The following is a 57,671-nucleotide window of genomic DNA, read 5'->3' on the forward strand; positions in this document are numbered from 1 at the left end:
CTTTACGTAATTTATTAATAACAGTAAACAACGTTTCAATTTCACGATCTGTTAATGCAGCTGTAGGCTCATCCATAATAATAACGCTCGCGTTTGTCATTAGTGCTTTCGCAATTTCGATAATTTGTTGTTGTCCAACCGATAACTCTCCTGCCAACATAGCGCCTTTTACATGTAACCCTAGTTCCGCTAGTTGCTGCTGTGCAATCGCATTCATTTGACGCGTACGTAAAATACCTGTTTTCCCATACATTAACTCTTTACCGAGAAACATATTTTCAGCTACTGTTAAATTCGATAATATGTTCAATTCTTGATGTATAAATGCAATACCGTACTCTTCAGCTTCTTTCGCATTTTTAAAAGTTCGTTCTTGTCCATCAATCGTGATTGTTCCACCATCTTTTTTGTATACACCTGTTAAAATCTTCATGAGCGTTGATTTACCCGCTCCATTTTCCCCCATCAATGCATGGACTTCTCCTGTTTCAATCATAAATTGTGCATTCTTCAAAACAAGATTGCCATTGAACGCCTTTGAAATATTTTTCATTTCAATACGCATTCTCATCACTTCCCTTTATTAAAAAATCACGCCTGCATGTAAAATTACATTGGCATAAGGAGTAGCCTCTCCTGTACGAATAATGGCTTTCGCTTTCTTCGTATGCTCTTTAAATCTTTCATGAGATACATATTCAAACGCTGGCTCTATTAATTTCAGCTCAATTTCTTTATTTACTTCCGCATTATTGTTAATGACTTCTTCTGCTAACGTTACTTTTTCAATGGCCATATCATCAGCTACCACTTGCAATACGTCTAAAAAGCTAGGTTTTCCAATCTCAACAGCTAAATCAATTCGTTTTACTCCGTCAGGGATCGGTAACCCGCAGTCTGCAATTACAATTGTATCTGTATGCCCAAGTGAAGCAAGAACTGATGCAATCTCACTGTTTAATACACCGTGCTTTTTCATCCGACAATCACCTGCACTTCACGTACTTTATCTCTCGTTGGCATACCGCCTTGCGCCCCAAGTTTCGTTACAGAAAGACCACCAGCAATATTCGCAAAACGAATTGCTTTTTGAAGTGTTTCTCCTTCAGAAAGCGCAACTGCTAATGCACCATTAAATGTATCACCTGCTCCAGTCGTATCTACTACATCAACAGCAATGCTAGGAACATGTACAATCTCCGTACCATTATGGAAACGTACACCGTTAGAACCTTCTGTCATCAATAGTTTGTTTGGATATTTAGCCAGTAACTCTTCAATTGGTGATGTGAAATCATCTAATACGATGCGACACTCATGTTCATTTGGCGTAATATAAGTTGCCTTTTCTAAAATATCTTCTGATAACACTTGTGCTGGCGCTGGATTTAACATAACCGGGATTTTGTTTTCCTCACAAATAGCCAATACATATTTTACTGTTTCAAGAGGAATCTCTAGTTGAAGAACAACCATATCTGCTTTTGTAAGAAGATCTTTTGAACGATTTACAACCGACTCATTTACAAGAGCATTCGCTCCTTGCACGACAACAATACTGTTATCCTCTTCTGCTAAAACGATATGAGCAATTCCTGTCACCGCATCTGTAACCGGTACCACATAGTCGATAAAAACGCGCTCGTTCTCTAAATTTTTTCTAACTACCGTTCCATAATTATCGTTTCCTACCGCACCAATCATCGCTACATTTGCGCCTAATCTAGCCGCAGCAACCGCTTGGTTAGCTCCTTTCCCTCCTGGAATTGTATGAAATGCTTCACCAATTACTGTTTCCCCTGCTTTCGGACGTTTTTTTGAAACGGCCACTAAGTCCATTGAAATACTACCTACTACTGCAATATTTGGCATCTATTTCATCTCCTTACTTCGTTGTATTTCGTTCTATAATTTCAATCGGCAAACGATAGTGTTTCTCTTCTAATACGTTTCCTTCCATCTGCTCTAACAGCAGTTCTGTTGCAATTTTCCCCATTTCATAAATTGGCTGTGCAACAGTTGTAATAGATGGATACATCATCTCTGTTAAAGAAATTCCATCGAATCCGATAATTTGTAAATCATCCGGAATAGAAATTCCCTTTTGAAGTGCAGCCTTTACAATACCTATTGCAATTAAATCATTCCCAGCAACAATTCCATCTATATGTGGGTACTCTTCTAATAATTCCACCGCTACACGCTCACTATTAGCTGGATCAAATGTACTCTCTGCAATCATATAAGAAAGATTATTTTGTGTAATAACGTCTACAAAGCCTTCAAAACGTTCATTCGCTGTGCTTACGTCACGCGGTCCACGAATATGCGCAATATGTTTACAGCCTTTATCTATTAATAGCTTTGTCGCTGCCTGACTTCCTGCATAGTTATCGGCGTATACAGTAGGAATACGCTCATTAAATATACGATCAATCGCAACAACTGGAACAGATAAATTCATGTAATTAACACTATTTTGTGGATTTGTTGCTACAATAAATCCATCCACATTATTTTGCCTAAGTACATCAATATATTGCTTTTCTTTCTCTAAACTTTCATCAGAGTTACAAAGTACAACTGTGTATCCCTGCTTATGCGCTACATCTTCTACGGCACGTGCAACTTCCGGAAAGAATGGATTCACGATATTTGGAACAACTAAGCCAATTAAACGAGATTTTTTATTATACAGTGAACGCGCTACTGTACTAGGTTTATAGTCTAGCATCTCAATCGCTCGCTCTACTTTCTTTAATGTATCTTCATGAACATATCCATTTTTATTTAACACTCTGGAAACGGTCGCAACAGATACTCCCGCTAATTTTGCAACGTCTTTAATCGTACTCATTTTCTTTCCTCTCCATTCCATGTAACCGTTTACAGAAAATAATATAACGTATTTCTAGAAATACGTCAATCATTTCTCATGAAAAAGCTTTTAAGGTTATACTCAAAAAAAGCACCGCCATAAGGCGATGCTTTTTCATTACGAATATGATACAGTTTGTTCTTTTTCCTCTGTAGCTGGCTCTTCAGCATCTTTTTTACGATCTGACAGTTTAATCTTCTGTAAGAAAATCGTAAAGATAGCGCCTACTACGATAAATACTAATCCTGTTAAGAATACAGTATGAAGTGAGTCTACTAAAGAGTTTTTCAAAATCGGTACAATGCTGTTAGCGAACGCTTCTGGCATTTGTTTTAATGCCTCTGGACTAAATAACATTGAATATAAACCTTGTGGATCTGTATGAATCATATCTTTAAATTTCGTTACCATTTGTCCCGCTTCTTTCGGGAATGTATCTAATACAGGTACTAAATTCTTTGTTAATGTTGTACCTGAAGTGTTATTCATGATTGATCCTAAAATTGTAATACCAAATGTTCCGCCGATTTGACGGAAGAACTGACTTGATGATGTTACGACACCAAGATCTTTTTTCGGGAAGCTTTCTTGTAACGCTAATGTTAATGTCGGCATTACAAGACCCATTCCTAAACCGATAACCATCATATAAGAAGTAGCAGTCAATTTAGTTGTGTGCATATCCATCGTTGTTAATAACCAGAATCCTCCAGCCATTATAAGCATTCCTGTAATAATTTGTGGTTTTACACCAACTTTTAATACAAGTTGCCCGCCAATAATACTCATCACAATCATTGTAATCATCATTGGCGTCATAATTGTTCCTGATTCAGCAGCACTTACTCCTACAATTCCTTGCATGAAGAATGGTACGAACATAATCGCACCGAACATTCCAATACTCATAAAGAATCCAATCGCATTTAGTAATGTAAATGTACGATTTTTAAAGAAATGCATCGGTAAAATTGGTTCTTCCGCTTTCGTTTCAACGATAACAAAGCTAACGATACCAATTAAAGCTAATGCAAATAACCCGATAATTTGCCAAGAATCCCATGCGTAATCTTTTCCACCAAACGTTAATGCAAGTAATAAACTGACAACACCGAGAATCATCGTAAAGATTCCAGCGATATCAATTTTAATTGGTCCTGTTTGTTTATGTGATTTTAATCCCATTGCAATAAAGATTGTTGCTAAAATACCAACTGGCAAGTTAATGTAGAATACCCATCTCCAGTTCACTGCATCTACAATCCAACCACCCACTTGTGGTCCAATTACAGAAGCAAGACCGTATAACGCACCAAAAATACCTTGCCATTTCGCACGTTCTTTTCCCGTGAACATATCTCCGATAATAATCATAGCCATTGGCATCATAATACCACCACCAAGACCTTGAATACCACGGAAAATAATTAATTCTGTCATACCATTTGCCATACCACATAATGCTGAGCCAACCATAAAGATAACTAGCCCTGTTATATATACGTTACGACGACCAAGTAAATCCGCTAATTTACCTGCAATCGGTACAACTGTTGTTGATGTTAACATATAAGCTGTTGTTAACCACGTCATTAAGCTTAATCCGCCTAGTTCACCGACGATACGTGGCATTGCTGTACCAACGATTGTTCCATCTAAGGCAGCAAATAGCATCGCAATTACTAAACCGACTAACAACAACTTTCTATTTATATTGTCTTGTTGCTCCATGTAATCTCCTCAATTCCTCTTAGTTTTTCTCTTTTTCCTCTTGTGTCCCGCAAATAATAGTTTCTAACTTCTCAAAAAGGCGTAACAAATCTTCTCTTTCTTGCAACTCTAAATGTGAGAAATATTTTGCAATGTGCTCATTACGAGCAGTCATCGCCTCTTCTACCCTAGCTTTACCCTTTTTTGTTAACTCAATGACGACAACACGACGGTCATCTTTATCGTGATAACGCTCGACAAGCCCTTGGTCAATTAAGCGATCGATCATCACTGTAATTGCACTAGGCTTTACATACATTTTTTTTGCTAATTTTGTCGCCCTTGAAGCTCCATAATGATCTAAAATCTTTAAAATATAAAACTGCGGTGGTGTAAGTCCTGTTGCTTGCATTTGTTCTAATAACTCTGTCTGCATTTTCTTTCCAATCGAAAAGGCAAGAGCTTGAATTTTATCGATATGCGTCATATCATTTGGCATGTTATCCACCTCTTATTTAAGCACTAAAATATTTAATGTATTTAAATATTAATACCGCGAACAAAATCCGTCAACACTTTTTATTTATAAAAACGTTTACATTTTTGTCACAAAGTTGTATAATTTTCGTCGAAGTTAATATTGACAGTCACGGAGAATCGGAGTACACGGCTATGAATCATAAAAAAGGAAACTTTTTTATATTTCATGGCCTTTTTATATTCTCTCTGACTTACAACACTTCGAATTAAATTGGGGAGGATTTTCATTTTATGTTTTTTACACAATTCTTTAAACCCGCGCCCCACGCGGAACGCTTACCAGCTGATCGCGTTGATAGTGAATACCGTAAATTACGTTTACAAGTATTTTTAGGTATCTTCATCGGCTATGCAGGTTATTACTTTGTTCGAAAAAACTTTTCACTAGCAATGCCATACTTAATTGAACAAGGCTTTAGTAAAGGGGAGCTTGGGGTTATCCTTTCAGCAGTTTCTATCGCTTACGGATTAAGTAAATTTCTTATGGGTATCGTATCCGATCGTTGTAATCCTCGCTACTTTTTAGCAGCTGGGCTATTTTTATCAGGTATCATTAATATTATTTTCGGCTCATTTTCTTTCATTACAACGAGCATTATACTTATGTTTGTACTTCAGTTTTTAAATGGCTGGGTACAAGGTATGGGATGGCCTCCTTGTGGTCGTACAATGGTTCACTGGTTCTCTATTAGTGAACGTGGTACAAAAATGTCTATTTGGAACGTCGCTCATAATGTCGGTGGCGCACTTATGCCTTCCCTTGTAACATTAGGGTTATATTTCTTTGCAAATGACTGGAAAAGTATTTTTTACTTCCCAGGTATTCTTTCAATTTTAGTTGGTATTTATGTATTAATTACGATGAGAGATACACCTCAATCTTGCGGATTACCTTCTATTGAAGAACATACTGGAGAATATCCACCAGATGAAAAAGTACAAGATCGCGAACGCGAACTTTCAGTAAAGGAAATTTTATTTACATACGTACTAAACAATAAATTTTTATGGTACATCGCTATTGCGAACGTTTTCGTATATTTCGTACGTTACGGTGTTGTAGACTGGGCTCCTACTTATTTAGTAGAAGAAAAAAGCTTTACTCATAGTAGCTCACGTACAGCTTATGCTCTATATGAATGGGCTGGTATTCCAGGTACACTTCTTTGCGGCTGGATGAGTGATAAACTATTTAAAGGACGCCGTGCACCTGCCGGTATTTTATTTATGGTTGGTGTATTTATCGCCGTTCTTGTGTACTGGCTAAACCCTCCTGGTAACCCAATGGTTGATAGTATCGCACTTGTCGCAATTGGATTTTTAATTTACGGACCGGTTATGTTAATTGGTCTACACGCTCTTGACTTAGCACCAAAGAAAGCTGCTGGAACTGCAGCGGGCTTAACTGGCTTCTTCGGTTACTTAGGCGGAGCAGCTTTCGCTAGTGCTGCTATGGGCTTTATCGTCGATGCATTTGGATGGGATGGCGGATTCATCTTGTTACTTGCATCTTGTGTACTTGCAATGTTCTTCCTTGCTCTTACTTTAAAGACAGGATCTCCAAAACAAAAGCAAGCTTAAGCACTAATATTATTCTTACCAAAAAAAGAGAGACTGTTCTTTACAGAACATCTCTCTTTTTTCTACATATAATACTTTTTTCTTACAAAAGATTTATTTCCCTCTCTTATACATGTTAGCGTTTTCAAAACACTCCAACTACTTATATACATGCATCCAATCTCTATATAAAAAGATTTTTGAATATTTTCTCAACTTTTTCTTGTCAAACATTGTCAATTTATATTAAAATAACAACAACATACAAAATATTTAGTCTTTTCAGAAAGATGGAGGGATAGCCATGAAGAATCCACTTCTTCGCATTGAAAACTTACAGACTTCCTTTCGCATACAAGATCAATATCATGCCGCAGTTGATGATGTTTCGTTAACAGTCCATGAAAATGAAATTGTCGCGATAGTCGGTGAATCAGGTTGCGGAAAAAGTGCACTTGCCCTTTCCATTATGCGACTGCATAATGAAGCAAATACAAAATTACAAGGGCATCTTAACTATAGAGATAAGGATTTACTAACGATGTCAGCCGCAGAAATGAATAAAGTACGCGGATCAAACATCGGCATGATTTTCCAAGAACCTCTTACAGCACTCGATCCTCTTATGACAGTTGGAAAACAAATTGAAGAAAACTTAGACTACCACACAAGCCTTTCAAAAGTTGAAAAGAAAGAACGCACCTTAGAACTACTTCATCAAGTTGGTATTCCAAAACCAGAACTTACATATAAACAATACCCACACGAATTATCTGGCGGAATGAGACAGAGAATTGTTATCGCAATTGCAATTGCTTGTAACCCAGCACTTATTATTGCAGATGAGCCAACAACGGCTCTTGATGTAACCATCCAAGCACAAATTTTAGACTTACTAAAATCTATTCAAGAACAAACGAAAATGGGCATCATTTTAATTACTCATGATTTAAGTGTTGTCGCAGAAACAGCCGATCGTATCGTCGTTATGTACGCTGGACAAGTTGTAGAAACAGGAAAAGTTGAAGAGATTTTTAATAACCCTCTTCACCCATATACTCGTTCTCTATTAAACTCCATTCCATCTGCATATGCTGAAAAGGAAAAATTACATGTTATTCAAGGCGTTGTACCGACATTAGCTAAGTTACCTCGCACAGGCTGTCGATTCCAGGCACGAATTCCGTGGATTAGACCTGATCAACATGAAGAAAATCCCGTTTTACATGAAGTAAAACCAGACCATTGGGTACGTTGCACTTGCTACAAGCATTTTAACTTCCAAGATAAGAAAGGAGATGACGTAACTCATGGCACTGCTTAAAGTAGAAGATTTAAAAGTACACTTTCCAATTAAAGGTGGTGTTTTCGGTCGTACCTTAGATTACGTTCGTGCTGTTGATGGCGTAAGCTTCGAACTACAACCTGGCGAAACTTACGGAATCGTTGGGGAATCTGGGAGCGGTAAATCAACAACTGGAAAAGCAATTATGCACTTAACGAAAGCAACAGGCGGTAGCATTCATTTTAATAATAGAGATTTAACAAAATTAAGTCGCTCAGAACTAAGGGAACAACGAAAAGATATTCAGATGATTTTTCAAGATCCTTATTCATCCTTAAACCCGAAGAAACGTGTTATGGATATTATCGCTGAACCACTTCGAAATTTTGAGAAACTCTCACCTGATGAAGAGCGTAGAGCTGTTCAAGATTATCTTGATAAAGTTGGTCTAAATCCTGAGTCTATTTATAAATACCCACATGAATTTTCCGGTGGACAAAGACAGCGGATTGGTATTGCACGCGCACTTACACTAAAACCGAAGCTTATTATCGCAGATGAACCTGTATCTGCACTGGATGTTTCTGTACAAGCGCAAGTTTTAAACTTCTTACAAGATTTGCAATCCGAACTCGGACTAACATACTTATTTATTAGTCATGATTTAGGTGTAATTCGCCATATGTGTGACCGTATAGGTGTTATGTATCGCGGACGCATTGTGGAAGAAGCAACTAGTGCTGAAATTTATAATAACCCACAGCACATCTATACGAAGCGCCTAATATCAGCTATTCCTGATATTCGTCCAGAACACCGCGAACAACAGCGTAAATTGCGTCGTGAAGTAAGCGCTGAGTACGAAAAATCATACGAAAATTATTTCAATGAAAATGGACGTGCTTACGATTTAAAACCAATCTCGCCAACTCACCGGGTGGCATTACCATAAGGGAGTGATAAAACATGTGGAAATTTATATTACGCCGGATTTTAGTTATGATACCGCAATTATTCGTATTAAGTGTACTCGTCTTTACACTTGCTAAAGCAATGCCAGGTGATGCATTAAGTGGCGCTGAACTAGCAAACCCAAAAGCCGATCCAAAAGTAATTGAAGAACAACGTGAGAAACTTGGGTTAAATGATCCTATTCCCACACAATATGTAAGGTGGATTTCAAATGCCGTACAAGGGGATTTCGGTATTTCTTACGCACATAAAATACAAGTAACAGATATTATTGGGGAACGCCTTGGTAATACAGTGCTGTTAGCTCTTCTAATTCTTATTCTTACTTATTTAATCGCCATTCCACTTGGCGTTATAAGTGGGCGTTGGAATGATACGTGGGCTGATCGACTCATTACACTCTATAACTTTTTAGGATTTGGTACACCCCTATTTATTTTCGGATTAGTAATGTTATTCTTATTCGGCTTTTTATACCCGATCTTCCCTACAAGTGGTAGCGTTGATCCACAAGTGGCAGCCGGATCATTTGATTACTATTTAAGTAAATTAAATCATATGATTTTACCAGCTTTATCTGGGGCATTAATTGGCACTGTAGGAACTGTACAATATTTACGAAGTGAAATTATTGATACGAAACATAAAGATTTTGTACGCACAGTAAAAGCAAAAGGTGTACCAGAATCTAAAGTATATTCCAGACATATTTTACGAAATTCATTTTTACCAATTGCAGCATTTTTAGGATATGAAATTACAGGTTTAGTTGGTGGCTCTATTATTCTAGAAAATATTTTCGGCTACCCAGGAATTGGACAACTATTTTTCCAATCTATTACTCAACGTGATTTCAGTGTCGTAACTGCTCTTGTATTATTTACTGGATTCGCAACGCTACTCGGGACTCTTCTTTCCGATATTATTCTAAGCATCGTTGATCCACGTATTCGTATTGATTAATGGAGGTGAAGAAACGTTATGTTAGCAAATCCTGAAAAACAAACTGAGGTCATTCATTACGAAAAGAGCCCTTCTGGTTTCTCCATTATGTGGCGAGAATTTCGTAAAGATAAACTAGCAATGTTTTCCCTATTCTTTTTAGCTTTAATATTAATAGCCGTTTACGCAACTTCATTTATTATGAAACAAGAAGATATCGTTCGAGTTGATCTGTTCGCCATTTATGATCCTCCTTCAGCTGAACATTGGCTAGGAACTGATTATGGTGGCCGTGATATTTTCGGACAATTAATTATTGGTACACGTAATTCCTTTACAGTTGGTTTAGCCATTACTCTTTTATCAACCCTTATCGGTCTTACGATGGGACTAATTGCTGGCTATTTTGGAGGAGTTGTTGATAACATCATCATGCGTTTTATCGACTTTATGATGATTTTACCATTCTTAATGATTGTTATCGTATTTATCTCACTTGTTCCAACTTTCAATATTACTACATTTATTCTCATAATGACGGCTTTCTTATGGGTCGGAAAAGCAAGGCTTATACGCTCTAAAGTATTAACTGAGAAAGAACTTGATTACGTATCTGCATCAAAAACTTTAGGAACACCAAATTGGAAGATTATCTTTCAGCAAATATTACCTAATTTGAGCTCTATTATTATCGTAAATATTACATTAAATCTTGCTGGTAACATCGGGATTGAATCTAGTTTGACTTACTTAGGTTTTGGTCTACCAGAAAGTACACCGAGTCTTGGTACACTTGTAAGTTATGCAACAAACCCAGATGTATTGCAAGAAAAATGGTGGATTTGGTTACCCGCATCAATCATGATTTTAGTGTTGATGCTGTGTATAAATTTTATTGGTCAAGCGTTAAAGCGTGCGGCTGATGCGAGACAAAGAAAAGGTTAAGGGGTGGAGAAGTTATGAACAAACCAAAATTGTACAAAGTATTAAGTACACTTGCTGCTTCAACATTATTACTATCTGCATGTGGGGGTGCTGATAGCGGTAGCAAAAAGGCAAACACGAAAAAAGTAGAAACAAATAAATTTAGTGCTGCTGTAAAAAATGATGGTAAAGAAATTAAAGACGGATCATTAACATATGGACTCGTTTCAAATTCACCTTTCGCTGGTGTTTTAAGTAGAGTATTGTATGAAGTTGCTCCAGATTCAGAAATTATGGATTTCTTTGATGAAGGTTTATTAGCTTCAGATAAAAACTGGGAAATCACAAATGACGGTGCTGCAACGTATACAATTTCTGAAGATAAAAAAACTATTACTATTAAGATTAAAGATAATGTAAAATGGCACGATGGTAACCCTGTAACCGCTGAGGATTTAGAATATTCTTACTTAATCATTGGTAATAGTAAATATACAGGTATCCGTTACGATACACAAATGCAAATGATTGAAGGTATGGAAGAATATCACGCTGGAAAAGCTGACAAAATCTCTGGTATTAAAGTAGTCGACCCAAAAACAATTTCGATTACTTATAAAGAAGTAAACCCTTCACTGAAAACTGGTATTTGGACATATCCTACACCTAAAAAATATTTAGGCGATGTACCAATTGAAAAACTAGCTGAATCTGATAAGATTCGTCAAAATCCAATTGGGTTCGGACCATTTAAAGTGAAGAAAATCGTTCCTGGTGAATCAGTTGAGTATGAGCGCTTCGATGATTACTGGGCTGGCAAACCTAAACTAAAAAATGTAACATTAAAAGTTGTAAATCCATCTATTGTTAGTGCATCTCTGAAAAAAGGTGATATTGATATTGCATCAATTACTGCTGATCAATATCCGAACGTAAGTAAATTAAAAAATACACAACTAGTAGGAAAAACTGCGCTTGCTTACACTTATATCGGATTTAAATTTGGACATATGGACAAAGCAAAGAATGAAGCTGTAATGGATAACGATAAGTTCAAAGATGTTCGTTTACGTCAAGCGATGGCTTATGCAATTGATAGAGAAAAATTAGGAGAAAAAGTATATCACGGACTTCGTGTTCCAGCTAACTCTCCAATCCCACCATCTATGCCAAAGTACCATAATAATAATGCTGGCGCATATAACTTAGATGTAGATAAAGCGAAAAAACTATTAGATGAAGCTGGCTATAAAGACAAAAATGGTGACGGATTCCGTGAAGATCCAAAAGGTAATGAATTTAAAATTAACTTCCTAGCTAGTAACGGTAGTGAAACAAGTGAACCACTTGCAAAATTCTATATTCAATCTTGGAAAGATATCGGCTTAAAAGTAGAACTTGTTGATGGACGCTTACATGAATTTAATGCTATGCGTGAAATGATTAAAAAAGATGATCCAAAGGTTGATATTTTCTCTGGTGCTTGGAACACTGGTTCTGATCCTGACCTTTCTGGTCTATGGGGTAAAAATGCTGGATTTAACTATCAACGCTGGGTAAATGATGAAAATACGAAGTTATTAGACGCTGGATTATCAGAAAAAGCTACTGATGAAAAATATCGTAAAGAAGTATATGATAAATGGCAAAAATTAATTCATGACGAAGCACCGATGATTCCAATTCATTACACATTCGATTTAACAGGTGTTAATAAGCGCGTGAAAGATTTTAATGTCAATGCTGAAGTGAACCAAATTACTTCACAATGGAAAGACGTTACTGTAACAAGTGAAAAACCAGAAGTAGAAAAATAATCATAAAAATAGCTCTTAGCATTTACTTACTGCTAAGAGCTATTTTTTATTTACAATCCTTTTCTGACTATTTATAACAACCAATTCCTTCCCCACTCTAAAATCAAAAGATTTGATGAATTATCTTTATTACAACAGCTAACGTAACAGATGCAGCAAATCCCCCTAAACAAATAAGACCGACACCTTGGCTATATGATAAATTTTGAAGTGCTTTCATCTTTTTCATCCTCCCTATCTCCCCTTCGATATGTTTATTTTACCAATGGAATAATTTTCATAACATCGATTTTTCTGACAACAAACTTACAAATTTGTAAGTTAATATTTTCTAGAAATTATGTATCTATTATGTCCACACTCTCCCTTTTTATACGTCAAAAAAGACCTCGAATTATATCAAGGTCTTGCTTACACTACAAAATATCTCACCCAATTTATTTGATAATCATCACCGGACATTTCACACGCTTTGCTATTTTATGACTGACACTACCAAGCACCATTTCTTGCAGTGTATTTAATCCTCTACTCCCAGCAATAACAAGATCTATATCTCCTGTATTTACATATTGAACAATCGTATCTCCTGGATCGCCATGTAATATCGTAATTTTATAAGAAATGTTCTCTTTCTTTAATAAACCTTCAATCTCTTTTAATTTATCTTTTCGACTAGCCGTTATTGTTTCTAAATCTGTTTGACCTTGTATAATATCTGATTTTGCTGTTCTATTATCTACTACGTACACAACTTCAACATTTGCTTCTTCGCTACATTTCGCAATATATGTTGCATGTTCCGCTGCTCGAAGTGCATGTTCAGAACCGTCACATGCTAATATAATTTGTTTATACATATGCTGAATCCCCTTTTCGTTATCCTACTCGTATTATATAATAAAGCCCCCTAAAAAGGAGGCTTCTAACTAGCAATTCTTTTATTATAAGTAGCTAAATTAGTAACAAGTTTTGCACTACGTTCATTTAATCCCGTTATACTTACTTTCACGCCACTTTGTTCATACTTGATAATAACTTTATCAATTGATGCCACTGCTGAATCATCCCATATGTGTGCGTGAGAAAAATTCAACTCAATTTCTTTTACATCTTCCTCAAATGAAAAATTATTGATAAGATCTGCCGTAGATGCGAAGAAAAGTTGGCCATGAATTTCGTATATTTTCTTATTTTCAATATATAAATGTTCCACGTGAATCTTTGCCATATTGAATGCAAATAAAACCGCACTAATTACTGTTCCGATAATTACACCTAATGCTAAATTATGTGTAATTAAGACAACCACAACTGTTACGATCATAACAAATGCATTTCCTTTTGGTACTTTATGAATCGTTGTTACAGAGTTCCAATCAAATGTTCCAATTGAAACCATAATCATAACTGCAACTAAAGCTGCCATCGGAATATGAACGACATAATCACCTAAAACAAATAGTAATATGATTAAAAATCCGCCCGCTACAAACGTCGATAATCGCCCGCGTCCACCTGATTTAATATTAATAACAGATTGTCCAATCATTGCACATCCTGCCATTCCTCCGAAGAAACCAGCAACAATGTTTGCAATCCCTTGTCCACGTGCTTCCTTATGCTTATTACTTTCCGTATGCGTCATATCATCTAAAACTGAAGCTGTTAATAATGACTCTAGTAAACCAATAATTGCAAGCATAACTGCGTACGGTAAAATAATCCCTAATGTCTCAAGTGTAAAAGGCACGTCAGGCATGCTAAAGAACGGTAATTCTTTCGGCAGACTTCCCATATCCCCTACTGTTTTCAACTGTAATCCACTCATAATTGCAATACTTGTTACAACAATAATGGAAATAAGTGTAGACGGAACAGCCGTCGTAATACGTGGAAATACATATATAATGACAAGTCCTAATGCGACAAGTGCATACATTTGCCAAGTTGCGTTTTTAAAATGCGGCAATTGTGCTGTAAAAACTAAAATTCCAAGTGAATTTAAAAAACCACTCATAACAGATTTAGGTACAAACTTCATAAATGAGCTCAGTTTGAACACACCAAAAATAATTTGGACAATCCCCGTTAATATTGTTGTAGCAAATAAGTATTGCAAACCGTAATCCTTAACGAGCGTTACCATTAATAATGCCATTGCACCTGTTGCAGCTGAAATCATCCCAGTTCTTCCGCCAACAAATGAAATGGTAACTGCGATACAAAAAGCTGCGTATAACCCAACGGTCGGATCTACGCCTGCAATAACAGAGAAAGCAATTGCTTCAGGAATTAATGCTAAAGCAACAACTATTCCTGATAACACGTCCCCTTTTACATTGGAAAACCAGTCATTTTTTATCGTCTGAAACAAAATACCACTCCTCTACTCTTTTACCATTTAATTTTCTCCATAAGAAAATCTAACCCGAATGCACGAGGGCTATTATATAACGAGTAGAGAGAGTTTTGCTATGTAAAAGTTTCCTACAGAAAAAGACGCTACCTCAGTAGCGCCTTTGCTCCCTTTATTAATGTCCACCGTGACCTTGACCACTTTCTTGCACAATCTCTAATCTCTCATCTAATATTCCTTGTGTTTCAAATGAAATATCACTCGTACTCCCTAATAAGAAGCCGTGGTTATACGGACCAAGTGTTGGATCATCTTTAAACTTCGGTTGAATAGTAGCAAGGAAATCATACACTGGTTGTGAAGCTTTTCCTTCCTCTAATAAGATAACAGGTGCATGTTTACCCATATGTGAAAATGGTGCTCCTGCAACTGCTAAGTCTGGTGTTTTGTTTGAAACAAATGATACACCATGACCTGGTTTTGTGAACCCCCAGCCAAATTTTGTTTTTTCATCTTTAAACTTTGCAAATGCAATAGAATTTTCTACTGGAGTCTCTCCACTAATACGCGTTACTTTCCCGTATTTGCTTAACTCCTTTTCTACTTCTTTTGAAATGATTTTTTCTGGTCCTAGTACATATATATTTGCTTTATCTTTTCGCATCTTTAATGCCTCTATCGTCGCTTCTGGCACTTTATTCTTTTCTGTATAAAGTAATGGTTCTGGCATATGAGAAATCCAGTTTACAGCTGGTGTTGTATATAAACGCCCTTCTTCTTCAGACGAACCGATAATAACACTATTCGGATAACTACCTGTTATATCCGCATACTCTTTATCAACATCTTTAGCAAAGATAGCTGGATCCGTTTCCTTTATTTGCTTTACTTTATAATCTTTTAATTGCTCCAGTGCGGCTGCCCCTATATCCCCCATCACCATAATTTGTGTTCCATCTTTCGTTCCGAGCGGATTTAGCCGTTTTATTTCTTTTAACGTCATCTCGGGTACCTTTTCTTTTTCTATAAATAAAATCGGTCCGTTATTCGGATGATGAATAAGGTCTGCACTTGCAATACCTAATTGCCATTCGTTTACTGGTACTAAAATAACAGCGCCTGGCTGATTCTCTTTATGTGTTGCTGGCCATATCGTCTGCGAAGTTAATACTGCCATTTGAAGAGGATCATTTGTGTTTAATCTCGTTACATTTTTTAAACTTGTCGTTAATAAATCATTTGATGCACCTTGATTCATTTCTTTCGGTGCAGTTACCTCCTGATTCATTTTCATTTCCTTCTGCTCTGTTTTCTTCTCTTCTTTCGATTCATGATTTTTATGATCCATGTTCGTTTGTCCACATGCCGCAAGACCAACTGCTGTAATTATTGTTATCCCAAAAACTCGGGTCATTTTTTTCACTATACCGCCTCCGTATAAATCATTTTCGAGCCAATATCATTACCTAAAATGGAATTTCAACTTTACAATAACAAGCAATTCTGAAGAAATTATGCAGACGCATTACAATCTGCACCATTTCTTCATGATTTTGCATTACAATTTAAAGTAAAGATTACATATGGAGGGCTCTCTATGATTGATATACTACTCGTAGACGATGAACCGAGAATGCTTGAATTATTAACGCTTTATCTTACTCCCATTGGATATAACTGCATATGTGCACGATCCGGAGAAGAAGCGATTTCACATATAGAAAATCAAAACTTTAAATTTATTTTACTCGATATTATGATGCCAAAGATGGACGGATGGGAAACGTGCAAAAAAATCCGTTCATTTAGTAACGTTCCTATTATTATGGTTACCGCTCGTGATCAAACCATCGATGTCGTCCAAGGATTAAAACTCGGAGCGGATGATTACGTAACGAAACCTTTCCATGAAGAAGAGCTTTTCGCAAGAATTGAAGCTGTTTTAAGGCGAACAAATCAACACGCGCAAATCCAATATGACGGCATTTTATGGGATGAGGCAAAGCATTTCGTTTCTGTACATAATGAAGAACTTCTTCTCACTCCAATCGAATTCTCTTTACTTGGATTATTTTTACGTCATGTGAACTACGTATTGAGCCGCGATCAGCTCATTGAACGAATTTGGGGATTAAATACAAATACAGAAGATCGAACAGTCGATTCACATATTCGTAATTTGCGTGATAAATTACGAAAAGTAAATTTCCCTATTGATAATCATTTAAAAACTGTGTACGGAATCGGATATCGATGGGTTGATACTTTAGATTAAGGAGCAAAGCAATGAAGCGAATTTCTATTCAGCTCGGATTTTATTTTTTAATTGTTACACTTTTAATCGAAAGTGTTCTATTTGTCTTGCTTTATTATAGCCTTGTCAACAATAGAGTAAATGAAGAAATGACAGCTTTGTTAAAGCGTGGAAATAGTCACAGAGATGTCCTTGAAAAGTATTTTGATAAGCAAACAATCTCTCATGTTGCACTAATGGAATCCGAAGCCGAAACGACTGTTGTTATTACAAATGCAAATAAGGATGTACTAGCTAAATCCAATGAAATAAATACTACTATAAAAAAGCATATTGAAAAGATGCAAACACGCACAAATCATGACGGAGCGATTATAGAGAATCACTGGAAAACATCTAATTATATATGTACGGTCAGTCCCATCATAGTAGCTGGAAAACATGAGGGGTATGTGTATATGTTTCTTGGGACAGAATCCATTGAAAAGTTGGTAAATGGATTAACGAAACAATTCATTATTGCTGGTGCCATCACGTTTCTACTCACAGTCATTACCATTTTTCTTTTATCTCGGTTATTAACAAAACCATTGTTACACATGAAACATGCCACTGAAAAAATGAGTAAAGGCGATTTATCCGTTTCGTTAATGACTACTCGAAATGATGAAATTGGTGAACTAGCCTCATCAATTCAAACGCTTGCTAATGATTTACACTATATGAAAACAGAGCGAAGTGAATTTCTAGCAAGTGTTGCTCATGAATTACGAACACCTTTAACATACGTAAGAGGTTACGCAGACATTGCTTTAAAAGAAACCACATCTCCCAAGCAACGTTTACGATATTTATCTATTATAAAAGATGAGTCTGATTACATTACAAACTTAGTTCAAGATTTGTTTTCCCTTGCACAAATGGAACAACATAACTTTTCTATTCAAGTAAAGGAAGTATATTTACACACCTTCCTGACTCGCATAGCCGAAAAAGTAAATGCCATATATAAAGAAAAAAACATTAGAGTTTCTTTCTCTTGTCCTCCTACACTGCTAGTGAACCTAGATGAACAACGCTTCGAACAAGTTGTGGTGAACATTTTAAATAACGCTTATAGACATTCAAAAGAGTATTCTCTTATCCACATTGCTGTTACTGAAGAACATAAAAGTATTTCCATTACAATTGAAGATGAAGGTGAAGGTATTCCGCTTGAAGACCTCCCTCACATTTTCGATCGGTTTTATCGTGTTGATAAAGCAAGATCACGAGCTACAGGTGGAACTGGTTTAGGGCTCTCTATCGTGAAGGAAATCGTAGAACTACACGGCGGGACGATTACTGTCACGAGTGAAGTTGATCATGGATCTTGTTTTACAATTTCATTGCCATCCATAAAAAGACACGACTACCACCAGTAGTCGTGTTTCTTTATCATTTTACTTTATAATATAAATTTACAAATTGCCCAAAACGTTTCGTATCCGTTAAAGTTAAATTAATTTCCGGGTTCTTGTCTTGAAATAACGGAACTCCAGAACCTAATATATGCGGTGTAATCGTAACAACATATTCATCAATTAGATTATTCTTAAAGAACTCTCTCAGTAGACTCCCTCCACCGACCATCCATATTTTAGATCCTTCTTGCTCTTTCAACCTTTTTGTAAACTCCACTACATCTTCATTTATAAACTCCACGTATTCATTTGAACTTTTTTCTGAGTTAGAAAAAACATAACATTTTTTATCTACATACGGGAATGTTTCCATATGCTCTACTACATAATCGTACGTTCTTTTTCCCATGATTATTGTATCAATTGTTTCATACATTTCTGTATAACCGTTATCTCCCTCTCCTTCCGTTTCCATTAACCACTCCAAATCATCATTTTCTTTCGCAATATATCCATCTAAGCTCGCCGCAATAAATAAAACAATTTCACGTGACATATCTTTTCCTCCTTGTGTTTCATCTTGATAACATTATGATGTAAACAATATACTAACAATAAAACATGACACTTTATGTCATGTTAAAAGGAAAAAGGTGATACATTTGTCAAAAGCTAAACGCTTATTAGATATTCTTATATTTGCTTCTGCCAAAAAGACATTTACAGCGCAAGAAATAGCTGATGAATTTAATATTTCCGTTCGTACGGTTCATAGATACATTTTAGATTTGAGTGATATGGGGTTGCCCATTTACGCAGAGCAAGGTCGTAACGGCGGCTATAAAGTATTAACGAATAGAGTCATTCCACCTATCTTATTTACGGAGGAAGAAGCAGTATCCATCTTTTTTGCCTTTCAATCTTTAAGCTACTACCGAGACTTGCCTTTTAATACAGAAATCAATTCTGTTACTCACAAACTGTACAGCTCTCTACAACATGATGCGAAAACGAAAGTTGATAAAATACGTTCTTATATCGCTTTTTGGAATCCAAAGAGAACAATTGATACCCCTCTTTTAAACGAAGTGTTAACCGCGGCTATTGAAAATAAAAATTTACACTTTCAATACGAATCTAAATCGGGGATAAAAACAAAACATGTTCATCCTATCGGTGTATATGCTCATGACGGGCTATGGTACTTACCATCCTATGACTTCAGTAGAAAAAAAGTATTACTGTATCGCATTGATCGTATTCTTTCTATATTATCAACAGAAGAAAATAAAGATCCATTCATGAATTTAGAAGAGTGGTTTGCCTCTAACTCTCACGTAGTACATAATCCTACTCTGTTACATGTTTTACTGTCAACAGAAGGCGTACGCCAATGTAAAAGCGTGCCTTACCTTGAAGAATTCGTTGTAGTAAACGAAGATGGGACTGGATATATACATTCAACAATTGATAAAGGAGAAATCAATTTTATTACGCCTTTATTTTATAGACTCGGAAAAGATGCAAAAGTGTTAGAACCGAAAGAATTGATAGATGGTTTACGTATGCGTGCGAAAGAAGTTTTACATATGTATGGAGACGAAAAAAGCTGCTAAATATAAGCAGCTTTTTAGTCTCTTTGTTACTATTGACGAATATCAATCCACCAACGATATTCCGCATTCATATTTTCAGTGCCACCATTCCCTCTGTAATGGAAAGCATCTAAAAAGATTGAATTTAGTTTATCCTCATCTACAAAATAACCTAAGTTAACCTTCACCGTTTGTCCTGGTCGGATACTGCCAATATTATAAAAGCTTTTTCCGTCTCCGTGAGGTTCCAAGTAATCAACTTCACCCGTCATAATACGCGTTGCGTCCATTCCCTCTTCTTTAGCGTAGTTCCATGCATTCCCTTCAAATTTAAGCTGTTTTATAGATGGATGCATATAGATTTCTTCTGTCGACTTTTTACCAATATTTTTCACTGTTGTTGTTAAATAGACAAATTTAACATTAACTAATTTCGAATCTACTAATGTATCAATTGAATCTTTACCATTCCCTAATTTATATTCATCTCGTCTGTACGATAGTAATTTTCCCGTCTGATCTAAAGCCTTATTCTTGCTTAATATCTCTAGGCCAAGTTCATTAAAGTTCTCTTGTTTAAAATCTTTGATTGAATCAAAGACTTCAACTTTTTCTATCACATATTCAATTTGGCTGTTATCCATAGATATCGTTACTGGCACCTTTTGTCCTATATGAAATAGTCGTTTACTATCTTTTTTCAATGGAATCACCTTATTTTCTTTTGGTTCAGCTGCTTTGGTAAAGAGATTTTCATCATAATCTGCTATATATGATGCCTTTTCTTTTGACGTAGGCTCAAGTGAAATACTCCCTAACACATCTATCATTTGTTCTTCGTTTACATCGGATCCAATATAACTTTCTAGCATAATCCCTTCTTTCTCAAAAAAGAGAAAGACCTTTCTGTCAAACATTACGTTGTTCTTTCCAGTTTCTTTATGAACAATTACTGCTTTCCTACCATTTATCTCTTTTTCTTCATAACTTTTTGAATATAAAGTTTGAAAATCCGCATTTTCTCCCACTCTCGAAAGAGCGAATGAAAATCCACCCATTGCGTCGTTATCTTTAAATGAATATTTCATAGCAGAATCATCAATTGCTTCCATATTTTCTGGCAATTTACCTATTTTCAACTTATACCACTTATCACTCTTTTTTGAGTCCTTGTTTGTTACCGAAACATTTACTTCGTAATTTTGTTTTTGGACAATCATATTGTAGACTTTTACTGCACCAAAAACTGTTGTCGGCATACCAATTAATAAGCAAGCAGCAGCGATTAACATACGATGTTTTTTACGCTTTTTCTGAGGTTGTCCATCTTTCAGCTTCATTTCCTCCATAAACTGTTTCTTTTTGCGCGTATATGTATGTGAAAATTCATGTTGTTCTTCGAGTTTATCGAAATCATCTAAAGCAATTTTTTCAGCAAGTTCATATATTTCTTTGGAGTTCTTTGAATTCGTCATGTTGTATACCTCCTATCATATTTTGGACTCGTTTTCGAGCGCGTTCAAACTGCTTGCGGACATTGGCCTCCGTTATCCCCATGACACTTGAAATTTCTTGATACGTTAAGTTATAGAAGACTTTGTACTTAAACACCTGTCTGTTAGATTCATTTAACTCTTTTAGCAATGTATCAATTTGAACCTCGGACATTACACGTTTTTCCCACTCTTCAATATTTTCATCTACTGTTTCTGTTGATTCTCTTTCATATTCTTCTAAAAATGTTTCATGTCGTCTATTTTTCCGGTAGCTATCAATCGCCTTGTTTTTCGCAACCCTCAAAATGTATCGTTTAAGCTCTTCAGTACTCAAGCTATGGAGCTTTTCCAAGTTCTTATAAAGAGTAATAAACGTCTCTTGAACCGAATCTTCGGCCTGCTGAATATTATTTAAAATAGAATACGCTACATAATAAACTTTTTGTTCATACAACTCATATAGCTCTTCCATCTTTTCATAATCGTTGTTTGTAACTTTCATATAATTCCTCCTCTCACTCTATATAACGAATGAGCGCTAAACTTTGTGACACTGTAAAATCTTTTTATAGATAAAATTTAATAATAGAATAAACAAAAGCCCAATTTCTCTATTTTAACTGAGAAATTGGGCTTTTTAATATTAGAATTTTCCTGACTGTATCTCTAAGAAAAATTCTTTTACACCTTTTCAATATGTAGTATTTGCTCTATCGCTTCTTTTAATAAATGCTTTGTCTCTTCAAAGTTATGATTCTGTTTTTCTCCCGATTGTACCATATAAAACTCAGCAAACGAGCGCTCTTTATATCTTGGTACGACATGCATATGATAGTGCGTAAGTTCATTAAAAATTCCACCATTTTGGCAAACTGTAATTCCATCTGGTTTATATACTGCCTTAATCGCTTTTGCAATAATCTTAGAAACATCCATAATGGATTTCGCTACAACGTCATCTAATTCGTCCACTTCTACAACATGTTGTTTTGGCACAATTAAAGTATGTCCTGTATAGAAAGGTTCATGATCTAGAAAGCATGTTACATAGTCATCTTCATATATTTTATATATAATTTCTTCTTCGTTGGCTAATTTACACCCTAAACATTCCATCATATTTCCCCCTTTATTAAAAACATAAAAACGTGAGAGCCGTATTCTCACGTTTTTATGTTTTATTTTATTAGTTCAATTGTTTCCGTAACCTTTATACTATCTTTTACAGATTGAACAATCGTGCAATTTTTCACTGCCAGTTGCAGTGCCTTATCCAACTGCTCTTCTGTAATGTTTTGTGCTTTAATTTTATAGTGCAAATGAACACTTTCAACTGGTTTTGATAAAGCTTCACTTCTACCAATTTCCGTTTCAATTGTAAACGTATCGTATGTAATACGTTTCTTTTCTAAAATTGTTCGAAAGACAATTGCACTGCATCCTGCGATAGAAGAAACGAGTAATTGTAAAGGTGAATACCCGTTTTCTTTTCCAATCGCTAATTGACCATACGATAAATCTGCCTCAATATCATCTTGTTTGATGGTTAGTTTCATTTGTTGTCTCCACCTTCATCGGTTTCTGCCGTTTCTTATTTATATAATAATATATGTAGCAGAAAATGATAAATGGAATACCACAATATAACGCCATTCTTTGTTCTGGAATAAACGCTAAACTAATAACAACGATACTATTTGTAATTAAAGCTAAAATGGGAACAATTGGATATAATGGTGTTTTATATTTTAAGTCCTCTAACTTTCCTCCGCCTTTTATATACTGACTTCTAAAGCGAAGTTGCGATAAAGCAATAATGATCCAACTTGAAACAGCTGATAAACCAGCTATAGATAATAAGTACATGTATACTGTATCTTCTGCAAGGAAGCTTGTTAATAAAGATAAAGCAGCTACAGCAATTGTTACAACTAGTGCTGTAATTGGAATACCACGCTTATTTACTTTCTGGAAAGATGCTGGTGCCATTCCTTCATTTGCAAGTGACCATAGTATACGCGTCGCTGCATATAATCCAGAGTTCGCTACAGATAATAACGCAGTAATAATAACGAAGTTCATAATATCAGCTGCGTATGGAATACCGATCTTATCAAATACGACTACGAATGGACTTTCAATTACGCCTGCTTCCTTCCAAGAAATTAATCCTACTAAAATCGTCATTGTTAAAATGAAGAATAACATGATGCGCCATACTGTATTACGGATTGCACGTGGAATTGTTTTTTCTGGATTTTCACTTTCTCCCGCTGCAATTCCGATTAACTCTGTTCCTTGGAACGAGAAATTAACTGTAATCATTGTAAGTAATACGGCAGCTAGTCCATTCGGGAATAATCCACCATCGCTTACAAAGTTAGAGAAAAGAGGTGCTGCTTCTTTTCCTTCATATGATATAAACCCTAATAATGCACTACCACCAAGAACAACAAATGCAAGAATTGTAACTACTTTAATACTAGAGAACCAAAACTCTAATTCAGCATAACTCTTCGCTGAGATAGCGTTTGAAGCATATAAAATAACGCCGAATACAAGGCACCATACCCAAACATCAACATTCGGAAACCATCTTTTCATCATTAAACCGATTGACGTTAATTCTAGTCCTACTGTTACTGCCCAGCCAAGCCAATATAGCCAGCCGATCATAAATCCCGTTCCTGGTCCAATAAACTTCGTCGCATACTTTTGGAAAGAACCTGAAACTGGCATTGCTACCGTTAACTCTCCCAGACAAAGCATTGTTAAATACATAATAAATCCGCCTACTAAATAGGAAAGGATGGCTCCCCCTGGTCCAGCCTGATTAATGGTGTAACCTGAACCTAAGAAAAAACCAGTTCCGATTACACCACCTAGTGCGATCATAAATAAATGTCTACTCTTCATCGTACGATGTAATTTCTCATTCGTTTGTTGCTGCATCTAAATCCTCCCCCTACCAATACCCCTATATCTTGTTAAAATTTTCTGATAATAAAAATATACACGAAAGCGATTACATTTTCTATATAAAATTAAAACTTTTCTGATAAAATAATATAAAAAATCGAATTATTGCAAGATTTAGATTCTATTTAGAGGAAAATAAGGAGAAACAAGGAAAAACCCTTACATATATTGTAAGAGTTAACGAAGTTCTAACCTTCTCGATAAAATTGATAAACTATAGTTTACAATAAAGTACATACAAGCTACTACTATAAACGTTGGAATCATATAATTTACATTTTGTCCGCTAATAATTTGAGCATTATGCATAAGCTCCGGTAGTGATATAACGACTGCTAGTGCTGTATCTTTCAGCAATGAAATAAACTGACTGACAAGTGGCGGGACCATTCTTCTTAATGCTTGTGGTAAAATAATGTGCCAAAGTGCTTGCACATACGTTAATCCTGAAGATCTTGCAGCCTCAATCTGTCCTTTTTCAATAGATAATAGGCCACTTCGAACAATTTCAGATATCATTGCTGATTCAAATATTGTTAAAGCAACAATTGTAGCCGTTATAATTTCTAATTTCAAGCCTGCTTCTGGAAGTGCAAAATACGTGAAAAATATAATTAAAAGTAGTGGTAAGTTTCGAATTACTTCAACGATAACTCCTAATATTTGTGAGACGATAGGGATTTTCATGTAGCGCAATATCCCTATTACACTACCGATAATAAAGCTAAGTATAATCGCTACGAGCGCTACCTCTAACGTTATAAGTAATCCTTTTAATAAAAACAGAATATGATCACCTGTTATTGCTCCCTTAAAATCCATTTACACCGCCTCCTTTGCTAAGCGTTTTTCTAAATAACGCACTAGCATACTGAGCGGAATTGTTAATATTAAATAAAACATCCCGACAAATATATAAACGTCGAACGTAACAAACGTCTTCGTTGAAATTAAATCTCCTTGATACATTAAATCCATACCAGCGATAATTCCGAGTATGGAAGAGTTTTTTACTAAATTGAGAAATTGATTTCCTAGAGGAGGGATTACAATTTTCATCGCCTGGGGTAAAACGACATAGTACATTGCTTGCGTATACGTCAGTCCTGAAGAACGCGCTGCTTCCATTTGCCCTTTCGCAACTGATAAAATACCAGCTCGAATAACTTCCGCAATAAACGCTGCAGTATATATGGTAAGCGTAACTGTTCCTGCTACAAGACCATTTAAAGTAATTCCTATTACAGGTAAAGCGAAATAGAATATAAATGCAATTAATACGAGCGGAATATTTCTTACAAATTCTACAATAGCAGCTCCTAACCAATTTAAAATGCGAATCGGTGCAATACGCATTACCGCCAATACTACCCCTAAAATAAAACTGCCTATTAATGCGATTACACTAGACAACACTGTATATTTAAAACCCTCTAAATACATATCAATGTTATTCGTTAATATAGAAAAATCAGGCACATATTCTCCCCTCTTTCTTTACAAGAAGAGGATGAGTACTCTCATCCTCTCACTTTTACTATTTATCACTTTACTTCTCTGGTTTTTGCCCAATCCATTTCTCATATAATTTGTCATACTCTCCGCTTGCTTTCATGTCTTTAATTAAGCTATTAATCTCTTTCGTTAAATCATCTGCACCTTTTTGCACTGCAATTCCGTACGGCTCATCCGTAAAAATTTTCCCGACAACTTCATAATTTGAATCTTGTTTTGCCATGCCGTAAAGAATTGCATTATCTGTCGTTAAAACATCACCTTTTCCTGCTTTTAACGCTGTAAATGCCTCACTGTAATTTTCAAATTCTAATACAGTCGCTTCTGGTGATTTTTGACGAATGTTATTTGTCGATGTTGAACCTTTTACTGCTAACACTTTTACGCCCTTTTTCACATCATCAATACTTTTAATATTGCTCCCTTTTTTCACGAGTAACGATTGCCCTGCTTTAAAATATACATCTGAAAAATCGACTTCTTTTTTACGTTCTTCTGTAATTGTCATTGTTGCAATAATCGCATCAATGTCACCGTTTTTCAGTAGTGGAATACGCGTTTTAGATGTTACCTCTTTCAACTCTAGTTTCTTTTCATCCCCAAGAATCTTTTTCGCAAGCGCCTTTGCAACATCAACATCAAATCCTTCTACCTGCCCTGTCGAAGGATTTTTCAATCCAAATAAGTTCGTATCATTCTTCACCCCAACTACTAACTTCCCGCGCTTCTTAATTTGCTCAACGGCTCCGCCTTGCTTCGTATTGGTTTCTTTCGCCTCATCTTTTTTACTTCCGCATCCAGCAACGACAAGTACGAATAAACATGAAAATACAATTAAGGTAAACAACTTTTTCATTTTAAGCATAAAATTCCTCCTTTAATGGTTTAACACTCGGCTTAAAAATAGACGCGCTCTTTCTTGTTCAGGGCTCGCAAAAAATTGCGCCGGTGTTGTATCCTCAATGATTTTGCCATCATCCATAAATAAAATCCGATCGGCTACCTCCCGCGCGAATCCCATCTCATGCGTGACAACAACCATCGTCATCCCTTCTTTAGCTAGCGTTTTCATAACATCAAGTACTTCCCCGATCATCTCCGGATCAAGAGCAGACGTAGGCTCATCGAATAGCATAATTTCCGGCTGCATCGCAAGCCCTCTAGCAATAGCCACCCGTTGCTGTTGTCCTCCGGATAATTGATGTGGATACACGTTAGCCTTCTCTGGAATTCCTACTTTCTCTAGATAAAACATGGCTGTTTGTTCTGCTTCCTCTTTTGAAATTTTATTTACTTTAATAGGTGCTAATGTAATATTTTGAAGAACTGTTTTATGTGGATATAAATAAAAATGTTGAAAGACCATTCCGATATTTCGGCGTAATTCATTCATATCTGTTTTCGCATTGTGTACCTCCGTATTTTGTACAATTAACTCTCCATCTGTAATTGACTCTAACTGGTTTATACACCGAAGTAATGTACTTTTTCCTGATCCAGAAGGCCCAACAACTACTACCACTTCACCTTTTTTCACTTGCACATTAATATCTTTTAAAACTTGAAAGTTACCATAATATTTATTTACGTTACGAAACTCTATCAACATACTCCCCCCTTCCCCTAACAAAGCATGTACATTCTTTTTATATTCAAAAATAGGCAAAAAAATAACTTCCAGCCTCATTTTGTCCATAAAAAAAGCAAAGGAATTTCCCCTTTGCTTTTTCATTTCTATTCCATTACGATACTTCTTCTTTCTTATCTTTTCCATATTCATGCTCCCAGAAATCAGCATTTTTAATTCCTAATGGCCCTGGATCGAATACTGGATCTTTTCCTTCTTTTTTCTGCTTTTCATAATCCTTTAATGCAACTAATGCAGGTTTTTGTAATAGTAAAATCGCAATGATATTTACCCATGCCATAATTCCTACACCGATATCGCCTAAAGCCCAAGCCGTTGCTGCTGTTTTGATACAACCGTAGAATACAGCTCCTAAAAATACAAACTTTAGTACCATAGACAGCCAAGGGCGGTCTTTATCACGATTTAAGTACGCGATATTCGTTTCTGCAATGTAGTAATACGCCATAATTGTTGTAAATGCAAAGAATAGTAACGAGATTGCAACGAAACCGTTTCCAAATCCAGGGAAAACAGATTCTACCGCTGCCTGTGTATATCCCGGCCCTGGCTGAGCACCATTTAATTTATTTACGATAAAGTTTTTTCCGCTTGCATCAAATACGTTATACATGCCTGTAATAATCATCATAAATGCTGTTGCTGAACAAACAAATAATGTATCAATGTAAACGGAAAATGCTTGCACTAAACCTTGCTTAGCTGGATGTGATACTTCAGCTGCTGCCGCTGCATGTGGCCCTGTTCCTTGCCCTGCTTCATTAGAGTAAATACCTCGTTTTACTCCCCAAGAAATTGCTAAACCGATAATACCACCAAATGCTGCTTCTAATGCAAAAGCGCTTCTTATAATTAACATAAATGCTTCTGGCAATTTTTCAATATTCATAGCGACAATAACACAAGCTACTAAAATATACCCAACAGCCATAAACGGTACGACAACTTGCGCTACGTTAACAATTCTCTTTACTCCACCGAAGATGATAAGAGCTAATACAACAACTAATAAAGCCCCTGATAGAGTAGTATTAATTCCAAAAGCTGTCTCTAAACTTACAGCAATACTATTTGCTTGCACACCCGGTAATAAAAGCCCCGTTGCAAGAATTGTCGCTGCAACAAATACTAGAGCATACCATTTCACACCTAAACCTTTTTCAATGTAATAAGCAGGTCCACCGCGAAACTGTCCCTGATGCTTTGTCTTATAGATTTGTGCTAATGTAGATTCTACATAAGCTGATCCTGCTCCTAAAAAGGCTACTGCCCACATCCAAAATACAGCTCCTGGTCCGCCGAAGGCAACCGCCGTTGCTACCCCAGCTATATTCCCTGTTCCAACGCGTCCAGATAACGAAAGCGCTAACGCTTGGAATGAAGAAACACCCGCCTCTGATTTTTCTCCTTTAAATGTCAGCTTCACCATTTCTCCTACATGCCTTACTTGTAAAAACCTCGTTCGAATTGAAAAATATAAACCTGCTCCTAAACATAAATAAACAAGTGCTGGACTCCAAACAATATTATTTAACCAATTTACGAAAGCTTCCAATATTCCCCCTCCTTTTTATCAAGAATATTCAGAATATATAAAAATTATAAATGTATACCGAATCTATGACAATATTATTTTAATAAAATAAACATATTTTTGTATAAAAAAACAAAGTATATATTTGTTTTATATACTTTGTTTTGAACAGAATGTATTATATATTCACAATTGCTTCTTTTTTTATAATTCTTTCGTATAGCTCTTCTGATAACTTTCGGAAATTATCTGGCATATCTTTCCCTTTAAATTTCTTTTGGATCGTGCCATATAAACCTATATCGCGTAAACGTAAAAATAACGGCAACGATTCATACCAACTATCCGCTAGCTTATGTTCATATTCGTATCCTTTTCTTAACACTTGTAATTGTTTACGAGCAAAATCGGTCTTCTCTTCCGCTGTCCACGGTGTAAATAGAACAGAGTAATAAAGAACCATCGCTAAATCGTGTATAAAGTAATTATAAGCCGCATCATCAAAATCAAAGATTGTTAGCTCTTTACCATCATAATGAAAATTTCCTGGATGAATATCCCCATGCATAAGGCCGAACGTTTCTCTTTCAATTGGAAGAGCTTTTATCTCATCCATTAATACCGCAGCGATCTTTTTCACTTGATCATCTTCTAATTCATTAACAATCCCACTCTCATCTTCTTCCCACGTATCACGGTGGTCTGTTTTAGAATAATCCATTGTAAGGCGATGCAGTTGTCCAATCGCTTTTCCCCATGCTTCAAAGTAAGCGTCTCCCCAATAAGGCGATTCCGCTCCTTTTACTTGCTCACCTTTTGCATATGTAAATAAAGAAGCGAAAAAGAAAGTTTCATCCTCTGCTCTGATTTCTTCTACAAGATTTTGAGATGCTGAATAAAGGGGTCCTGCTACCTTTGCCCCATTCTCCGCAACATATCGTAAAAAATCTAGTTCAGCTTCGACTTCTTTTTTAGAACGATGAGAAGAGTGGGTTAAACGCAATACGTAATCTTCGCCACGATCACCCTTTGCCTTAAAAATATAATTTTCAAAATCTCCAAGTGGCTTTTCTTCCACTGTTACATGAAATGTCTTTGCTGCTCTTGCTAAAATTTCTTTTGTAAAAACTCGTTCTACTGCTATTTCCATATGTATCCCTCCTATATATCTTCTTAATTCGACACAAATGTGAGAAGTACTGCTATGAAATTGAATAATGTGTGGACAATCATAGCCGATAAAATAGAATTTGTTTTCTCATATAACCAAGCAAATACTACTCCACTTAAAAAGTTTACTGGTAATGTGTTATATGTTGGAATATGAACAACAGTAAATATTATGGAACTTATAAGTATACCGCCCCACATACCATACCTATCACGAAAAAATGTATAAAAAACACCTCGATATAAAATTTCTTCATAAATCGGTGATATAATCGCTGCTCCAATTACCGCGATACAAAACGAATATATTGATTTATCATTTTGGACCGTCTCCGTTTTACTATTTTCAAAAGAAATCCCCATTTTCTCCATTATCACTAATACAGCAATACTAACTACAATTAAGGCAATCAATGCTATAACTGTCCAGAAAAAATCTTTCCATGAAAGCTTTCGAATTCCAATATCTTTCCAAGACAGTTGATATCTTTTTATACAAAAAAGATAAACTACAGTAGTAAATATCACTGCCATTATAAATCCCATTAATACTCCAGCATATAATGAGTTCCCTATTATTTTTAAAGCATATTCATAAAAAAGAGCTTCAACTGTTACTGGGACAATAAGAAATACGAAAACTAATAAATATAAAATTTCTTTCCATCCCCACATACTTTTCAAAATCATATACTCCATCCCTCCACTCCGTGTTTCTTTAAGTATAGAAGGTGACGTAACGTAACTTTCAAGTTTATTTTTTTTCAAATAACCCAAGCATAAATTTCTCACAAAAAGCAAAAATTAACAGGAGTAACTTTATTCTAATAGAGGTGGAAATTATGACTGAACAGAAAAATTCAAAACAAGATAATAGTAAAAAGTATATGTTTCCATCACTTTCAGAAAACATTAATTATATCGAAAATAAGTTCTGTCATTCAGACGATATAAAAAAATTAGATCTCCCTTTTCAAAACGGAAAAGGAACAATCCTATATATCGAATCTTTAGCAGACCCAAATCTAATTCATCAATTAGCCCTTGAGCCTTTATTGACGCGGTCAGATTTAGCTTTAGATAAAGCTTTTTCTACATTAAATATGAAAAAGGAAACGAATTTAAATTATGGCGTGCAGCTCTTATTACAAGGTAAATCCTTATATTTTCATGAACACGTCGACAGTTTTTGTATTTTCGAAACAGCTTTATCTTTAAAGAGAGATATAGCAGAGCCTGATAATGAAGGGATTGTGCGCGGTCCACATACTGGTTTTGTAGAGGATCTAGCAACTAATTTAACCTCTATTCGTAAACTCATTAAGAGTCCAAATTTAGTTGTTAAGTATTTTACAATCGGTGAAGAAATGCACACGAAAGTGGCAATTGCTTATATGCAAAATATAGCGAATGACGATTTAATTACAGAAGTGAAAAGAAGATTAGAAACGATTAAAACGGATGCACTTATGCCTCCAGGATATATACAAGAATTTATAGAGGATACGTCTTTCTCACCATTTCCGCAGCAATTAAATACAGAGCGTCCAGATAGAGTCGCAGCAAATTTAATGGAAGGACGAGTTGCTATTTTATCTGACGGTGATCCAACAGCACTTATCGTTCCTGTTACGTTATTTGCTTTCTATCAATCACCAGATGATTACAATAACCGCTGGATTGTCGGTTCTTTCGTCCGAATGATTCGCTTAGTCAGTTTTTTGATTGCTTTTCTCTTACCAGCTATATATATCGCAACCGTAGCCTTTCATCCTGATGTATTGCCGCTTGAACTTGTGTATACAATTAAAGCTTCATTAGAGAAAGTACCGCTCCCTCCTATTTTTGAAGCTCTCTTGATGGAATTGATTTTCGAATTATTACGGGAAGCTGGTATTCGTTTACCAAGCCGAGTTGGCCAAACAATCGGTATTGTAGGTGGTTTAGTAATTGGTGATGCAATTGTAAAAGCTGGACTCGTTTCTTACACAATGATTATCGTTGTAGCTTTAACTGCCATCTCATCTTTTCTCGTTCCATCAAACGATATGAGTTCAGCAGTTCGAATTCTTCGTTTTCCATTAATGATTCTTGCTGCCATATTCGGATATTTAGGAATATCATTCGGTCTCATTATAACTTTCGTTCACCTATGTCAGCTTCATTCTTTTCATACACCATATCTTTCTCCTGTTGCACCAATGCGGATTAAAGATATGAAAGATTCTTTTGTAAGACTACCAATTTGGTCATTTTGGGAACGACCACATGATCCAAAACCGAAAAAAATGCAACGCCAACACGTAACGAGAGAGGATGAGAATGGTGACAAACACGCAAAGTAAAATTTCACTTGTTCAATTTACCTTTTTCGTTATTCAATGCCAAATCGGAGTGGGGATACTTTCTCTACCTAACCGTCTTCACCCGATAGCAAAAGGTGGTGGATGGATTTCTGCACTCATCGCCGGGCTTGCGATTCAACTTATTATTTTACTTATGTGGTTTTTATTAAGAAGATTTCCCGATGCAACTATGTATGACATTTCTTCTATAATGTTTGGTAATAAATTCGGAAAACTATTAGGTTTTTTATATGTTCTTTATTTTACGCTTATCGGTATGACAGTTATGTTAAATGCTTGTAATGTCATTAAAGTATGGGTTTTACAAGCAACTCCATGGTCTGCAATTCTCATACTATGTACAATAGCTTGCTGTTATATAGCTTATAACACGTTTAAAGTCATCGTACGATTTTATGTCATGGCCTCTATTCTTATTATTCCAATGGCTCTTTTAATTGCCCTAGGACTCACGCGAGCTGATTTTTCTTATATTTTTCCTATTACAGAAGCCGGATGGTGGAATATTATTCAAGCATCCAAGGAAACAATTACAGCCATGTATGGTTTTGAAATTATTCTTATCGCTTTCCCAAAAGTAAATGGGAATCCTGTGGCACGACTAAAAGCAATTTCTATCGCGAATGGATTTGTAACTCTTTTTTATACTTTTACTGTTTGGATTTGCTTTATCGTATTTAGTCCGAAACAAGTTGAGCTTATTCCTGAACCAGTTGCTTACTTATTACGCTCTTTACACATCGGAATTATAGACCGGACTGATTTACTCTTCATACCAATTTGGATGATAACTGTTGCTGCTTCTATTGCTAGTTATTATTGTGCTGCTTCTATCGGAATCGGACATATATTCAACCTTACTAATCATAAAAAGGCTGTTCCAATCGTTGGTATTATTGCTTTTAGTGTAGCCTTGTTTATAGATACCCCAGAAGAATTAAAAGTACTTGCGCAATTTACTGATAAATTCACCTATATTTTCATTTTAATCTTACCTTTTCTATTTCTTCTTTATTCCTTATTCAGAAATAAGAAAGGAGAACAGTATGTTCAAAAGAAAAGCTAAATTACTTTCTATATTATGTGCTAGTTCCCTCCTTTCTGGCTGTTGGGATCAAGAACCATTAAGAGAAGCAAGGTTAGCTTATAGTATTGGATCTGATATTACGGAAGAGAATAAACTCCAGCAAACAATTGAGCTCGTAAAAAGTTCAAGCGGCGAGCAATCTTCATTTGAGAATGAAATACATTCAGCAACGGGGCATAACATAAGGGATACAAGCGATGCTCTAAAAAAAAATGTGACTGGAAATATTCGCTATTTCAAATATGGTGTTCAATTACTAGGAACCAAAATTCTAAAAAAAGGTATATTACCTTATTTAGATGTCAGCTTTCGGGACCCAACAAACCCAACTGCTTTAGTAAAACTTATTGCAGTAGATGGTGAAACATCCGAGATACTAGAAAAAAAGAAAGTAGGAAATTTACTAATTGGAGATTTTCTAAAGAAAAAAGTGAAAAGCTTAGAAGATATGAGTGTATTTCCAAAAGAAACTTTGGAGACAGCCGCTACAAAAATGTTAGACCCCGGTAAAGACTTTACCCTCCCTTCTATAAAAATAAAAGGAAAAGAAGTAATTACAAACGGGTTAGCTTTATTTAACAATGATAAATTGACTGGGCATTTACCTTTGAAACACTCTGTTTTATTCGTTTTATTAACTGGAAAAATGGGAACAAGCGCACGTATAACTCAAAAACTTACTAGTGATGAATCGAAGAAGACATCCGATTATTTAACAATGGAAATTAGCAATAGAAAACTAAAACGAGACTTAAAAATAACAACAGATAAAAAAGGAAATGTTTATGCTCACATTAAGCTTCAATTAAAAGTTATAGCCCTTGAAGCTCCGAGAGATAATCTTTACAAAATGGATGAAAGAAAAAAACTAAATAAGGAACTATCCAAACAGCTCACGAAAGAAGCGAAAAAAATAACGAAAAATTTACAAAAGGCAAATTGTGATGCTTTCGGAATTGGTAGACATCTTATCGCTTATCATCCTGACCTATGGAAGAAAAAAAATTGGAATAAAGATTATGCAAAAGTAAAATTTAAGCCTGAGGTAGAAGTAAGCATTTTGTATAGTGGTGTCTTAAAATAAAAGGTTGTATGCCACGCAGGCATACAACCTTTTATTTCGTATATCGATATACAATTGATTCATATGGTCTTAAGTCAAGGTTTGTAATATCCTTGCTGGAATCTTTATAATTCGACAGTAATACTTCTTGTTTCATTCCATCTAATTGAACGTGCGCTGGAACAGAGTACGTTATTTCCTCTCCATAGAAGTTATTTATAACAAGTAGCACTTCACTTTCTGTAGTACGAGTATATGCCCAAATTTTAGGATCATTTTCATCCAAAATAGCATATTCTCCTTCTGCAATTACATCATACGTTTTTCGAAGTTCGATTAACTTTTTATAATGATAAAATACAGACTCTTTATCTTCTAGTGCCTTCTCTACATTTATTTCTTTAAAGTTTTCAGCCACCGAAATCCAAGGTGTACTTGTTGTAAAGCCACTGTTCATATTTTCATTCCACTGCATTGGAGTACGGGAGTTGTCACGAGATTTTTGTTTTAAAATCCCGATAATCTCTTCTTTTGATAATCCTTCTTCCAGCTTTATATCGTATATATTTAACGATTCTACATCGCGATATTGCTCAATAGACTCGAATTTAGGATTCGTCATGCCGATTTCTTCACCTTGATAAATATAAGGTGTGCCCTGCAACATATGCATGGCTGTCGCTAACATTTTCGCAGATTCATTTCGATACTCTTTATCATCACCAAAGCGTGACACAATACGAGGCTGGTCATGATTACACCAGAATAACGCATTCCATCCCCCGCCCTTTTGCATTTCAATTTGCCAATTAGACATAATCTCTTTTAATTTAATAAAATCAAAATCAGCCTTCGTCCACTTATCACCATTCGGATAATCAACTTTTAAATGATGGAAACTAAACGTCATACTTAATTCATTACGCTCAGGGTTTGAATATTTAATACAATTATCAATTGTCGTAGATGACATTTCTCCAACTGTAATTACATCTTTCCCTTCAAAAACATTTCGGTTCATTTCTTGTAAATATTCATGCACACGCGGGCCATCTGTATAATATTTACGTCCATCGCTTGTCGCTGTACTTCCGTCATCATTTAAGAATTGTTGATCTTTTGAAATTAAATTAATAACATCTAATCGGAATCCAGTTACCCCTTTATCAAGCCAAAAGCGCATCATATCATATATTTCTTCACGAAGTTTTTCATTTTCCCAGTTTAAATCCGCTTGTGTTTCATCAAATAGATGTAAATAATATTGCTCTGTCTTCTCATCATATTTCCAAGCAGATCCACCAAACTTAGATTGCCAATTATTTTTTTCATCACGCCAAATGTAATAATTTCGATATGGACTATTTTTATCTTCCTTCGCTTCCTTAAACCACTTATGCTCCGTCGAACTATGATTTACAACGATATCAAGCATAATTTCAATATTACGTGCTTTCGCCTCCTCTAAAAGCTCTTCAAACTCTTCCATCGTTCCGTAAGATGGATCAATACGGTAGTAATCACTTACATCGTATCCATTATCATTTTGTGGTGATTGGTATATCGGTGTTAACCAAATATAATCTACTCCGAGTTCTTTTAAATAATCTAGTTTCTCTGTAACCCCTTTTATATCACCGGTTTCTTTATTGTAATAGCTATTAAAGCTCTTCGGATAAATTTGATAAACTACACTTTTATGCCAATCCTTCATGTTTAACTTCCTCCTACTTCTGTTTTACTCGCTTTGCAAATAACCACGTTAACGTAAATGGGATTACAACTGCGATAATCATTCCGACAATAAACATTGGAATCGATTTCGGAATGATAGAAATAAATGCGGGTAATCCGCCAATTCCGATAGCCGGTGCTAATACACCATTTAACGTAATAAATATTGCTGCCACAGCCGATCCTATAATTGCGGCATAGAACGGGAATTTATTTCGTAAGTTTACACCAAACATAGCTGGCTCTGTAATACCGAAATATGCTGAGATTGCTGATGTAGATGCCATACTTTTATCATTTTGATTTTTAGAAATCCAGAACATCGCAAGTGCCGCACTACCTTGCGCAATGTTAGAAAGAGCAATCATTGGCCAAATGAATGTACCTCCGTGTTGTGCAATTAATTGTAAGTCGATAGCAATAAACATATGATGCATACCTGTAATTACAAGCGGTGCATATAATGCTCCAAACAATACTGCTCCAACTACTGGTACTGTTTCATATACACCTACTAATCCAGCTGTTAATAAATCTCCAATATGACGTGTAACTGGACCAATAATCCCTAATGCTAGCACACCTGTTACGACAATCGTTGTAATTGGTACAACTAACAATTGAATTGCATTTGGTACATGTTTCTTTAAGAAGATTTCCACTTTACTTAATACAAATGCTGCTACTAAGACCGGTAGGATTTGACCTTGATACCCTACTTTTTCAATTTGAAATAATCCTAAAATATCGAAGTACTCAATCTTTTGTCCATCTAAACCAGTTGCTGCTTTTCCGTAATCCCACGCGTTTAATAATGCTGGATGCACAAGCATTAATCCCATAACAATTCCTAATATCGGACTACCACCAAAACGCTTCGTTGCTGACCAACCGACAAGTGCTGGTAAGAATACGAAAGCTGTATTCGCCATCATATTAATTAAATCCCAAAGCCCACTTAAGTTTGGATACACATCTAATAAATTTTTACCTTCAAAAAATAAGTCCTTCGCCCCTAATAGGTTGTTAATTCCCATTAGTAAACCAGCTGTTACGATTGCTGGTAATATCGGCATAAATACATCTGAAAATACTTTTACAAACTTTTGAGCTGGATTTAACTTTTGATTTCCAGAATCTTTTACGTCAGCTACTGTCGCTTCCTTCATACCTGCAAGCGTTATCAATTCAGCATATACTCGATCAACATCTCCTGGACCGATTACAATTTGAAATACCCCAGCGTTATGGAACGCTCCCTTCACTAATGAAACAGATTGTAATTTATCGTTATCTATTTTACTTTCATCTTTTAAAGCGATACGGAGTCTCGTTACACAGTGTGCAGCTTGTTCAATATTGTCTTTCCCACCAATATACTGCAACACTTCCTCTGCTGTTTTACGATAGTCTTTCCCCATATTCCCGTCCCTCTTTTCTTTTTTTGATACCGTTTACAATTACATATTAACTCGTATATATAAGTTAGTCAACACTCGTATATACGAGTTTGTCATTTTTTTATAAAAAAAGAGATGAAACGTTATTACGTTCCATCTCCTTATTTTCTCCGCGCCACATCTGAAAAATGAAAAATATCTAAGCGGTGGCGGGATTCTGTATATTCGAACTGACTTCCATCATAAAAATGCGTAAAGTTTTTCACGACAACAACATAGTCTGTTCCATTTAAATCTAAATACTTTCTATCGTCCTCTGTACATGGCTGTACTTCAATTACTCTCTGCGAATAACTAATATGAAGACCTAGTTCTTTCTCAATGTATTTATAAATGGACTGCGCTGCAATTTCACCCGTTAATCCAGGGATATATTCCGATACAAAATGATTAATATCTAAAATTACTTTTTCTCCATCAATATTCCGTACGCGTTTAATATGATCTATTTCTGTTTTCTCTTTCACATTTAATAGCTTTGCAACCTCTTTTGTCGCTTTTACTTTCTCCATTTCCACGACTTCTGTAATACAATGGCGTCCTAAACGTTCATTTTCTTCTTGGAAGCTTACAATGCCACCAAAGTTGAATTCAATGTTTTTTCGCTTTAAAACAAAGACACCTTTTCCATGTATTTTTTGAACATATCCACGCTCTTGTAATAAATCTACAGCTTTTCTTACTGTACCTCGGCTCGCTTCATATTGCTTCATTAATTCAGTTTCTGATGGGATTTTGCATCCCTCTTTTAATTGTTTATTATCAATAGACTTACTGATTTCTGTATAAATTTGTTCATACTTGCTCATCATCTACAATAGCCCCTTGTCACCTTCTAATTCTATATGTATTATACCATGCTACTCTCTTCTGCCAATCTCTCACTTATTTTCCAGTATAGGAAAAATACAGGTAAATATTTAATCTTTAAAACGTATTTTTATAAAAATTTTTATATTTTTCTTTTCATTCAAAAAAACATGTAGTATACTAACTTCAAAATCAGAGGAGAAAGGGAGCAAAGAACTATGCTTACTTATACAACAATTGTAGTTACATTTGCACAAAAACATCATCATCATACGTAACCCTTGAAACCTAGCGGAAAAATTACGCGTAGGTACAAGGGTTATTCCCGTTGTACCTACGTTAGGCGAAGAGCCATGTAGGTATTTTTTATCTACATGGCTCTTTTTTTATTGCCAAAAAGCTAGTAAAAAATGATGTTTAAGCAAAACTTACTACAAAGGAGTTAACAAAAATGGAAACGAAAAAATGGGGATTATGGATTTTAACAGCTTTTGTTATCGGAAATATGGTTGGTGGTGGCGTATTTATGCTCCCAGCAAATTTAGCACAAGTATCAGGTCCAATGGGTTCTACATTTGCATGGAGTATTACAGGACTTGGCGTATTTATGATTGCACTCGTATTTGGAAATTTAGCAATCCGAAAACCAGAATTAAAAGCGGGGCCACAAAGCTATGCTCAAGCGATGTTTCCTTCAAAAAAAGCGGGTAAAGTTGCAGGATATAGTATGGCATGGGGATATTGGGCTGCGAACTGGGCTGCAACAGCATCTGTTATTATTTCCTTTGCTGGATATTTATCAACATTCTTTCCAGTTTTACAAAGTAAGCAAATTCTCTTTTCAACGAACGGATTTTCACTAGAACTTGGAAAAGGATTAACGTTCCTCGTATGTAGCCTTATGTTATGGGGAATTCAATATATTCTTTCTCAAAATATTGATCGTGCTGGAAATATGAATCTTCTTGCTACTATTGCAAAAATTATCGGATTTACAATGTTTATTGTAATCACATTATTCATTTTCAATGCCTCTAATTTCGGAGATGGGCAAACATTTATGAATGAAGCAGGACAATCCATTTCTTTAGGTGGACAAATCAATTCAGCTGCTATTGCAACACTTTGGGCGTTCATCGGTATTGAATCGGCGGTCATGCTTTCTAATCGTGCAAAATCTCAGCGCGATGTAAAAAAAGCTACCATTTTTGGATTAATTATCGCTCTTCTTATTTACATGTCAATTACTCTACTTACAATGGGCGCTCTCCCGCAAGATGCTTTAAAAGAGTCTCAAAAGCCATTAGTAGACGCATTAAATTTAGCAATTGGCAATAAAGGTGCATATATAATGGCTTTACTTGCACTTGTATCTTTATTTGGATCTACAGTTGGGTGGATCGTTGTTAGTTCAGAGGTACCTTACCAGGCAGCAAAAAATGGACTTTTCCCTAAGTTTTTCGCGAAAACAAATAAAAAAGGTAGCCCTTCAAAATCATTATTGATTACAAATGTAATGACGCAAATTTTCTTATTCTCAACGATTTCTGGTACCGTATCAGAAGCTTATAATTTCGCTATCGTTGTAGCAACATTAGCTTATTTAATTCCATACCTTGTTTCTACGCTGTACCAATTCAAATTAGTTATTACAGGAGAAACGTATGATATAATGCCTGGCTCTCGAATAAAGGACGGCATCATTACTACATTAGCATTCATATATTCTATTTGGGTTATCAAAACGGGAACTGCTGATTTAAAAACGTTCTTCTTAGGAATCGGATTGTTCGTATTAGGTCTTATTCTCTATCCAATACTAATGAAAAACTCACAAAAAATGAATTAAAAAAGAGAAGCTACGCTTCTCTTTTTTATATGAAATCTGTAGTTAACTTTTCTTTTAACTCTCCTACAGATAAAGGTTTCGCATAATAAAATCCTTGCACATAATCACAACCCATAGATTGTAATAAACTTTCTTGCTCTACTGTCTCTACCCCTTCAGCAACTACTGCTAAATGTAAGCTATGGGCAATTTCAATAACAGATTTTACAATCGTTCGCTCTGGTTGTGCATGATCATAATGAAATTCACGAATAAAATTACGATCAATTTTTACTATATCTAGCGGTAGTTGTTTTAAATAATATAAGGAAGAATAACCCGTTCCAAAATCATCTAAAGCAATTAAAATACCCATATTTCTTAATTCTTGTAATGTAGCAATAATATAATCAAAATGACGAACAGCAATGCTTTCCGTTATTTCTAAAATTAAACGATTCGGTGGAAATCCAGTTCTCCTTAAAATGCTACGTACAGATAAAATAAAACGCTTTTGCATTAATTGTTGTATGGATAAATTCACAGATAACTTTAGTCCTTCTTCGTACTCTGGCAATGTTTTAAACAAGCGACATGACTTTTCTAATACCCAGTCTCCTAATTTTATAATAAGTCCAGATTCTTCAGCCACTGGGATAAATTCGCCTGGTGAAATAGGTCCTTCTTCTGTCGAACAACGCGCTAAAGCTTCAATACCAGTATATTTCTTCGTTTTCAAATCAATAATAGGCTGCAGTGCCACATCTAACTCTTCATCACGAATTGCCTTTTGCAAAGCAAATTCAATTTTCATTCTACGATTTATTTTCGCACGTAACTCATCTGTAAAGAAGCACGCTGCATTTCTTCCCTGTTCTTTCGCACTATACATAGCTAAATCTGAATTCTTCAATAGAGTTTCTACATCTTGTCCATCTTGCGGATATGAGCACAGTCCTAGACTAGCTGAAATGTATACTTCATGACCTTCAAGTATAAATGGCGCCTGAAAGCATGACAGCACAGATGTCGCTAGCTGCCTCATCTCATCTTGTGTATGATTTTTTGTTAACAACACAAATTCGTCGCCACCCAGCCTAGCCAGAACATCTTTCTCTCCTAGCACATAATGCAACCGTGAAGCAACTTCGCTTAAAAGTAAATCTCCTATCATATGACCTAGCGTATCGTTTACTAATTTAAAACGATCCAAATCAAAATAAATCATACCAAACTCTCTTTTATCTGCAATTAATTCGTTAACAGTCGTTATTAATTGTAAACGGTTCGGTAAACTCGTTAAAGCATCATGATACGCAAGCTCCCTATAACGACTTTCGCTTAACCGTAACCTCTGTTCTGCTTCTTTCCTACTACTAATATCATTTCGGATCGCAATAAATTGATATGGCTCTCCTTTTTCATTTAAAAATGGAACAATTGTTGTTTTAACCCAATAATATGTACCATCTTTTGCTTGATTTCGAATCTCACCTCTCCATACTTTTCCACTCAAAATACGCTTCCATAACATTTGAAAAAATGTTTTCGGGTGATGTCCTGAATTTAAAATACGATGATCTTTCCCTATTAACTCTTCTCGTGTATATTTGGAGATTTCACAAAACTTATCATTTACATATGTAATAAGACCCTTTCGGTCTGTAATCGCAACAATTGAAGACTCATCTAATGCTAACTTTAAATCTCGCAATGAAGATTCATATAATGCATGACCTCTTTGTTCTAGCATGCGCATCTCTCCTTGCTTCCTATCTGACTAAAACACAACTTGTTTCTTTTCATAGAAATAGAGATATTTCATTTCCTAATAATCGCCCTTTACATACATCATGTTTTGAAATATGCCGATTAAAATAACATAATATTATTTGTAATAAAAAGCAATATAATACCGTTTCAATTATACGTAGTAGTTTCTTATAGCTAACTCTATACAACTCTTCAGGAACATATATATATAGTGAAACTTTAATCAGTGGGGGATCTCCGCCTAACTTCTTTGCTTCCGCTGAATTTTGAGGTAGGGGTCTTACTGCCCGTTAATGCGTGATAAATTAAAATTATTATATATGTTTTTTGAATTATAATAACAAAATATTAACATATTTTCACCTTAATTTTGGAAGTATTTTATAAATACATACCGTATTAAACAAAAAAAGAGGATAGCCTCTTTTTTTATTTAATACGGATATGGCGTTTGTTGATACCCCGGATATGGTGTTGGATATGGAACTGGATATGGCGCTGGATAAGTTACTGGGTACGGTGCTGGATAGTATCCTCCACCTGCTGCACCCGTTAATGCACCTGCTGTAAGCCCACCTAACACACCTCCAGCAAAACTTCCAGGGAAAAATCCACCGCCCCATGAGCCTCCACCCCAGCCCCATCCACCTCCGTGATGATGATGGTGGTAATCATGATGATTGTGCCCTCCATGGTGGTGATGTCCCCCATTATGATGGTGACCTCCATGATTATGACGATAATACAATCCGTTATTTTCTATATAATTCATGTTTTTCCTCTCCTTTTTCATGTTCTCATCTTAATAGGTATTGTATGAATAATATGGATCTTGTTGGTAACCTGTATAATAAGAATAATCCGAGTAATACGGATAACCATATCCGCCATAACCAAACCCAGGGCTGAGTAAAGCACCTGCTACAAAACCTGGGAAGAAACCTCCCCCCAAAAATGGTGAATGTCCAAAACCACCGTGACCAAATCCTCCAATTGGACGACTATACATTTTATTCACCCTCCTTTTCTCTTAAAAAACGTAACAATACACTGTATGTAGGACAAATGCGGAAAGTATGGGGAAATACCTACATTTTGTAAAAAACAAAAAACACTTTATAATAAAAATGTCACATTACATCTGCTATTTAGGAAGTCTATATTGAAGAAAGATTAGAGGAATTATATAGAAATGAAGAAACCTATTGTCCAATTACTATTAATATTTACAATTGTATCTATCGTTCTTTTCCTATTAAATACATCGTATATTTCGTTATATACATTTGTCGGCGTTCTCTGGTCCATCACAATTGTAGGAATTTCATTCGTTATTTTTATCGAAAATAGGTCTCCTCAAAGTACCTTAGCGTGGTTTTTAGTATTAGCACTTCTTCCCGTTGTAGGTGTACTTTTATACTCTATTTTCGGGCGTAGTCGTTGGAGAAGAAAAAAGCATCTCCATCGTTCAGAAGAACAGAGAAAATTATTCCGTGAAATATTAGAAGGAAGACGACTAGAGTTATCACTCAAAGTCCCATTAAGTGAACGCTCTGCCCATTTAACAGAGGTTGTACAAAAATTTGGAGGCGGGCCTGCCGCAGATAGAACAACTACAAAACTTTTAACAAACGGAGATCAAACATTTTCAGAAATTTTGCAAGCTATCGAGCAAGCAAAACATCACATACATATTCAATACTATATTTATAAATCTGATGAGATTGGTACAAAAGTCCGAGATGCTTTAATAAACAAAGCAAAAGCTGGTGTTATTGTACGCTTCCTTTATGATGGATTAGGAAGTAATACGTTAAGAAGACGATTTTTAAAACCTATGAAAGAAGCTGGGATTGAAATTGTTGAATTTGACCCTATTTTTTCAGCTTGGTTACTTGAAACAGTTAATTATCGTAACCACCGTAAAATCGTCATTGTCGATGGGGAAATTGGTTTTACTGGAGGACTTAACGTCGGTGATGAATATCTTGGCCGTTCAAAAAAGTTTCCCGTTTGGCGTGATAGTCATTTAAAAATCGAAGGAAAAGCGTTATATAAATTACAAGCAATTTTTCTAGAGGACTGGCTCTATGCATCTAGTGGTTTGAAAACCTATTCCTGGGATCAATTTATGAATAGACAATACTTCCCAGGAAAAGAAATTTCAAGTGCAGAAGGTGCTGTGCAAATTGTAGCAAGCGGACCAAGCTCAGATGATAAGAGCATTCGTAATACGTTATTAGCTATTATGGGCTCTGCAAAAAAATCTATTTGGATTGCTACACCATATTTTATTCCAGATCAAGAAACTTTAACATTATTACGTTTAAGTGCAATATCTGGCATAGATGTACGCATTTTATATCCTGGTAAAAGTGATAGTATTATTAGTGATCAAGCATCCCAGTCCTACTTCACTCCACTTTTAAAAGCTGGTGCCTCCATCTATAGTTATAAAGATGGCTTTATGCATGCAAAAATTGTACTTGTTGATGACAAAATTGCAACAATCGGAACAGCAAATATGGATGTACGAAGCTTTGAATTGAATTACGAAATTATTAGCGTACTGTATGAATCAGAAACTGTTCATGATATTAAACGTGATTTTGAAGAAGACTTTAAGCATTCCACTGAAATTAAATGGAACGCTTTCCAAAAAAGAAGTATCAAAAAACGAATATTAGAGTCTTTTATGAGGCTCATTTCTCCTTTACTATAAGCAATCAATGTACTATTGATTGCTTTTTCTTTTATATTTGTCCCCTCTCCTTTTCTTTGCATACCATATTAAAACAAGTTATCATAAGATGTATTACTTTATGAAAATAATGTTAGGTGGGAAATACATGTTAGAACAATTTCATATACATGCTGATTTAAAACAGCAGCTTTCTACAATTCACGAAAAGAATAAGCAAGAAGCTGGTGAAAATGCACATTTAATCGGTACAAAAATATATAAAGCATCTGATAATAGCATTATCGAAGATGCCATTACAGCACTTCTTCTTGGCAAAAACATTCTATTAAAAGGGCCAACTGGTAGTGGTAAAACAGTACTAGCTGAAACTCTTTCTTCTTTATTCCAAAAACCAATGCATAGCATTAACTGTTCTGTCGACCTAGATGTAGAAGGTATTTTAGGATACAACACACTACAAACGAAAGATGGCGCATCTGAAGTTACATTCGTTAACGGTCCTCTTATGAAAGCAATGAAGAACGGTCATTTCCTATATATTGATGAAATCAATATGGCAAAACCTGAAACGTTACCACTTCTTCACGGTGCATTAGATTACCGTAAAATGATTACAAACCCGTTTACACAAGAAGTTGTATACGGTGATGATGAGTATCGTGTAATCGCAGCAATTAATGAAGGTTACGTTGGAACAAGTGAACTAAACGAAGCGTTAAAAAACCGTTTCGTTATTATTGAAGTTCCTTACATCCAAGGTGATACATTAAAAGAATTATTATTAGCAGAATCAAAATTAAAAGATGTTGCAACAATTGAAAAGTTCGTTGCTTTTGCAAGCGATCTTATGCCTTTAGCTCGTGATGGCCGCGTAAGTGAAGAAGCCGCAAGTATTCGTGGCATTATCGATGCATGTGATTTAGGTGTATATATTCCTGTTATGCGCGCAATTGAACGTAGTATTATCGCAAAATTAAACGATGAAACAGAACAAATGACTGTCCGTGAATTAGCAGAAAGTTATTTCTTTGAGGGATAATTCATGAGACAAATTTTTAGTGACAAAAAAATTGATGCGTCGCTGTTTCTACAAATGGAAAACTTAATGTATGCCCTTCTCAAAGAAGATGATGCCTACCTTGAGTATGGCTATAAAGCATACTACGACGAAATTGAAAAAAAGGTTGTCATTAGTCACTTTTGGGATGATCGAAAAGAAGAGGATACAGTAATCGGATTAAAAAGCGAAGTGTTTTTAAAAGCACTTGGTAATAAACATTACTCGGACATGACTTTAATTCGTTCTTATGCGATTGAATTACAAGAATCACCCTTAAAAAAGTTTTTAACACAATTATTTGTTCTATTAGAAGATTTACGTGTTGAGGAAATCGTAAAAAACTTACGCCCTGGCACAAAGCATGTTTTTAAAAGAAGAAAAGAAATGTATCGCAATTACTTTAGCTCACAAAATGAAATCAATCGCGTTCGTAACTATCACGGTGATCGTCTATTTTGTCTATGCTATCTTTCATTAACGAGCGATAAATATGAAATGTTTAATAATGAATATTTCGAGCAAATTGAAGCTATTCTGCATGAAACATTCCAAGCTCGTAATACGGAAGATATTATGTATATCGTTGAGAAAATCCGCTATCGTTTAGAAGGACTTCTTGAAAGTGATATGCTAAACAATTATTTCGGACATGCTCCGCTCTACTTATCTGTTATTGCAGACGAAAGGAACTGTCGCGTCGAAGATTTAGCAAATGATGATACACAACTCATAGATGATGATGAAAATAAAAACAAAATGGATGAAAGTTTCTCCACATGGCATCGTGAAAATAAAAATAACGAAAACGAGAACTTTTTACGCTTTGAATTAGAAAGCGGAACAAAAACAAATATGATGGGTGATACTGCTCGCGAATCAGAAGATGGTGACCAAGCGCTTGGCTCTGTACAAGGTACTTCTCAAAAAAGTACACAATCCAACTTTGATGGTGCTGATACAGAGGAAGCAAGAGCTTCTCACGCTTCTAGTCAAAATGATGGTGCATACGGTAAGTATAACACTGGCGCTTCTCATACATTTAAAGAAGCACGTAAACCAAATCCTGACGAGAAAAAGGATTACCAAGCTATTAAATCAGTCGTTAATAAAGATGTAAAAGAATTAAAGAAAATTATCGAAAAAACGATTGAAAATAAAACAAACGCAAATAGTGATAAATATTACGGAAGACTTCGTAAGAAATTCCTTCGTATTTATACTGAAAAGCAGCCTCGCATGTTTTATAAAAAAGGGCAAGAATCACAAGAGCTCGACGTTGCATTCCAACTACTAGTGGACTGCTCTGGTTCTATGTATAACAAAATGGAAGAAACGAAAAAGAGTGTGGTCCTATTCCATGAAGCGTTGAAATCGTTAAAAATCCCGCATGCTATTAGCGGATTTTGGGAAGATGCTTCTAGTGCTAAACCTGAAGATAAACCGAACGTTATCCATGAAGTTGTAACGTATAAAAACTCAACATTACCAAACGTTGGTCCCGAAATTATGCAGCTTCGCGAAGAAGAAGATAATCGCGACGGATATATTATTCGTATCGTTTCAGAAAAGCTTGCAAAAAGACCCGAAAAGCATAAATTCTTACTTGTCTTCACAGACGGTGAACCTTCTGCTCTAGACTATCAACAAGACGGTATTTTAGATACGCACGAAGCTGTCAAACTTGCTCGCAAAAGCGGTATGGAAGTAATTGGTATTTTCATCGAAGAAGGCGAAGCGAAAGAAGCAACTTATCAATTAATGAAGAACATTTATAACCATCACTTCTTAGTTGCAAATCACGCTGAAGATTTACGTCTGAAGATTAAACCACTATTGAAAAAGTTATTACTGAAGACGATTGAATAGAAAAACAGGAGCTTTGCGCTCCTGTTTTTTCTTTCAATCACTTTGTTTCTGGCTGAAACTTGTATGGAATGGCTACTTCTGATAATGCCTCGAATCCACCATCGTAGAATGGGAATCGTTCATTTGCAATTGCTCTGTCCACCCACTCTATTGCAGAAATTTCTTCTTCATCTTCTGCCATAAGTTCACCTGTTACTACATTCGCTCGGAATGTAAATAATAGTGCATGATTCCCGGATTCTTCAAAAAATTTTTCATTGATCGCAACAAGCCCACCTACCGTAGCTGTTAAACCTGTCTCTTCTTTTACTTCCCTTACTAAAGCTTCCTCTAACGTTTCACCCTTTTCAACAGCCCCGCCTGGCAATGACCAAACGTTTTGTTCTACATTATGTACCATTAATACTTTATCCGTTTCTTCGTCATGTATTAGTGCATATACGACGTCAACTCTTTGCATGTTCCTTTTCTCCTTCAATTAAAAGAGTCGATTCCTAAGAATCGACCCTTCCTATTAATTCATCACTAACTCAGCTGTGAGCTTTTTTTTTAATTTAGCCAACATGTCCGTTGTCATTTTGTCTAAATCGTATTCTGCTTTAAAGCCCCACTCTTTCATTGCTGCTGTTGCATCAATAGAGTTTGGCCAGCTATCAGCGATTGTTTGACGAGCAGGATCTACAGCGTAATCCATCGTAAACGCCGGGATGTGTTTACGAATTGATGCTGCGATTTGCTCTGGCTCAAAGCTCATTGCTGTAATATTAAATGCATTTCTATGCACTAACTTACTTGGATCAGCTTCCATTAATGAAATAATCGCTTGTAAAGCATCTGGCATGTACATCATATCCATGTATGTTCCTTCTGCAATATATGAGGTGTATGTGCCTTTTTTAATCGCCTCATAATAAATTTCAACTGCATAATCAGTTGTTCCGCCTCCTGGAGGAGCTACATAAGAAATTAAACCTGGGAAACGTACACCGCGCGTATCAACGCCAAATTTTTGATGATAATAATCACATAGTAATTCTCCTGCTACTTTGTTTACCCCATACATCGTAGTAGGACGCTGAATTGTATCTTGTGGCGTATTATCTTTCGGTGTTGATGGACCAAATGCACCGATAGAACTTGGCGTGAAGAATTTACAGTTTAATTCACGAGCTGCTTCTAATGCATTTACAAGTCCGCCCATATTTAAATTCCATGCAAATAATGGATTTTTTTCTGCTGTTGCTGAAAGTAAAGCTGCTAAATGAATAATTGTATCTACTTCATTACGCTTTGCGATATCATGTAGTTTTTGTCCATCTGTTACATCTAACGTTTCAAATGGACCAGATGTTACTACTTCACTATCTGTTTCACGAATATCTGTTGCAATAACATTTGATGCGCCGTATACATCACGAAGTTTCATTACTAGTTCAGAACCAATTTGCCCTAAAGAACCGGTTACTAGAATTTTTTTCATTTTCCCCACTCCTCATTTGCAAGCTATTCAAAAGATGTCTTTACTTAAATGATGCCCATTTCTTTCCCTACTTTTTCATACTTACGAATTGCCTCATCTAACATTTCTTTCGTATGAGCTGCTGTTGGCATATTACGAACACGTCCTGTTCCTTTAGCTACAGTTGGGAACACGATAGATTTTGCATATACGCCCTCTTCATTTAAACGTTTACTAAATTCTTGTGTTAATACTTCGTCACCAATAATGCAAGGTGTAATTGGCGTTTCACTTTCTCCGATGTTAAAGCCAAGTTCTTTTAACCCTTGTTTTAAATAGCTACCATTTTCCCACAGGCGATCATGTAACTCTGTGCTTTCCATTAAAATTTCAATGGATCGCATACATGCAGCTGCATCAGCTGGTGTTAATGCTGTAGAGAATAAGAATGGACGTGAACGAACTTTTAACCAGTCAATTAAGTTTTGTTTCCCTGCTACATATCCACCAATTACCCCAATTGCTTTTGATAATGTACCAATTTGGAAATCAACTTTATCAGATAGACCGAAGTGTTTTACAGTTCCTGCACCTTTTCCAAGTACACCTGAACCGTGTGCATCATCTACATATGTCATTAAATCTAACTCTTCTGCAATTTCAACGATTTCTGGTAGTTTTGCAACATCTCCATCCATTGAGAAGACACCGTCTGTAATGACCATTAATTTATTGTAAAGACCTGATTCTTTCGCCGCGATTGCTTTTTGGCGTAAATCTTCCATATCAGAATGTTTATAAACGATAATTTTTGCTTTTGATAGACGACTACCATCGATAATAGAAGCATGGTTTAATTCGTCTGAAAGAATCGCATCATTTTTATCCATAACAGCTGAAATCGCTGCCATATTACAGTTAAATCCTGATTGGTAAGCGATTGCTGCTTCTGTATGTTTAAACTTTGCAATTGTTTCTTCTAATTTAATATGCAAATCTAAAGTACCGTTAATTGTACGAACCGCTCCTGCTCCAACGCCGTACTTATGAATTGCACCAATTGCTGCTTCTTGCAAACGGCTATCTGTTGCTAATCCAAGATAGTTGTTTGAAGATAAGTTAATATATTCTTTTCCGCCAATTGTAATGATCGGTCCATTTGAACTCTCAAGCGGATCAATTACGTTATAAAGCCCCTTTGATTTTAAATCCTCTAAATTTTCTTCTAAAAATTTTGCAAGTGTTTTACTAGACATCGTGAAGCCTCCCATCGTTCATGTAAGCGAATTATTGTCTTAATAGTTCTAATAATCCCTCTACTAGCTTAACACGTTTTCAGAATTTATTATAGAAAAATAGTTTAAAGTAACCGCTTACAATTCTAGATTATATATGATTCATTACAAGAAATCTATCATTTACTTTTCATATTTGGTAGAATAAAAAAAATATTTAAGGAGTCTTCAATCATGGCATTTACTGAATCAGATGTATATAATAACGAAGCATTTTTTGAACAATATATGAAGCGAAGATATCGAGAAAATAGCCCAAATGAGTCACTTGAAAAACCAGCCTTCTTTCAACTCATTAGTGATGTTAAAGGAAAGCGAATTCTCGATTTAGGCTGCGGTGATGCTAAGTTCGGTGAGGAGTTATTAGAAAAAGGCTGCCACTCTTACACTGGTATTGAAGGCTCCGAACTTATGTATGAAAAAGCTAAAAAACAACTAGAAAACAAAAATGGCGCCGTTCATTTTTTAAACCTCAAAGACTACACATACCCTCCTTCTACTTTTGATTTAGTAACATCTAGACTCGCCTTACATTATATCGAACATCTTACTATCATTTTTCAAAATGTGTACGAAACTTTAAAGACAAATGGAACCTTTACTTTTAGCGTTCAACACCCTATTATTACCTCTTCATTTGAAAGCTTGCAAACGAGCGGCAAAAGAACGAGTTGGCTCGTCGATGATTACTTTAAACTAGGCAAACGGGTTGAACCATGGATTGACCAAGAAGTTATTAAATACCATCGTACAACGGAAGAATATTTTACACTATTACAACAAGCTGGATTTACAATTACAAATTTAAAAGAAGCTACACCAGATCAAACTTATTTTCAAAACTCGGAAGAATATGAACGGCGTTTACGTATCCCCCTCTTCCTCTTATTCTCTTGCCGAAAATAAAAAAGACGATGACCCTCTCATCGTCTTTTCATTATCTCATTGTCTGAGCAACCTCTTTACGCACACGTCTTCCTTTTCCATGTGGGATACAAAGTGGCGTCCCAAATAATGGATCCGTACTGATTTGACATTCCATTCGGAATACATCACGTACTAGCTTCTCATCTACTACTTCTTCTGGCTTACCTTGTGCATATATTTGTTTATCTTGAATGGCTACAATATTGTCTGCATAACGGCAGGCTAAATTTAAATCGTGTAGTACCATAACAATTGTTCTTTGTTCTGTTTCATTTAATTCGAATAATAAATCTAGCACTTCAATTTGGTGAGTCATATCTAAATAGGTAGTAGGCTCATCCAATAAAATAATATCTGTATCTTGTGCAAGCGTCATTGCAATCCAAGCGCGTTGTCGTTGTCCACCTGAAAGAGCATGCACATCACGCTCAGCAAATTCTGTCATCCCTGTTGCTGCAAGTGCCTTCTGTACCATTTCTTCGTCTTTTTCTGACCACTGTTTCAGCCATGTTTGATATGGATAACGCCCTTGTTTTACAAGTTGCAATACTGTAAGACCTTCTGGCGCTTGCGGTCCTTGCGGTAAAATTGCCATTTGACGGGCAATTTGCTTCGTTTGCATACTTTGAATCGCTTGATTATCTAACAAAATGTCACCAGTTGTTGGCTTTAATAATCTAGCTAGTGAACGTAATAAAGTTGATTTCCCGCAACCGTTAGAACCAATGAAGATTGTAATTTCGCCTTTTGGAATTTCTAAATTCAACTCATCAATAATAATTGTTTCACCATAAGACAACGTCAAACGTTTCGTCTCCAATGCTTTTTGCATATTCATCTCCCTTTATGAATTCCGACTTTTATAAAGTAAATAAATAAAATAAGGTGCACCAATTGCTGATGTAAATACCCCTGCTGGAATTTCAAGTGGGGTGAAAACTGTACGCCCAATTAAATCTGCAGCAAGTACTAAAATTGCACCAACGATCGCCGCAACTGGGAGTAATGCACCATATAAAGAACCAACTAGTCTTCGTGAAATATGAGGTGCCATTAAACCAACAAATCCAATTCCTCCAGCAAAGGCAACTGCTCCACCAATTAAAGCTGTACTAAGTAATAACATGAATACGCGTGACTTCGTTAAAGGAACACCAAGTCCTACCGCAATATCATCCCCTAGCTCTTGCGCATTTAAATGTCTAGCAGCTATAAATGATATTACCGTTAAAATGAGAACCCACGGCGCAAGTACCATGACATTTTGCCATGAAGAACCGTAAACAGTACCCGTAATCCATACATTCGCTTGACTTGCTTGATAAATTGGCGCTAATAACATAAACAAAGTCGTTGCCGCTTTCGTTAATGCCCAAAACCCAACACCAATTAAAACAAGACTAATCGGCGATAACCCGTCATTTCTCCATGCAAATAAATATACAAAAAGCGCTACAATTGTTGCCCCAACAAAGGCTGCTAGCGGCATATAATGAATGCTTACAGTTAGCGCATTATTTTTATCACTAAATATAGCTAAAAACAATACAACTGCAACACTTGCACCACCTGTAATCCCGATAATATCCGGAGAAGCAAGTGGATTTCGGACAAGGCCTTGTAAAATACATCCTGCGATCGCAAGTGCGATCCCTACAAGAATAGCAATTAAAATACGCGGCATACGAAACTTATTTACAACCATATTTGACATCGCATCGCCATTTCCAGTGATCGCTTGCCATACATCATAAGGAGCAATTTTCATGTCTCCCATACCTGCACTCGCAAAAAATAATCCTATTAAAACAACTAGTAAACTGAATAAGACGAGACAAGCTCGTTTATACATTAAAAACGAGAGCCCGCCTTTTCCTATACGAAACGGAATATACTTCTTCATTTGCTAAGCCCTCTCTTACGTGCAATATAAATAAAGAACGGCGCACCAATAAATGCTGTCATAACTCCTACCGGTACTTCTTGTGGCATAATGACATATCTTGCTGCGATATCAGCTAAGATTAATAGTATTGCACCTAACAAGCCGCTATACGGCACTCTCCATCTATGATCTACTCCAACAAGAAATCTGGAAAAGTGCGGGGTAATGATTCCAATAAATCCAATTGGACCAGCAACGGCAACTGAACCACCAGACAACAGGACAATAATAAGTAACACGAATGATTTCATTAAAATCGTTCGTTGCCCAAGTCCCTTTGCAACGTCTTCCCCCATCATCAATGTATTTACTTTCCCTGCCATCATAATAGATGCAATCCAGCCTATTAATAAATACGGGAATACAGATTGTAAAATTTCTAACTTTCTTCCTTGCACAGATCCGGCAAGCCAAAATAATACTTCTTCAAGCGCCTTTTCATTTAAAACAAGTAATCCTTGTGTTAATGATGAAAATAACGCACTAATTGCGACCCCTGCTAATGTTAACTTAAGAGGTGTTGTCCCCTCTTTTCCTAAAGAACTAGAAGCAAATACAAGTACAGCTGCAACTGCTGCCCCTAAAAAGGCAATCCACGTGAAGGCTGATAATGACGTCACGGAAAAAATAACAATTGCTACAACGATGAAGAAAGCAGCACCTGAATTTAATCCAATAAAATCTGGAGAAGCAAGTGGATTCTTCGTTAAAGTTTGCATAAGACAACCTGCAATGGCTAAACTAGCACCAACACTTGCTGCAATTAATGCCCTTGGTAGACGCACATTTTGAATAATAATATGTTCATTGGAACCATTAAAATGGAAAAAAGCATCTAACGCTAATTTCCAACTCGTATTTGTATATCCAAAAATAATACTTCCCCAAATACAAGTAATGACTGCAATGATCCCAACAAATAATCCAATCCATTTTGCTTGATTTGTTTTTAATAACATGCAGCGTTTCCCCTTCAATGTATAATGATACGTTGTAAGTGTATTTCAACTTAATTCTCATTGTCAACGGAAATGAGAATTATTTTCATTGACAACGAGGCCATGAAGTATTATTATCATGCTTGCTATTGAAAAAAATTCTCACTATGTAGGGGGTACATAATGAATTTCATGCGAAAGAAATCGTTTACAGTATTTGTATTTTTATTAGCCTTTTCACTACTTTTAAGTGCTTGTGGAAAATCAAATACGAAAGAAGAAACAAAAGAAGATACAAAAAAAGAAATGATTACAGTTGAACATGCAATGGGGAAAACAGAAGTTCCTGCTAATCCAAAACGTGTAGTTATTTTAACAAACGAAGGAACTGAAGCTTTACTTGAGCTGGGTGTGAAACCAGTTGGGGCTGTAAAATCTTGGACTGGTGATCCATGGTATCCACATATTAAAGATAAAATGAAAGATGTAAAAGTTGTTGGTAATGAAGGACAAGTGAACGTAGAAACAATCGCTTCTTTACAACCAGACTTAATTATAGGTAACAAAATGCGTCACGAAAAAGTGTACGAGCAACTAAAAGCAATTGCACCTACTGTGTTCTCTGAAACATTACGTGGTGAATGGAAAGATAACTTCAAGTTTTATGCGAAAGCATTAAATAAAGAAAAAGAAGGCCAAAAGGTTTTAGCTGATTACGATAAAAGTATGAAAGATTTAAAAGCCAAACTAGGTGATAAAGTAAATCAAGAAATCTCTATGGTTCGCTTCATGCCTGGTGATGTTCGTATTTATCATGGTGATACATTCTCTGGTGTTATTTTAAAAGAACTTGGATTTAAACGTCCTGGTGATCAAAATAAAGATGACTTCGCAGAGCGTAACGTATCTAAAGAACGTATTTCTGCAATGGATGGCGATGTATTATTCTACTTCACATTCGATAAAGGAAACGAGAAAAAAGGCTCTGAATTAGAAAAGGAATATATCAATGATCCGCTATTTAAAAACTTAAATGCAGTAAAAAATGGTAAAGCATACAAAGTTGATGATGTGATTTGGAATACAGCTGGTGGTGTAATGGCTGCTAACCTACTACTAGATGATATCGAAAAACGCTTTGTTAAATAATCTTTCCTTAGCCAGCTCCCCCTCTATGGAGCTGGTTATTTTTCAATTCACTTAAATGTCACATTATTTCATTTTGTATTTTTATTCCCAATATGTTATATTATAAAAGTAAATAGAATATATTTTCTCTATATCAGAATAAATATTTTAATCTAAATTTTCTGATTAATCACTATTTTATTTTCTTTTAGAATTCAATTATTACATTTGAAAACGCTTATCATCTCGTTTTCAGGGCAAAATACAGTAACGGTCGAAGTGAAATAGAACTTTTTTAGAAATTTTCTTTCTATTTCCATATAATTCTATTGACTTCTAAATATTTTGTAAATTAAAATGATTACATAAATATCCGTTATACAGGATTAGGGGGAAACAAAAATGGATGCAGCTTTAAAATTAGACAAAGCTGGAGAGCAACAATCACCAAAAAAACATCCACCAGGGTTATACTTGTTGTTCTTTACAGAAGCATGGGAAAGATTCAGTTATTACGGAATGCGTGGCTTATTAGTTCTTTATTTAACAACGAGCTTAGTAAGCGGCGGTTTAGGATTTGATAAAGCAGTTGCAGTTCAAATTTACGGTATTTTCACAATGTTAGTATACTTCACACCGATTATCGGTGGTTGGTTAACTGACCATTTCATTACGAAGCGCCATGCCATTACTATTGGTGGTATCATCATGGCAATTGGTAACTTTGTACTATTCTCAATGAATACAAAAACTGGACTATTTTTAGGATTAGGATTATTAGTTATTGGTAACGGATTCTTCAAACCAAATATTTCGACTTTATTAGGTCAATTATATAGCGAAAACGATTCTCGTCGTGATAGTGCCTTCACTATCTTCTACATGGGAATTAACTTAGGTGCTCTTATCGCTCCATTCATTTGCGGTTACTTCGCAGACTATAGATACGGTTTCTTAACAGCTTGTATCGGTATGATTATTGGACAGCTTGCCTTTAATTTCTTAGCACCTCGTTACTTAGGGTCTATCGGAACAACTGTTGTAGGGAAAAAATCTAAAGAAAATAATGCAAAAGCAATCGAGAAAAAACCTTTAACAACACAAGAGAAAAAACGTACTGCTGCAATTTTAATTTTAACTTGTTTCGTAGTATTCTTCTGGGCAGGATTTGAGCAAGCAGGTAGTTCTTTAACACTTTACACAGATAAGTTTGTGGATCGTACAATTGGTGGATTTACAATTCCAACACCTTGGTTCCAATCTGTAAACCCACTATTCATTATCTTACTAGCATTACCTGTTTCTGCATTATGGATTAAACTTTCGAAAACAAAAAATGGTGATTTGAAAATCCCAACAAAAATGGCATTTGGTATGATTTTACTAGGGATTGGATATTTAGTTCTAACTTTAGCTGTATTAAAAACTGGTAGCGACGAAGGTAACATTACAATGAAAGCAAACTTACTATTCATCGTATTCACTTACATGTTCCATACAATTGGTGAATTATTCTTATCACCAATCGGATTATCTATGGTAAGTGCAATCGCTCCTGTTAAATTAGCATCATTATTAATGGGTGTATGGTTAGCTGGTACTGGCTTCGCAAACTTATTAGCAGGACAATTAGCTGCTTTCACTCAA

The 57,671-nt window shown here is 35.7% G+C and carries 54 protein-coding genes (2 of these 54 cut by a window edge); 19 read left to right on the plus strand and 35 right to left on the minus strand.

Annotated elements, in window-relative coordinates; translation table 11 throughout:
- The 6 genes from rbsA to ACTFRS_RS24015 form a co-directional block, all read right to left on the minus strand.
- A protein-coding gene (rbsA, locus tag ACTFRS_RS23990) for a ribose ABC transporter ATP-binding protein RbsA (RefSeq protein ID WP_431084914.1) crosses the window boundary here: on the minus strand, window positions 1–565 show its start. The gene continues 920 nt to the left of window position 1, outside the view; 565 of the gene's 1,485 nt are visible here — the first part of the coding sequence; its start codon is at window positions 563–565; its stop codon lies off the left edge, out of view.
- Window positions 566–583: 18 nt separating this feature from the next.
- A complete protein-coding gene (rbsD, locus tag ACTFRS_RS23995; RefSeq protein ID WP_000716161.1) occupies window positions 584–979 on the minus strand; it encodes a D-ribose pyranase in 396 nt (131 codons plus the stop codon).
- Window positions 976–1,872 (minus strand): ribokinase, encoded by an 897-nt coding sequence (gene rbsK, locus ACTFRS_RS24000; RefSeq protein ID WP_139869407.1) that lies wholly within the window; start codon window positions 1,870–1,872, stop codon window positions 976–978. Before rbsK ends, rbsD begins: the two co-directional genes overlap by 4 nt.
- A 13-nt stretch (window positions 1,873–1,885) precedes the next feature.
- Window positions 1,886–2,857, minus strand: coding sequence for a ribose operon transcriptional repressor RbsR (rbsR, locus tag ACTFRS_RS24005; RefSeq protein WP_139869406.1), 972 nt, complete (start codon window positions 2,855–2,857; stop codon window positions 1,886–1,888).
- Window positions 2,858–2,995: 138 nt separating this feature from the next.
- Window positions 2,996–4,609 (minus strand): MDR family MFS transporter, encoded by a 1,614-nt coding sequence (locus ACTFRS_RS24010; protein WP_139869405.1) that lies wholly within the window; start codon window positions 4,607–4,609, stop codon window positions 2,996–2,998.
- Between the two features lie 19 nt (window positions 4,610–4,628).
- Window positions 4,629–5,087, minus strand: a complete 459-nt coding sequence (locus ACTFRS_RS24015; protein ID WP_139869404.1) for a MarR family winged helix-turn-helix transcriptional regulator — start codon at window positions 5,085–5,087, stop codon at window positions 4,629–4,631.
- A 272-nt stretch (window positions 5,088–5,359) separates the two neighbouring features.
- Here ACTFRS_RS24015 and glpT point away from each other — a divergent pair, with 272 nt between their 5' ends.
- The 6 genes from glpT (at window position 5,360) to opp4A (ending at window position 12,628) form a co-directional block, all read left to right on the plus strand.
- A complete protein-coding gene (gene glpT, locus ACTFRS_RS24020; RefSeq protein WP_139869403.1) occupies window positions 5,360–6,709 on the plus strand; it encodes a glycerol-3-phosphate transporter in 1,350 nt (449 codons plus the stop codon).
- 283 nt (window positions 6,710–6,992) lie between these two features.
- Window positions 6,993–8,012, plus strand: a complete 1,020-nt coding sequence (locus ACTFRS_RS24025; protein ID WP_440025270.1) for an ABC transporter ATP-binding protein — start codon at window positions 6,993–6,995, stop codon at window positions 8,010–8,012.
- Window positions 7,999–8,925, plus strand: coding sequence for an ABC transporter ATP-binding protein (locus ACTFRS_RS24030; RefSeq protein ID WP_016716464.1), 927 nt, complete (start codon window positions 7,999–8,001; stop codon window positions 8,923–8,925). Before ACTFRS_RS24025 ends, ACTFRS_RS24030 begins: the two co-directional genes overlap by 14 nt.
- A 14-nt stretch (window positions 8,926–8,939) precedes the next feature.
- Window positions 8,940–9,908, plus strand: coding sequence for an oligopeptide ABC transporter permease (gene opp4B, locus ACTFRS_RS24035; RefSeq protein WP_000265445.1), 969 nt, complete (start codon window positions 8,940–8,942; stop codon window positions 9,906–9,908).
- A gap of 18 nt (window positions 9,909–9,926) precedes the next feature.
- On the plus strand, window positions 9,927–10,832 hold the full coding sequence (locus ACTFRS_RS24040) for an ABC transporter permease (protein ID WP_000880731.1): 906 nt from the start codon (window positions 9,927–9,929) through the stop codon (window positions 10,830–10,832).
- A 14-nt stretch (window positions 10,833–10,846) separates the two neighbouring features.
- A complete protein-coding gene (gene opp4A, locus ACTFRS_RS24045) occupies window positions 10,847–12,628 on the plus strand; it encodes an oligopeptide ABC transporter substrate-binding protein (protein ID WP_440025267.1) in 1,782 nt (593 codons plus the stop codon).
- A gap of 103 nt (window positions 12,629–12,731) precedes the next feature.
- Here opp4A and ACTFRS_RS24050 read toward each other — a convergent pair whose 3' ends face one another.
- The 4 genes from ACTFRS_RS24050 to ACTFRS_RS24065 form a co-directional block, all read right to left on the minus strand.
- Entirely contained in the window at window positions 12,732–12,857 is a 126-nt protein-coding gene (locus tag ACTFRS_RS24050; RefSeq protein ID WP_000738298.1) for a DUF4027 family protein, read from the minus strand.
- A 208-nt stretch (window positions 12,858–13,065) separates the two neighbouring features.
- Window positions 13,066–13,488 (minus strand): universal stress protein, encoded by a 423-nt coding sequence (locus tag ACTFRS_RS24055; protein WP_000277994.1) that lies wholly within the window; start codon window positions 13,486–13,488, stop codon window positions 13,066–13,068.
- A gap of 65 nt (window positions 13,489–13,553) precedes the next feature.
- Window positions 13,554–15,005, minus strand: a complete 1,452-nt coding sequence (locus ACTFRS_RS24060; protein WP_440025265.1) for a SulP family inorganic anion transporter — start codon at window positions 15,003–15,005, stop codon at window positions 13,554–13,556.
- A gap of 157 nt (window positions 15,006–15,162) precedes the next feature.
- Window positions 15,163–16,410 carry a cell wall-binding repeat-containing protein gene (locus ACTFRS_RS24065; protein WP_440025264.1) on the minus strand — a complete coding sequence of 416 codons (1,248 nt, stop codon included), beginning with the start codon at window positions 16,408–16,410 and terminating at the stop codon, window positions 15,163–15,165.
- Window positions 16,411–16,584: 174 nt separating this feature from the next.
- On the opposite strand from ACTFRS_RS24065, the gene ACTFRS_RS24070 reads away from it, so the two are divergent.
- Together ACTFRS_RS24070 and ACTFRS_RS24075 are read left to right on the plus strand one after the other, a co-directional pair.
- Window positions 16,585–17,262, plus strand: coding sequence for a response regulator transcription factor (locus ACTFRS_RS24070; RefSeq protein ID WP_439195539.1), 678 nt, complete (start codon window positions 16,585–16,587; stop codon window positions 17,260–17,262).
- Window positions 17,263–17,273: 11 nt separating this feature from the next.
- Window positions 17,274–18,665, plus strand: a complete 1,392-nt coding sequence (locus tag ACTFRS_RS24075; RefSeq protein WP_440025262.1) for an ATP-binding protein — start codon at window positions 17,274–17,276, stop codon at window positions 18,663–18,665.
- A 13-nt stretch (window positions 18,666–18,678) separates the two neighbouring features.
- On the opposite strand, the gene ACTFRS_RS24080 is transcribed toward ACTFRS_RS24075, so the two are convergent.
- Window positions 18,679–19,200 (minus strand): dihydrofolate reductase family protein, encoded by a 522-nt coding sequence (locus tag ACTFRS_RS24080; protein WP_440025260.1) that lies wholly within the window; start codon window positions 19,198–19,200, stop codon window positions 18,679–18,681.
- Window positions 19,201–19,306: 106 nt separating this feature from the next.
- Here ACTFRS_RS24080 and ACTFRS_RS24085 point away from each other — a divergent pair, with 106 nt between their 5' ends.
- Complete coding sequence (locus tag ACTFRS_RS24085; protein ID WP_440025258.1) at window positions 19,307–20,260, plus strand: helix-turn-helix transcriptional regulator; 954 nt, start codon at window positions 19,307–19,309, stop codon at window positions 20,258–20,260.
- 29 nt (window positions 20,261–20,289) lie between these two features.
- Here the strand turns inward: ACTFRS_RS24085 and ACTFRS_RS24090 are convergent, their stop codons facing one another.
- From ACTFRS_RS24090 to ACTFRS_RS24145, 12 genes are all read right to left on the minus strand, one after another.
- Complete coding sequence (locus tag ACTFRS_RS24090; protein ID WP_440025256.1) at window positions 20,290–21,714, minus strand: DUF4367 domain-containing protein; 1,425 nt, start codon at window positions 21,712–21,714, stop codon at window positions 20,290–20,292.
- A complete protein-coding gene (locus ACTFRS_RS24095; protein WP_087953839.1) occupies window positions 21,680–22,237 on the minus strand; it encodes an RNA polymerase sigma factor in 558 nt (185 codons plus the stop codon). The genes ACTFRS_RS24090 and ACTFRS_RS24095 overlap by 35 nt, the downstream gene beginning before the upstream one ends.
- Window positions 22,238–22,416: 179 nt before the next feature.
- Entirely contained in the window at window positions 22,417–22,902 is a 486-nt protein-coding gene (locus ACTFRS_RS24100) for an HIT family protein (RefSeq protein ID WP_431084920.1), read from the minus strand.
- Between the two features lie 11 nt (window positions 22,903–22,913).
- Window positions 22,914–23,291, minus strand: a complete 378-nt coding sequence (locus ACTFRS_RS24105) for an OsmC family protein (RefSeq protein ID WP_000778865.1) — start codon at window positions 23,289–23,291, stop codon at window positions 22,914–22,916.
- Window positions 23,266–24,687 (minus strand): amino acid permease, encoded by a 1,422-nt coding sequence (locus tag ACTFRS_RS24110; protein ID WP_440025253.1) that lies wholly within the window; start codon window positions 24,685–24,687, stop codon window positions 23,266–23,268. The genes ACTFRS_RS24105 and ACTFRS_RS24110 overlap by 26 nt, the downstream gene beginning before the upstream one ends.
- Before the next feature lie 204 nt (window positions 24,688–24,891).
- Entirely contained in the window at window positions 24,892–25,536 is a 645-nt protein-coding gene (locus tag ACTFRS_RS24115; protein ID WP_242294275.1) for an amino acid ABC transporter permease, read from the minus strand.
- The gene (locus ACTFRS_RS24120) at window positions 25,537–26,193 is read right to left on the minus strand and encodes an amino acid ABC transporter permease (protein ID WP_242294274.1); all 657 of its coding nucleotides are present in this window, start codon (window positions 26,191–26,193) and stop codon (window positions 25,537–25,539) included.
- A gap of 70 nt (window positions 26,194–26,263) precedes the next feature.
- Entirely contained in the window at window positions 26,264–27,094 is an 831-nt protein-coding gene (gene glnH / locus ACTFRS_RS24125; RefSeq protein ID WP_000916487.1) for a glutamine ABC transporter substrate-binding protein GlnH, read from the minus strand.
- 12 nt (window positions 27,095–27,106) lie between these two features.
- A complete protein-coding gene (locus tag ACTFRS_RS24130; protein WP_167496996.1) occupies window positions 27,107–27,835 on the minus strand; it encodes an amino acid ABC transporter ATP-binding protein in 729 nt (242 codons plus the stop codon).
- Between the two features lie 136 nt (window positions 27,836–27,971).
- Window positions 27,972–29,432 (minus strand): alanine/glycine:cation symporter family protein, encoded by a 1,461-nt coding sequence (locus ACTFRS_RS24135; RefSeq protein WP_000387151.1) that lies wholly within the window; start codon window positions 29,430–29,432, stop codon window positions 27,972–27,974.
- Between the two features lie 157 nt (window positions 29,433–29,589).
- Window positions 29,590–30,561 carry a phosphotransferase enzyme family protein gene (locus ACTFRS_RS24140; protein WP_440025250.1) on the minus strand — a complete coding sequence of 324 codons (972 nt, stop codon included), beginning with the start codon at window positions 30,559–30,561 and terminating at the stop codon, window positions 29,590–29,592.
- A 23-nt stretch (window positions 30,562–30,584) separates the two neighbouring features.
- The gene (locus ACTFRS_RS24145; protein WP_242294272.1) at window positions 30,585–31,271 is read right to left on the minus strand and encodes a CPBP family intramembrane glutamic endopeptidase; all 687 of its coding nucleotides are present in this window, start codon (window positions 31,269–31,271) and stop codon (window positions 30,585–30,587) included.
- Between the two features lie 152 nt (window positions 31,272–31,423).
- Between ACTFRS_RS24145 and gerKA the strand changes: the two genes are divergently transcribed.
- The 3 genes from gerKA to gerKC are packed head-to-tail and all read left to right on the plus strand — an operon-like array spanning window position 31,424 to window position 35,118.
- Window positions 31,424–32,926, plus strand: a complete 1,503-nt coding sequence (gerKA, locus tag ACTFRS_RS24150) for a spore germination protein GerKA (protein WP_440025248.1) — start codon at window positions 31,424–31,426, stop codon at window positions 32,924–32,926.
- Entirely contained in the window at window positions 32,907–34,013 is a 1,107-nt protein-coding gene (locus ACTFRS_RS24155; protein WP_041184728.1) for a GerAB/ArcD/ProY family transporter, read from the plus strand. Before gerKA ends, ACTFRS_RS24155 begins: the two co-directional genes overlap by 20 nt.
- Entirely contained in the window at window positions 33,994–35,118 is a 1,125-nt protein-coding gene (gene gerKC / locus ACTFRS_RS24160) for a spore germination protein GerKC (protein ID WP_440025246.1), read from the plus strand. The genes ACTFRS_RS24155 and gerKC overlap by 20 nt, the downstream gene beginning before the upstream one ends.
- Window positions 35,119–35,149: 31 nt before the next feature.
- Here gerKC and treC read toward each other — a convergent pair whose 3' ends face one another.
- The 3 genes from treC to treR all read right to left on the minus strand — a co-directional run bounded on the left by treC (window position 35,150) and on the right by treR (window position 39,103).
- Window positions 35,150–36,811: an alpha,alpha-phosphotrehalase gene (gene treC / locus ACTFRS_RS24165; protein WP_139869384.1), complete on the minus strand. Its 1,662-nt coding sequence runs from the start codon at window positions 36,809–36,811 to the stop codon at window positions 35,150–35,152.
- A 13-nt stretch (window positions 36,812–36,824) separates the two neighbouring features.
- A complete protein-coding gene (treP, locus tag ACTFRS_RS24170) occupies window positions 36,825–38,252 on the minus strand; it encodes a PTS system trehalose-specific EIIBC component (RefSeq protein ID WP_000513952.1) in 1,428 nt (475 codons plus the stop codon).
- 140 nt (window positions 38,253–38,392) lie between these two features.
- A complete protein-coding gene (treR, locus tag ACTFRS_RS24175) occupies window positions 38,393–39,103 on the minus strand; it encodes a trehalose operon repressor (RefSeq protein WP_440025244.1) in 711 nt (236 codons plus the stop codon).
- A 449-nt stretch (window positions 39,104–39,552) separates the two neighbouring features.
- Here treR and ACTFRS_RS24180 point away from each other — a divergent pair, with 449 nt between their 5' ends.
- The gene (locus ACTFRS_RS24180) at window positions 39,553–40,950 is read left to right on the plus strand and encodes an amino acid permease (protein WP_440025242.1); all 1,398 of its coding nucleotides are present in this window, start codon (window positions 39,553–39,555) and stop codon (window positions 40,948–40,950) included.
- A 25-nt stretch (window positions 40,951–40,975) separates the two neighbouring features.
- Here ACTFRS_RS24180 and ACTFRS_RS24185 read toward each other — a convergent pair whose 3' ends face one another.
- The 3 genes from ACTFRS_RS24185 to ACTFRS_RS24195 form a co-directional block, all read right to left on the minus strand.
- Entirely contained in the window at window positions 40,976–42,682 is a 1,707-nt protein-coding gene (locus tag ACTFRS_RS24185) for a putative bifunctional diguanylate cyclase/phosphodiesterase (RefSeq protein WP_000893366.1), read from the minus strand.
- A gap of 453 nt (window positions 42,683–43,135) precedes the next feature.
- The gene (locus tag ACTFRS_RS24190; protein ID WP_048552750.1) at window positions 43,136–43,474 is read right to left on the minus strand and encodes a hypothetical protein; all 339 of its coding nucleotides are present in this window, start codon (window positions 43,472–43,474) and stop codon (window positions 43,136–43,138) included.
- A 30-nt stretch (window positions 43,475–43,504) separates the two neighbouring features.
- Window positions 43,505–43,711 (minus strand): hypothetical protein, encoded by a 207-nt coding sequence (locus ACTFRS_RS24195; protein WP_242294267.1) that lies wholly within the window; start codon window positions 43,709–43,711, stop codon window positions 43,505–43,507.
- Between the two features lie 183 nt (window positions 43,712–43,894).
- Here ACTFRS_RS24195 and ACTFRS_RS24200 point away from each other — a divergent pair, with 183 nt between their 5' ends.
- The 3 genes from ACTFRS_RS24200 to ACTFRS_RS24210 all read left to right on the plus strand — a co-directional run bounded on the left by ACTFRS_RS24200 (window position 43,895) and on the right by ACTFRS_RS24210 (window position 48,332).
- Window positions 43,895–45,424: a cardiolipin synthase gene (locus ACTFRS_RS24200; RefSeq protein ID WP_048552748.1), complete on the plus strand. Its 1,530-nt coding sequence runs from the start codon at window positions 43,895–43,897 to the stop codon at window positions 45,422–45,424.
- A gap of 127 nt (window positions 45,425–45,551) precedes the next feature.
- Entirely contained in the window at window positions 45,552–46,445 is an 894-nt protein-coding gene (locus tag ACTFRS_RS24205; protein WP_000892978.1) for an ATP-binding protein, read from the plus strand.
- Window positions 46,446–46,448: 3 nt separating this feature from the next.
- The gene (locus ACTFRS_RS24210; RefSeq protein ID WP_139869381.1) at window positions 46,449–48,332 is read left to right on the plus strand and encodes a vWA domain-containing protein; all 1,884 of its coding nucleotides are present in this window, start codon (window positions 46,449–46,451) and stop codon (window positions 48,330–48,332) included.
- A gap of 37 nt (window positions 48,333–48,369) precedes the next feature.
- On the opposite strand, the gene ACTFRS_RS24215 is transcribed toward ACTFRS_RS24210, so the two are convergent.
- Genes ACTFRS_RS24215 through ACTFRS_RS24225 form a run of 3 tightly spaced genes read right to left on the minus strand, consistent with a single transcriptional unit; the run spans window position 48,370 to window position 51,047 of the window.
- On the minus strand, window positions 48,370–48,792 hold the full coding sequence (locus ACTFRS_RS24215; RefSeq protein WP_139869380.1) for an NUDIX hydrolase: 423 nt from the start codon (window positions 48,790–48,792) through the stop codon (window positions 48,370–48,372).
- 54 nt (window positions 48,793–48,846) lie between these two features.
- The gene (locus tag ACTFRS_RS24220) at window positions 48,847–49,812 is read right to left on the minus strand and encodes an L-threonine 3-dehydrogenase (RefSeq protein ID WP_000723136.1); all 966 of its coding nucleotides are present in this window, start codon (window positions 49,810–49,812) and stop codon (window positions 48,847–48,849) included.
- A gap of 44 nt (window positions 49,813–49,856) precedes the next feature.
- Complete coding sequence (locus ACTFRS_RS24225) at window positions 49,857–51,047, minus strand: glycine C-acetyltransferase (protein WP_139869379.1); 1,191 nt, start codon at window positions 51,045–51,047, stop codon at window positions 49,857–49,859.
- 213 nt (window positions 51,048–51,260) lie between these two features.
- Here ACTFRS_RS24225 and ACTFRS_RS24230 point away from each other — a divergent pair, with 213 nt between their 5' ends.
- Window positions 51,261–51,992: a class I SAM-dependent DNA methyltransferase gene (locus tag ACTFRS_RS24230; RefSeq protein WP_139869378.1), complete on the plus strand. Its 732-nt coding sequence runs from the start codon at window positions 51,261–51,263 to the stop codon at window positions 51,990–51,992.
- Between the two features lie 31 nt (window positions 51,993–52,023).
- Here ACTFRS_RS24230 and ACTFRS_RS24235 read toward each other — a convergent pair whose 3' ends face one another.
- Genes ACTFRS_RS24235 through ACTFRS_RS24245 form a run of 3 tightly spaced genes read right to left on the minus strand, consistent with a single transcriptional unit; the run spans window position 52,024 to window position 54,917 of the window.
- A complete protein-coding gene (locus tag ACTFRS_RS24235; protein WP_139869377.1) occupies window positions 52,024–52,851 on the minus strand; it encodes an ABC transporter ATP-binding protein in 828 nt (275 codons plus the stop codon).
- Window positions 52,852–52,857: 6 nt separating this feature from the next.
- A complete protein-coding gene (locus tag ACTFRS_RS24240) occupies window positions 52,858–53,916 on the minus strand; it encodes a FecCD family ABC transporter permease (protein ID WP_139869376.1) in 1,059 nt (352 codons plus the stop codon).
- The gene (locus ACTFRS_RS24245; protein ID WP_000925208.1) at window positions 53,913–54,917 is read right to left on the minus strand and encodes a FecCD family ABC transporter permease; all 1,005 of its coding nucleotides are present in this window, start codon (window positions 54,915–54,917) and stop codon (window positions 53,913–53,915) included. Before ACTFRS_RS24245 ends, ACTFRS_RS24240 begins: the two co-directional genes overlap by 4 nt.
- Before the next feature lie 162 nt (window positions 54,918–55,079).
- On the opposite strand from ACTFRS_RS24245, the gene ACTFRS_RS24250 reads away from it, so the two are divergent.
- On the plus strand, window positions 55,080–56,045 hold the full coding sequence (locus tag ACTFRS_RS24250) for an ABC transporter substrate-binding protein (RefSeq protein WP_440025237.1): 966 nt from the start codon (window positions 55,080–55,082) through the stop codon (window positions 56,043–56,045).
- Between the two features lie 381 nt (window positions 56,046–56,426).
- A protein-coding gene (locus tag ACTFRS_RS24255; RefSeq protein ID WP_440025235.1) for a peptide MFS transporter crosses the window boundary here: on the plus strand, window positions 56,427–57,671 show its 5' portion. The gene runs 105 nt beyond the window's last position; the window shows 1,245 of its 1,350 coding nt (coding positions 1–1,245); the start codon lies at window positions 56,427–56,429; the stop codon falls past the right edge of the window.

Origin of the sequence: Bacillus cereus group sp. MYBK139-1 (assembly GCF_051916915.1) — a bacterium.
Lineage (GTDB): Bacteria > Bacillota > Bacilli > Bacillales > Bacillaceae_G > Bacillus_A > Bacillus_A pacificus.

What these genes read in the sequence shown, in the direction of transcription:
- rbsD (WP_000716161.1), bottom strand. Translation starts at nt 979, where the DNA reads ATGAAAAAGCACGGTGTATTAAACAGTGAGATTGCATCAGTTCTTGCT.
- rbsK (WP_139869407.1), bottom strand. Translation starts at nt 1,872, where the DNA reads ATGCCAAATATTGCAGTAGTAGGTAGTATTTCAATGGACTTAGTGGCC.
- rbsR (WP_139869406.1), bottom strand. Translation starts at nt 2,857, where the DNA reads ATGAGTACGATTAAAGACGTTGCAAAATTAGCGGGAGTATCTGTTGCG.
- ACTFRS_RS24010 (WP_139869405.1), bottom strand. Translation starts at nt 4,609, where the DNA reads ATGGAGCAACAAGACAATATAAATAGAAAGTTGTTGTTAGTCGGTTTA.
- ACTFRS_RS24015 (WP_139869404.1), bottom strand. Translation starts at nt 5,087, where the DNA reads ATGCCAAATGATATGACGCATATCGATAAAATTCAAGCTCTTGCCTTT.
- glpT (WP_139869403.1), top strand. Translation starts at nt 5,360, where the DNA reads ATGTTTTTTACACAATTCTTTAAACCCGCGCCCCACGCGGAACGCTTA.
- ACTFRS_RS24025 (WP_440025270.1), top strand. Translation starts at nt 6,993, where the DNA reads ATGAAGAATCCACTTCTTCGCATTGAAAACTTACAGACTTCCTTTCGC.
- ACTFRS_RS24030 (WP_016716464.1), top strand. Translation starts at nt 7,999, where the DNA reads ATGGCACTGCTTAAAGTAGAAGATTTAAAAGTACACTTTCCAATTAAA.
- opp4B (WP_000265445.1), top strand. Translation starts at nt 8,940, where the DNA reads ATGTGGAAATTTATATTACGCCGGATTTTAGTTATGATACCGCAATTA.
- ACTFRS_RS24040 (WP_000880731.1), top strand. Translation starts at nt 9,927, where the DNA reads ATGTTAGCAAATCCTGAAAAACAAACTGAGGTCATTCATTACGAAAAG.
- opp4A (WP_440025267.1), top strand. Translation starts at nt 10,847, where the DNA reads ATGAACAAACCAAAATTGTACAAAGTATTAAGTACACTTGCTGCTTCA.
- ACTFRS_RS24050 (WP_000738298.1), bottom strand. Translation starts at nt 12,857, where the DNA reads ATGAAAAAGATGAAAGCACTTCAAAATTTATCATATAGCCAAGGTGTC.
- ACTFRS_RS24055 (WP_000277994.1), bottom strand. Translation starts at nt 13,488, where the DNA reads ATGTATAAACAAATTATATTAGCATGTGACGGTTCTGAACATGCACTT.
- ACTFRS_RS24070 (WP_439195539.1), top strand. Translation starts at nt 16,585, where the DNA reads ATGATTGATATACTACTCGTAGACGATGAACCGAGAATGCTTGAATTA.
- ACTFRS_RS24075 (WP_440025262.1), top strand. Translation starts at nt 17,274, where the DNA reads ATGAAGCGAATTTCTATTCAGCTCGGATTTTATTTTTTAATTGTTACA.
- ACTFRS_RS24080 (WP_440025260.1), bottom strand. Translation starts at nt 19,200, where the DNA reads ATGTCACGTGAAATTGTTTTATTTATTGCGGCGAGCTTAGATGGATAT.
- ACTFRS_RS24090 (WP_440025256.1), bottom strand. Translation starts at nt 21,714, where the DNA reads ATGACGAATTCAAAGAACTCCAAAGAAATATATGAACTTGCTGAAAAA.
- ACTFRS_RS24095 (WP_087953839.1), bottom strand. Translation starts at nt 22,237, where the DNA reads ATGAAAGTTACAAACAACGATTATGAAAAGATGGAAGAGCTATATGAG.
- ACTFRS_RS24105 (WP_000778865.1), bottom strand. Translation starts at nt 23,291, where the DNA reads ATGAAACTAACCATCAAACAAGATGATATTGAGGCAGATTTATCGTAT.
- ACTFRS_RS24110 (WP_440025253.1), bottom strand. Translation starts at nt 24,687, where the DNA reads ATGCAGCAACAAACGAATGAGAAATTACATCGTACGATGAAGAGTAGA.
- ACTFRS_RS24115 (WP_242294275.1), bottom strand. Translation starts at nt 25,536, where the DNA reads ATGGATTTTAAGGGAGCAATAACAGGTGATCATATTCTGTTTTTATTA.
- glnH (WP_000916487.1), bottom strand. Translation starts at nt 27,094, where the DNA reads ATGCTTAAAATGAAAAAGTTGTTTACCTTAATTGTATTTTCATGTTTA.
- ACTFRS_RS24140 (WP_440025250.1), bottom strand. Translation starts at nt 30,561, where the DNA reads ATGGAAATAGCAGTAGAACGAGTTTTTACAAAAGAAATTTTAGCAAGA.
- ACTFRS_RS24145 (WP_242294272.1), bottom strand. Translation starts at nt 31,271, where the DNA reads ATGATTTTGAAAAGTATGTGGGGATGGAAAGAAATTTTATATTTATTA.
- gerKA (WP_440025248.1), top strand. Translation starts at nt 31,424, where the DNA reads ATGACTGAACAGAAAAATTCAAAACAAGATAATAGTAAAAAGTATATG.
- gerKC (WP_440025246.1), top strand. Translation starts at nt 33,994, where the DNA reads ATGTTCAAAAGAAAAGCTAAATTACTTTCTATATTATGTGCTAGTTCC.
- treC (WP_139869384.1), bottom strand. Translation starts at nt 36,811, where the DNA reads ATGAAGGATTGGCATAAAAGTGTAGTTTATCAAATTTATCCGAAGAGC.
- treP (WP_000513952.1), bottom strand. Translation starts at nt 38,252, where the DNA reads ATGGGGAAAGACTATCGTAAAACAGCAGAGGAAGTGTTGCAGTATATT.
- treR (WP_440025244.1), bottom strand. Translation starts at nt 39,103, where the DNA reads ATGATGAGCAAGTATGAACAAATTTATACAGAAATCAGTAAGTCTATT.
- ACTFRS_RS24180 (WP_440025242.1), top strand. Translation starts at nt 39,553, where the DNA reads ATGGAAACGAAAAAATGGGGATTATGGATTTTAACAGCTTTTGTTATC.
- ACTFRS_RS24185 (WP_000893366.1), bottom strand. Translation starts at nt 42,682, where the DNA reads ATGCTAGAACAAAGAGGTCATGCATTATATGAATCTTCATTGCGAGAT.
- ACTFRS_RS24190 (WP_048552750.1), bottom strand. Translation starts at nt 43,474, where the DNA reads ATGAATTATATAGAAAATAACGGATTGTATTATCGTCATAATCATGGA.
- ACTFRS_RS24195 (WP_242294267.1), bottom strand. Translation starts at nt 43,711, where the DNA reads ATGTATAGTCGTCCAATTGGAGGATTTGGTCACGGTGGTTTTGGACAT.
- ACTFRS_RS24200 (WP_048552748.1), top strand. Translation starts at nt 43,895, where the DNA reads ATGAAGAAACCTATTGTCCAATTACTATTAATATTTACAATTGTATCT.
- ACTFRS_RS24205 (WP_000892978.1), top strand. Translation starts at nt 45,552, where the DNA reads ATGTTAGAACAATTTCATATACATGCTGATTTAAAACAGCAGCTTTCT.
- ACTFRS_RS24210 (WP_139869381.1), top strand. Translation starts at nt 46,449, where the DNA reads ATGAGACAAATTTTTAGTGACAAAAAAATTGATGCGTCGCTGTTTCTA.
- ACTFRS_RS24215 (WP_139869380.1), bottom strand. Translation starts at nt 48,792, where the DNA reads ATGCAAAGAGTTGACGTCGTATATGCACTAATACATGACGAAGAAACG.
- ACTFRS_RS24220 (WP_000723136.1), bottom strand. Translation starts at nt 49,812, where the DNA reads ATGAAAAAAATTCTAGTAACCGGTTCTTTAGGGCAAATTGGTTCTGAA.
- ACTFRS_RS24225 (WP_139869379.1), bottom strand. Translation starts at nt 51,047, where the DNA reads ATGTCTAGTAAAACACTTGCAAAATTTTTAGAAGAAAATTTAGAGGAT.
- ACTFRS_RS24230 (WP_139869378.1), top strand. Translation starts at nt 51,261, where the DNA reads ATGGCATTTACTGAATCAGATGTATATAATAACGAAGCATTTTTTGAA.
- ACTFRS_RS24235 (WP_139869377.1), bottom strand. Translation starts at nt 52,851, where the DNA reads ATGAATATGCAAAAAGCATTGGAGACGAAACGTTTGACGTTGTCTTAT.
- ACTFRS_RS24240 (WP_139869376.1), bottom strand. Translation starts at nt 53,916, where the DNA reads ATGAAGAAGTATATTCCGTTTCGTATAGGAAAAGGCGGGCTCTCGTTT.
- ACTFRS_RS24245 (WP_000925208.1), bottom strand. Translation starts at nt 54,917, where the DNA reads ATGTTATTAAAAACAAATCAAGCAAAATGGATTGGATTATTTGTTGGG.
- ACTFRS_RS24250 (WP_440025237.1), top strand. Translation starts at nt 55,080, where the DNA reads ATGAATTTCATGCGAAAGAAATCGTTTACAGTATTTGTATTTTTATTA.